Origin of the sequence: Enterobacter sp. RIT637 (assembly GCF_019718755.1) — a bacterium.
GTDB lineage: Bacteria > Pseudomonadota > Gammaproteobacteria > Enterobacterales > Enterobacteriaceae > Enterobacter.
Genome location: NZ_JAIHAZ010000004.1, coordinates 195707 through 253377 on the forward strand (window position 1 = coordinate 195707; position 57671 = coordinate 253377).

Annotated in this window: 52 protein-coding genes (2 of these 52 running past the window's edge); 11 read left to right on the plus strand and 41 right to left on the minus strand. The window is 57.3% G+C overall.

All coding sequences use genetic code 11. The annotated features are described in order from the left end of the window. From hisS to K5E19_RS09650, 11 genes are all read right to left on the minus strand, one after another. Window positions 1–233 carry the 5' portion of a histidine--tRNA ligase gene (gene hisS / locus K5E19_RS09600; protein WP_089597811.1) on the minus strand. The gene continues 1042 nt to the left of window position 1, outside the view, so the window shows 233 of its 1275 coding nt (coding positions 1–233); the start codon lies at window positions 231–233; the stop codon falls past the left edge of the window. Between the two features lie 80 nt (window positions 234–313). Continuing rightward, a complete protein-coding gene (gene ispG / locus K5E19_RS09605) occupies window positions 314–1432 on the minus strand; it encodes a flavodoxin-dependent (E)-4-hydroxy-3-methylbut-2-enyl-diphosphate synthase (protein ID WP_221551001.1) in 1119 nt (372 codons plus the stop codon). 26 nt (window positions 1433–1458) lie between these two features. Continuing rightward, the gene (gene rodZ, locus K5E19_RS09610) at window positions 1459–2457 is read right to left on the minus strand and encodes a cytoskeleton protein RodZ (protein ID WP_221551004.1); all 999 of its coding nucleotides are present in this window, start codon (window positions 2455–2457) and stop codon (window positions 1459–1461) included. Between the two features lie 293 nt (window positions 2458–2750). Continuing rightward, window positions 2751–3917 (minus strand): bifunctional tRNA (adenosine(37)-C2)-methyltransferase TrmG/ribosomal RNA large subunit methyltransferase RlmN, encoded by a 1167-nt coding sequence (locus K5E19_RS09615; protein WP_221551007.1) that lies wholly within the window; start codon window positions 3915–3917, stop codon window positions 2751–2753. 147 nt (window positions 3918–4064) lie between these two features. Then, a complete protein-coding gene (ndk, locus tag K5E19_RS09620; protein WP_010433958.1) occupies window positions 4065–4496 on the minus strand; it encodes a nucleoside-diphosphate kinase in 432 nt (143 codons plus the stop codon). A 121-nt stretch (window positions 4497–4617) separates the two neighbouring features. Next, window positions 4618–5493 carry a 4Fe-4S binding protein gene (locus K5E19_RS09625; protein WP_221551009.1) on the minus strand — a complete coding sequence of 292 codons (876 nt, stop codon included), beginning with the start codon at window positions 5491–5493 and terminating at the stop codon, window positions 4618–4620. After that, window positions 5493–6281 carry a DmsC/YnfH family molybdoenzyme membrane anchor subunit gene (locus K5E19_RS09630; RefSeq protein WP_221551013.1) on the minus strand — a complete coding sequence of 263 codons (789 nt, stop codon included), beginning with the start codon at window positions 6279–6281 and terminating at the stop codon, window positions 5493–5495. The genes K5E19_RS09625 and K5E19_RS09630 overlap by 1 nt, the downstream gene beginning before the upstream one ends. Further along, window positions 6274–6903 (minus strand): DMSO/selenate family reductase complex B subunit, encoded by a 630-nt coding sequence (locus K5E19_RS09635; RefSeq protein ID WP_221551014.1) that lies wholly within the window; start codon window positions 6901–6903, stop codon window positions 6274–6276. The genes K5E19_RS09630 and K5E19_RS09635 overlap by 8 nt, the downstream gene beginning before the upstream one ends. After that, complete coding sequence (locus K5E19_RS09640) at window positions 6900–9278, minus strand: DMSO/selenate family reductase complex A subunit (RefSeq protein WP_311775517.1); 2379 nt, start codon at window positions 9276–9278, stop codon at window positions 6900–6902. The genes K5E19_RS09635 and K5E19_RS09640 overlap by 4 nt, the downstream gene beginning before the upstream one ends. A gap of 85 nt (window positions 9279–9363) precedes the next feature. Further along, window positions 9364–11691: a peptidoglycan glycosyltransferase PbpC gene (pbpC, locus tag K5E19_RS09645; RefSeq protein WP_221551016.1), complete on the minus strand. Its 2328-nt coding sequence runs from the start codon at window positions 11689–11691 to the stop codon at window positions 9364–9366. Between the two features lies 1 nt (window position 11692). After that, window positions 11693–16645, minus strand: coding sequence for an alpha-2-macroglobulin (locus K5E19_RS09650; RefSeq protein ID WP_221551017.1), 4953 nt, complete (start codon window positions 16643–16645; stop codon window positions 11693–11695). 286 nt (window positions 16646–16931) lie between these two features. On the opposite strand from K5E19_RS09650, the gene K5E19_RS09655 reads away from it, so the two are divergent. From K5E19_RS09655 to K5E19_RS09670, 4 genes are all read left to right on the plus strand, one after another. Beyond that, complete coding sequence (locus tag K5E19_RS09655; protein ID WP_221551018.1) at window positions 16932–18476, plus strand: PTS transporter subunit EIIC; 1545 nt, start codon at window positions 16932–16934, stop codon at window positions 18474–18476. A 12-nt stretch (window positions 18477–18488) separates the two neighbouring features. Beyond that, the gene (locus tag K5E19_RS09660; protein WP_221551019.1) at window positions 18489–19856 is read left to right on the plus strand and encodes a 6-phospho-alpha-glucosidase; all 1368 of its coding nucleotides are present in this window, start codon (window positions 18489–18491) and stop codon (window positions 19854–19856) included. A gap of 90 nt (window positions 19857–19946) precedes the next feature. Continuing rightward, window positions 19947–20792, plus strand: coding sequence for a 3-mercaptopyruvate sulfurtransferase (gene sseA / locus K5E19_RS09665; protein WP_221551020.1), 846 nt, complete (start codon window positions 19947–19949; stop codon window positions 20790–20792). Next, window positions 20792–21562, plus strand: coding sequence for a MurR/RpiR family transcriptional regulator (locus tag K5E19_RS09670; RefSeq protein ID WP_221551021.1), 771 nt, complete (start codon window positions 20792–20794; stop codon window positions 21560–21562). Before sseA ends, K5E19_RS09670 begins: the two co-directional genes overlap by 1 nt. Window positions 21563–21579: 17 nt before the next feature. On the opposite strand, the gene sseB is transcribed toward K5E19_RS09670, so the two are convergent. The 11 genes from sseB to trmJ all read right to left on the minus strand — a co-directional run bounded on the left by sseB (window position 21580) and on the right by trmJ (window position 30313). Then, window positions 21580–22356 carry an enhanced serine sensitivity protein SseB gene (gene sseB, locus K5E19_RS09675; RefSeq protein ID WP_221551023.1) on the minus strand — a complete coding sequence of 259 codons (777 nt, stop codon included), beginning with the start codon at window positions 22354–22356 and terminating at the stop codon, window positions 21580–21582. A gap of 96 nt (window positions 22357–22452) precedes the next feature. After that, on the minus strand, window positions 22453–23739 hold the full coding sequence (pepB, locus tag K5E19_RS09680) for an aminopeptidase PepB (protein WP_221551024.1): 1287 nt from the start codon (window positions 23737–23739) through the stop codon (window positions 22453–22455). Window positions 23740–23792: 53 nt separating this feature from the next. Further along, window positions 23793–23993 carry a Fe-S cluster assembly protein IscX gene (gene iscX / locus K5E19_RS09685; RefSeq protein WP_221551026.1) on the minus strand — a complete coding sequence of 67 codons (201 nt, stop codon included), beginning with the start codon at window positions 23991–23993 and terminating at the stop codon, window positions 23793–23795. 1 nt (window position 23994) lies between these two features. Then, on the minus strand, window positions 23995–24330 hold the full coding sequence (gene fdx, locus K5E19_RS09690) for an ISC system 2Fe-2S type ferredoxin (protein ID WP_003860652.1): 336 nt from the start codon (window positions 24328–24330) through the stop codon (window positions 23995–23997). 1 nt (window position 24331) lies between these two features. Continuing rightward, a complete protein-coding gene (gene hscA / locus K5E19_RS09695; protein WP_221551028.1) occupies window positions 24332–26182 on the minus strand; it encodes a Fe-S protein assembly chaperone HscA in 1851 nt (616 codons plus the stop codon). Window positions 26183–26196: 14 nt separating this feature from the next. Beyond that, window positions 26197–26712, minus strand: a complete 516-nt coding sequence (gene hscB / locus K5E19_RS09700; protein WP_221551030.1) for a co-chaperone HscB — start codon at window positions 26710–26712, stop codon at window positions 26197–26199. 80 nt (window positions 26713–26792) lie between these two features. Beyond that, complete coding sequence (gene iscA / locus K5E19_RS09705) at window positions 26793–27116, minus strand: iron-sulfur cluster assembly protein IscA (protein WP_003860659.1); 324 nt, start codon at window positions 27114–27116, stop codon at window positions 26793–26795. A 13-nt stretch (window positions 27117–27129) separates the two neighbouring features. Then, window positions 27130–27516, minus strand: a complete 387-nt coding sequence (gene iscU / locus K5E19_RS09710) for a Fe-S cluster assembly scaffold IscU (RefSeq protein WP_003860661.1) — start codon at window positions 27514–27516, stop codon at window positions 27130–27132. Window positions 27517–27540: 24 nt separating this feature from the next. Then, complete coding sequence (iscS, locus tag K5E19_RS09715; RefSeq protein WP_008502157.1) at window positions 27541–28755, minus strand: cysteine desulfurase; 1215 nt, start codon at window positions 28753–28755, stop codon at window positions 27541–27543. A 117-nt stretch (window positions 28756–28872) separates the two neighbouring features. Continuing rightward, window positions 28873–29364 carry a Fe-S cluster assembly transcriptional regulator IscR gene (iscR, locus tag K5E19_RS09720; protein WP_006176693.1) on the minus strand — a complete coding sequence of 164 codons (492 nt, stop codon included), beginning with the start codon at window positions 29362–29364 and terminating at the stop codon, window positions 28873–28875. Between the two features lie 220 nt (window positions 29365–29584). Then, window positions 29585–30313, minus strand: a complete 729-nt coding sequence (trmJ, locus tag K5E19_RS09725; RefSeq protein ID WP_010434012.1) for a tRNA (cytosine(32)/uridine(32)-2'-O)-methyltransferase TrmJ — start codon at window positions 30311–30313, stop codon at window positions 29585–29587. Between the two features lie 130 nt (window positions 30314–30443). On the opposite strand from trmJ, the gene suhB reads away from it, so the two are divergent. Next, complete coding sequence (gene suhB, locus K5E19_RS09730) at window positions 30444–31247, plus strand: inositol-1-monophosphatase (RefSeq protein WP_010434013.1); 804 nt, start codon at window positions 30444–30446, stop codon at window positions 31245–31247. A 59-nt stretch (window positions 31248–31306) separates the two neighbouring features. Here suhB and K5E19_RS09735 read toward each other — a convergent pair whose 3' ends face one another. Then, window positions 31307–32287, minus strand: a complete 981-nt coding sequence (locus K5E19_RS09735) for a nickel/cobalt transporter (RefSeq protein WP_221551032.1) — start codon at window positions 32285–32287, stop codon at window positions 31307–31309. Further along, window positions 32278–32916 (minus strand): DUF1007 family protein, encoded by a 639-nt coding sequence (locus K5E19_RS09740; protein ID WP_221551033.1) that lies wholly within the window; start codon window positions 32914–32916, stop codon window positions 32278–32280. Before K5E19_RS09740 ends, K5E19_RS09735 begins: the two co-directional genes overlap by 10 nt. A 125-nt stretch (window positions 32917–33041) precedes the next feature. On the opposite strand from K5E19_RS09740, the gene csiE reads away from it, so the two are divergent. Beyond that, entirely contained in the window at window positions 33042–34319 is a 1278-nt protein-coding gene (gene csiE, locus K5E19_RS09745) for a stationary phase inducible protein CsiE (protein ID WP_221551034.1), read from the plus strand. Here csiE and K5E19_RS09750 read toward each other — a convergent pair whose 3' ends face one another. Then, window positions 34320–35459, minus strand: coding sequence for a 3-phenylpropionate MFS transporter (locus K5E19_RS09750; protein WP_221551035.1), 1140 nt, complete (start codon window positions 35457–35459; stop codon window positions 34320–34322). 172 nt (window positions 35460–35631) lie between these two features. Between K5E19_RS09750 and K5E19_RS09755 the strand changes: the two genes are divergently transcribed. Next, window positions 35632–36054: a DoxX family protein gene (locus tag K5E19_RS09755; protein ID WP_221551036.1), complete on the plus strand. Its 423-nt coding sequence runs from the start codon at window positions 35632–35634 to the stop codon at window positions 36052–36054. A 53-nt stretch (window positions 36055–36107) separates the two neighbouring features. Here K5E19_RS09755 and glyA read toward each other — a convergent pair whose 3' ends face one another. Beyond that, window positions 36108–37361: a serine hydroxymethyltransferase gene (gene glyA / locus K5E19_RS09760; RefSeq protein WP_221551037.1), complete on the minus strand. Its 1254-nt coding sequence runs from the start codon at window positions 37359–37361 to the stop codon at window positions 36108–36110. A 305-nt stretch (window positions 37362–37666) separates the two neighbouring features. On the opposite strand from glyA, the gene hmpA reads away from it, so the two are divergent. After that, on the plus strand, window positions 37667–38857 hold the full coding sequence (gene hmpA / locus K5E19_RS09765; RefSeq protein WP_221551038.1) for an NO-inducible flavohemoprotein: 1191 nt from the start codon (window positions 37667–37669) through the stop codon (window positions 38855–38857). A gap of 81 nt (window positions 38858–38938) precedes the next feature. On the opposite strand, the gene glnB is transcribed toward hmpA, so the two are convergent. The 5 genes from glnB to purL form a co-directional block, all read right to left on the minus strand. Then, window positions 38939–39277 carry a nitrogen regulatory protein P-II gene (gene glnB, locus K5E19_RS09770; protein ID WP_003860685.1) on the minus strand — a complete coding sequence of 113 codons (339 nt, stop codon included), beginning with the start codon at window positions 39275–39277 and terminating at the stop codon, window positions 38939–38941. Window positions 39278–39342: 65 nt separating this feature from the next. After that, window positions 39343–40680, minus strand: coding sequence for a two-component system response regulator GlrR (gene glrR / locus K5E19_RS09775; RefSeq protein WP_221551039.1), 1338 nt, complete (start codon window positions 40678–40680; stop codon window positions 39343–39345). Then, window positions 40677–41429 (minus strand): two-component system QseEF-associated lipoprotein QseG, encoded by a 753-nt coding sequence (qseG, locus tag K5E19_RS09780; RefSeq protein WP_221551040.1) that lies wholly within the window; start codon window positions 41427–41429, stop codon window positions 40677–40679. Before qseG ends, glrR begins: the two co-directional genes overlap by 4 nt. 1 nt (window position 41430) lies before the next feature. Then, the gene (qseE, locus tag K5E19_RS09785; protein ID WP_089597792.1) at window positions 41431–42858 is read right to left on the minus strand and encodes a two component system sensor histidine kinase QseE/GlrK; all 1428 of its coding nucleotides are present in this window, start codon (window positions 42856–42858) and stop codon (window positions 41431–41433) included. Between the two features lie 534 nt (window positions 42859–43392). Then, window positions 43393–47280 (minus strand): phosphoribosylformylglycinamidine synthase, encoded by a 3888-nt coding sequence (gene purL, locus K5E19_RS09790; RefSeq protein WP_221551042.1) that lies wholly within the window; start codon window positions 47278–47280, stop codon window positions 43393–43395. Between the two features lie 267 nt (window positions 47281–47547). Here purL and mltF point away from each other — a divergent pair, with 267 nt between their 5' ends. Then, window positions 47548–49098 (plus strand): membrane-bound lytic murein transglycosylase MltF, encoded by a 1551-nt coding sequence (gene mltF, locus K5E19_RS09795; RefSeq protein ID WP_221551044.1) that lies wholly within the window; start codon window positions 47548–47550, stop codon window positions 49096–49098. Here the strand turns inward: mltF and tadA are convergent. Genes tadA through murQ form a run of 4 tightly spaced genes read right to left on the minus strand, consistent with a single transcriptional unit; the run spans window position 48986 to window position 52458 of the window. After that, window positions 48986–49492 carry a tRNA adenosine(34) deaminase TadA gene (tadA, locus tag K5E19_RS09800; protein ID WP_221551061.1) on the minus strand — a complete coding sequence of 169 codons (507 nt, stop codon included), beginning with the start codon at window positions 49490–49492 and terminating at the stop codon, window positions 48986–48988. The genes mltF and tadA overlap by 113 nt on opposite strands. A gap of 57 nt (window positions 49493–49549) precedes the next feature. After that, window positions 49550–50185, minus strand: coding sequence for a phosphatidylglycerophosphatase C (yfhb, locus tag K5E19_RS09805; RefSeq protein ID WP_221551046.1), 636 nt, complete (start codon window positions 50183–50185; stop codon window positions 49550–49552). A 3-nt stretch (window positions 50186–50188) separates the two neighbouring features. Beyond that, window positions 50189–51553, minus strand: a complete 1365-nt coding sequence (locus K5E19_RS09810) for a PTS transporter subunit EIIC (protein ID WP_221551048.1) — start codon at window positions 51551–51553, stop codon at window positions 50189–50191. Window positions 51554–51564: 11 nt separating this feature from the next. Beyond that, entirely contained in the window at window positions 51565–52458 is an 894-nt protein-coding gene (murQ, locus tag K5E19_RS09815) for an N-acetylmuramic acid 6-phosphate etherase (protein WP_221551050.1), read from the minus strand. A 118-nt stretch (window positions 52459–52576) separates the two neighbouring features. Here murQ and K5E19_RS09820 point away from each other — a divergent pair, with 118 nt between their 5' ends. Next, entirely contained in the window at window positions 52577–53425 is an 849-nt protein-coding gene (locus tag K5E19_RS09820) for a MurR/RpiR family transcriptional regulator (RefSeq protein WP_221551051.1), read from the plus strand. Window positions 53426–53471: 46 nt separating this feature from the next. Further along, window positions 53472–53732, plus strand: coding sequence for a YfhL family 4Fe-4S dicluster ferredoxin (locus K5E19_RS09825; protein ID WP_008502177.1), 261 nt, complete (start codon window positions 53472–53474; stop codon window positions 53730–53732). On the opposite strand, the gene acpS is transcribed toward K5E19_RS09825, so the two are convergent. From acpS to lepB, 6 genes are all read right to left on the minus strand, one after another. After that, window positions 53729–54109 (minus strand): holo-ACP synthase, encoded by a 381-nt coding sequence (gene acpS / locus K5E19_RS09830; RefSeq protein WP_023294331.1) that lies wholly within the window; start codon window positions 54107–54109, stop codon window positions 53729–53731. The two genes, K5E19_RS09825 and acpS, sit on opposite strands and share 4 nt — an antisense overlap. After that, window positions 54109–54840, minus strand: a complete 732-nt coding sequence (gene pdxJ, locus K5E19_RS09835; RefSeq protein WP_221551053.1) for a pyridoxine 5'-phosphate synthase — start codon at window positions 54838–54840, stop codon at window positions 54109–54111. The genes acpS and pdxJ overlap by 1 nt, the downstream gene beginning before the upstream one ends. A gap of 33 nt (window positions 54841–54873) precedes the next feature. Continuing rightward, window positions 54874–55581, minus strand: coding sequence for a DNA repair protein RecO (gene recO, locus K5E19_RS09840; RefSeq protein ID WP_089598411.1), 708 nt, complete (start codon window positions 55579–55581; stop codon window positions 54874–54876). A gap of 18 nt (window positions 55582–55599) precedes the next feature. Continuing rightward, window positions 55600–56505 carry a GTPase Era gene (era, locus tag K5E19_RS09845; RefSeq protein WP_006176722.1) on the minus strand — a complete coding sequence of 302 codons (906 nt, stop codon included), beginning with the start codon at window positions 56503–56505 and terminating at the stop codon, window positions 55600–55602. Next, window positions 56502–57182 (minus strand): ribonuclease III, encoded by a 681-nt coding sequence (rnc, locus tag K5E19_RS09850; protein WP_003860711.1) that lies wholly within the window; start codon window positions 57180–57182, stop codon window positions 56502–56504. Before rnc ends, era begins: the two co-directional genes overlap by 4 nt. A gap of 222 nt (window positions 57183–57404) precedes the next feature. Then, window positions 57405–57671, minus strand: partial view of a signal peptidase I gene (gene lepB, locus K5E19_RS09855; RefSeq protein WP_221551055.1) — the 3' end only. Its footprint extends 708 nt past the window's final position; 267 of the gene's 975 nt are visible here — the last part of the coding sequence; the start codon falls outside the window, past its right edge; the stop codon is at window positions 57405–57407.

Consider the following 57671-nt stretch of genomic DNA (forward strand, 5'->3'; position numbering starts at 1 on the left):
AGGCTGTCGCCGTTGCGGTCCTCAAAGGTGTACATCTCTTTTTCAACCACGTCGGTCACTTCGCCGATCGCGCGTTTGAATAACGGGGTCTGCTCTACAATCGGCAAACGGATTTCGCTGTAACCGTAGCTGCCGAGCACCTGCTTCAGTGTGCCTTCAATGCGCTGCCAGATGGCGGTTTCGCCAGGCAGATAATCGTTCATGCCGCGGATGGCTTGAATGTTTTTTGCCACGTTTATTCTCTTTCTATATACAAAAAAAACCCAAAGAATGGGTTCAATCATACATGGGAAGCTCGCGGCTTCCCATCACGTTATTTTTCAACCTGCTGAACGTTGATGCGCTGCGTCTCGTCCATCATTGCGGCTTTGGCACGAATCCGTGCTTCGAGCTGGTCGATCATGTCGCTATTATCCAGACGATCTTTACGAACGCCATCTTCATAGAGACCACTTTTCTTGTTACCGCCGGTCACGCCCAGTGTTGACACCAGCGCTTCACCCGGACCGTTCACCACGCAGCCGATGATGGAAACGTCCATCGGGGTAATGATGTCTTCCAGGCGCTGCTCCAGCGCATTCACCGTACCAATCACGTCGAACTCCTGACGTGAGCAGGTTGGACAGGCAATGAAGTTGATCCCGCGGGCGCGGATACGCAGTGACTTCAGGATATCGAAACCGACCTTGATCTCTTCCACCGGATCGGCCGCCAGCGAGACGCGCAGCGTGTCGCCGATCCCTTCGGAGAGCAGCAGGCCCAGACCGATCGCAGACTTCACAGAACCGCTGCGCAGGCCGCCCGCTTCGGTGATCCCGAGGTGCAGAGGCTGCTCGATCTGCTTTGCCAGCAGACGGTAAGACTCTACAGCAAGGAACACGTCGGACGCTTTCACGCTAACTTTGAACTGATCGAAGTTAAGACGATCCAGATGATCAACGTGACGCATGGCGGATTCGAGCAGCGCCTGCGGCGTTGGCTCACCGTATTTTTCCTGCAGATCTTTTTCCAGGGAACCGGCATTCACACCGATACGGATAGGAATATTTTTGTCGCGAGCGCAGTCCACCACCATGCGGATACGCTCTTCGTTACCGATGTTACCTGGGTTAATACGCAGGCAGTCGACGCCATATTCAGCGACTTTCAGTGCTATACGGTAGTCGAAGTGAATATCAGCCACCAGCGGAACGCTGACCTGCTGCTTGATGAGTTTGAACGCTTCGGCGGCATCCATCGTCGGGACGGAGACGCGAACAATGTCCGCGCCTACACGCTCTAATGCTTTGATCTGATTGACCGTTGCTTCCACATCCGTGGTGCGCGTATTGGTCATCGACTGGACGGCGATAGGTGCACCGTCCCCGATTGGCACATTCCCAACGTAAATCCGTTTCGATTTTCTACGTTGAATCGGAGCCTGGTTATGCATGAAAAATCTCCCGCGTTGCCCGTCTGTTACTGTGCTGCTGATTGTTCGGCATTAACGGTAAGACGCGCAACCTGGTTAGTTCTGATAAAGCGGCTCAGGTCGACAGGTTTTCCTTGATACTGGATCTGTACCGCTGCCGGAGCGCCGATTTTAAGTTTGTAAGGTGCCTGACCCGTTAGGTTTAACGTGCCATCTTTACGCTGCAGGCCGCTGAACAGCTTTTTGCCTGTCGCGTCAGTCACTTCCAGCCAGCAGTCGGCGCTGAAATTCATCACCAGCGCGTTAGGATCGACTGCAGGCGTCGCAGTGGCTGCCGGGTCGGTAGGCAGTGGTGCCGCAGCAGTATTATCCGCTGGTGCCGTCGCCGCAGGGGCGGTATCCACATTGGCCTGTGAAGGTGAAACAACCGCGTTCTGATCCTGCGCCTGCGTGGCTGGTGCGGCGTCAGGCGTGGTGGCAGGAGCCTGAGCGGTATCGGTCGCAGCTGGTTGCGGCTCGCTGGACGGAGCCGCGCTGTCCGTGTTCAACGGCACGCTCTGTGCGTTGTCATTGCCGGATTGATTAAGCTCGGCAGAAGACTGATCGGCCATCGTAGTGATCTCTTCCTGCTGCGCCTTGTGGTTTTGCCACCACCATGCGCCCGTCAGGCCGACCACAACAAACAGCACCAGCCAGGTAAAGCTCATCAGCCAGCCGTCACGTTTTTTACGGCGTTTCCCCAGAGAGAAGGTCTGCATCGGCGCAACTTTTGCTGCACGGACCGGTGCCTGCTTCTCCATCATTGGCAGTAATTCTTCTTCGGGGATATGCACCAGTTTTGCGTAAGAGCGGATATAACCGCGCAAAAATGTTGAAGCCAGATCGGCAGGCGCCTTATCTTCTTCAATATCGCGAACCGTGGAAACCTTCAGGCACAAGCGTTCTGCAACGGCTTGCTGGCTGAGTCCGAGTTGTTCACGGGCGTTGCGAAGACGAACGCCAGTGGAGAGTGCTTCATTTTGGTCGTGAGTGGCTTCAGTATTCATTCGCTACAACTACTGGTACGTGAAAAATAAGGGTTCAGGTGCCGGTGAGTCACAATGCCACCCGCACCGCGAAACTTCTGGTCAGTTAACCTTGAACAGACAGTATAAGACTGTCAGCCGGTAGATGACAGTGCAGCTCTGCCCGCCTGGCTAAACTGTTGTTACGTCGTTACATACTGCCCGAAAGTCATATGAAACGCACCGTAATTATTAATCAAACATCACGAATCTGACTGATTATTCAGTAAGATTATGCTTCACGGCGCAGATCATGCGCCGTGACTGCATAATAATCAAACAGCTTTGACCGCGATTGTCTCGCCCTGCACGCGTTTACGCAGCGTACGTTTGGTACGGTCAATCACATCACCCGCCAGCTGTCCGCATGCGGCATCGATATCATCACCTCGCGTTTTACGCACGATGGTGGTGAATCCGTACTCCATCAGCACTTTCGAGAAACGATCGATACGGCTGTTCGAGCTACGGCCGTATGGCGCGCCCGGGAACGGGTTCCATGGGATCAGGTTAATCTTGCACGGCGTATCTTTCAGCAATTCTGCCAGCTCATGCGCATGCTCGGTACCGTCGTTGACGTGATCAAGCATCACGTACTCGATGGTCACGCGGCCCTGGTTGGCATTGGATTTCTCCAGGTAGCGGCGCACGCCAGCCAGGAAGGTTTCGATATTGTACTTTTTGTTGATCGGCACAATTTCGTCACGGATCGCATCGTTTGGCGCGTGCAGGGAGATCGCCAGCGCAACGTCAATCATGTCGCCCAGCTTGTCCAGTGCAGGCACTACGCCTGAAGTAGACAGCGTGACGCGGCGTTTAGACAGACCAAAACCGAAGTCGTCGAGCATGATTTCCATCGCCGGAACCACGTTGGTCAGGTTCAGCAGCGGCTCACCCATCCCCATCATCACCACGTTGGTGATTGGGCGGGTACCGGTCACTTTCGCTGCACCCACGATTTTTGCCGCACGCCACACCTGGCCGATAATTTCAGACACGCGCAGATTACGGTTAAAGCCTTGCTGCGCGGTAGAGCAGAATTTGCACTCCAGCGCGCATCCTACCTGAGAAGAGACGCACAGCGTGGCGCGGTCATCTTCCGGAATATAAACCGTCTCAACGCGCTGATCGCCGACGGCAATCGCCCATTTGATGGTGCCATCAGACGAGCGCTGCTCTTCCACCACTTCCGGTGCGCGGATTTCAGCCACTTCTTTGAGCTTGTTGCGCAGGACCTTGTTGATGTCTGTCATGTCATCAAAGTTGTCGCTGCAATAGTGGTACATCCATTTCATCACCTGGTCGGCACGAAACGGCTTCTCACCCATATCTTTGAAGAACTCGCGCATCTGCTGACGGTTCAGATCCAGCAGGTTGATTTTTCCATTTTTATTTGGAACCGCAGGAATGGCGACTTCGGAGGTATTCACTAATTCAGACATAATTTTATCCGGCCTCGTTGTTACACGTTATGGCCCATGGAGGGTTGAAAAGAAACGCCCCGGAAAGCAGTCTGCTCGTCCGGGGCGTTGCATTGTACAAAGTCTGACGCAGGGATGCCACGTTTGCACGCGGCATTTACGAAAATATTAACGAGTGCGAGCGCACACTTCGCCTTCTGCGAAGAAGAACGCGATTTCGCGCGCGGCAGATTCAACGGAATCAGAACCGTGGGTGCCGTTCTCGGTGAAGCTGTCTGCGTAGTCAGCACGCAGCGTACCCGCCAGCGCGTTGTCCGGGTTGGTTGCGCCCAGCAGATCGCGGTGACGCTGAACTGCGTTTTCGCCTTCCAGCACGGATACCACGATTGGACCGGAGGTCATGAACTCGACCAGGCCGTCAAAGAATGGGCGACCTTCGTGCTCAGCATAGAAACCGCGAGCCTGTTCAACGGTCAGGTGCAGCATTTTGGTGCCAACGATCTTAAACCCTGCTGATTCAAAGCGAGCGAAGATGCTGCCAATAACGTTTTTTGCCACCGCGTTTGGTTTGATGATGGAAAAAGTACGTTCAATAGCCATGATAACCTCTGTCAATGTTCTGTTGTTTTGCATACCTGAGTATGGTGTGGCGCGGATTATAATGAGCAATAGCGCCATTGCCTATGGTTCTGCATAACATTTTTTTAAAATGAGACGAAGATTAGCAACAGGTCGAATTTCGCATACCGTAATGATGGTGTAAACAGATCGGGCAATGCTTTTCATCAGACGTAAATGACCAGAAATGACGGTGACACGTCTGGCAAACTGCCTCAAATGCTGGAGTGGCGATGCTTTTCGCTATCCCCTCCATATGCGTCACGTTTATCGCGTCATGCTGGCATACCGCTTCGCACCCTCCACAGCCGGTACAGCACCCGGTTTCCACGACCAGCACGCCGTTCTCGAAACGAATCGCGTTTTCCGTGCAGCTTCGCCAGCAAGCCCCGCAAAGCATGCACTTTCCGGTGTCGAAAACGATATCTGACTCGCTGAATTCCGGGAATACCCTGCGCAGCTCTCGCTGGCCGGGCACGACGGTACACCCTCTCACATCTTCCCGTGGAACGTGCATAAGCGTACGACGGGCGATATTAACCTCACCGTTCGGGACAGGCTTAAACGTCCAGGACCTTTCACCACGGCGGCGGAGCACAAAATTAAGCCGGGCAAGCGCCAACATCCATTCAGGGTGCTGCTCCGCCTCGATACTGATAAAACGAACGTGGTATTGCGCATGCCACAGAAGCAGTTCATTCACCCCTGGTGCAGGTTCAGTAAAAGGCCCTACAAGGGTATCCTCCCGCAGAAAGCGTTTTCGCGGTGCGATACCGGTAATGGCGGCTGTGGGGCAGACAAACAGGCAGTTACCGCATTCAATACAGCGACTCTCATCAACCGAAACGCCCGTTTCCGTAAAAGCAAAAACCTGCGCAGGACAAGCGTCCGCGCAGGCGCGGCAGGCAGCGCGGCGAAAACGGCGACGGACGCACGCATGCGTCACGTCCATCGCAGGGGCAAACGTTAATCCGCCCATCAGCCAATACTGAAGAAAACGAAGCGCAGCATCAGCTCACCCACAATCAGTAACGCGCTTCCCAGCAGCACCGGGCCTCGCACAGCTTTCAGCCCCCCCACGGCAAAGCACAGCATACCCGCAACGGAAACGCACCAGCTCAGCAGATGCACGGTGCGCAGTTGCTCCAGCATTCGTAACGGAGCGTGCGGGAAAGTCACCACGGCGTTGTCTGCGGCCGTTATGTCTGCCAGCCAGACGGGTTGCATCACCAGGCGCGCCAGCACCAGCAGCGTGATAATAATCACCGCTGCACGCAGGGTCGCTCGGGAAGGCGTCCCGACGGCCATACAGGCTGAACCGATAATGCCCACCGAGCCGATAAATAACACCAGCGTGTTAATGTGTTGCCAGGTGACAACGGACGCATGCATGTAGATCTGTGCCATGCAAAACACATCCACCAGTCCGACAAGACCCGCGACAGCTAAAAGCAGCTTCCATCCCGGCTTTTTGGCAAACATCAGCAGCGTCGCGAGGCCAAGAGCCACAAGGTAAAGGCTGGCAAAGACAATTTCACGGCTCAGCCAGGAACTGGAAACATGGCGCAGCGCGTTGAGTGCATTGAGCGGATACCCCATGTGCAGCGCCGAGGCGAGCAGGCCGAGGCTCGCCAGCACAAACGCCCCGACAGAAGGCAGCAGCGCGCTACGCTGTGAAACATGCGCGCCTCCGAATGCCAGCCATAGCGTCACGCCAACCGATCCCTGCAGGAACAGCGTAAAAATCAGCAGCGGTAACTCATGCATGACGCTTCTCCTCTTTCTCTGCGCCCTGATGCGCCTTGATCACCAGGTTTGGTTTTGTGAGGGAAGAATCAGGCAGGCCTTTCACGTCACAGACCGTACCGTATTTCGCCCGAAGTTCATCTATCGGACCGAATTTGATTGCCTCCAGCGGACAGGTTGCCACGCATACCGGTAGTTCCCCCTTTGCCTGCAGATCCACACAGAAATCGCATTTCGACATCTGTCCGGTCTGCTCGTTGAGCTGCGGCGCGCCGTAAGGACAGGACCACGCACAGTAGCCGCAGCCGACGCATTTATCCGTATCGACGCGCACGATGCCGTCGCCCGGACGCTTGTGCATCGCGGTGGTCGGACAATTTTTGGTGCAGATGGGGTCCGCACAGTGGTTGCAGGAAATAGAGAGTGTGTAGGCAAAAACGTTATTGCTGACGCCGCCCTGCCCGGTCGGGATGAAATTCCCGCCGTTAACCTCGTACACGCGGCGGAAACGGCGTCCGACCTCAAGGTTGTTTTTATCTTTGCACGCCACCTGACAGGCTTTGCAGCCCGAGCAGCGTGAAGAGTCGATATAGAAGCCCAGCTGTTTGTCGCTCACCGGCGCGTAGTGTTTAAACTGACTCATGCTTTTGCCACCTCCACCAGCATGGTTTGATGTGAATTCCCTTTCGCCAGCGCGGTAATACGGGCTGAACTGAGCACGTTCGCGCAACCGCCTTTATCAATACCCTGCTCATCTGGCTGCCACCAGGCGCCTGCCTGCATGGCCACAACGCCTGGAATGATGCGCGGCGTAACCTCCGCCGGGATCTCACAAATGCCGCGCGCGTTATGAATGCGCACAATATCCCCTTGCCCAATGCCGCGCTTTTGCGCGTCCTGAGGATTGATCCACAGCTTTTGCTGCTGGGCTTCCACCAGCCACGGGTTGGCATACTGGGTGGAGTTAGCGCGATTTTTCCCTTTCCAGGTGATCAGCTGGAGCGGGAAGGTTTCCGCCAGCGCGTCCTCCGGCCCTTCATGGGCGGGGACGTAGTGCGACAGCGCCGGAATTTCCGGGTGATGCATGTCGTACAGACGCTTCGAGAAGATCTCAATTTTCCCTGACGGCGTCGGGAACGGATGATTTTGCGGATCGCGGATGTTGTCTTCAAAGGCGACGAACGGCTCACTTTTGAAAAGATGCTGACGCGTCTTTTGTAGCGTCACGAAGTCCGGCAGGTTTTCCTCCGGCATGGACAGCCGCGTCTGCTCCCAGATGTGTTCAATCCACCCTTTTTCGTCACGCCCCTCGCTGAACGCAGGCTCAATGCCGAGCTTTGCAGCAACCTCACGCAGCCAGTCGTAATCCGAACGGCGTTCGAATTCAGGTTCAATTAGCTTTTCGGACAGGATCAGATAGCTTGCCGTGCTCCAGGTTTCGCCGATATTCCAGCGCTCCATAAAGCTGGTTTCCGGTAACAGTAGATCGGCATATTTAGCGCTCGGCGTCATGAACAGATCGCTTGCGACGATAAACTCGATTTTCGACTCGTCTTCCAGGACACGGGTGGCCTGATGAAGGTCCGGGTTTTGGTTAGCCAGATAATTGCCCGCCAGCGAGAACAGGATGCGGATATTGCTGTCCAGCTTCTCTGCCTCTTTCAGGCCGTCCTCTGCCGTCACCTTCGTGGCATCGTCAGCCGCCTGCACCCAGTTCATCACCGAAATTTTGGCTTTGACTGGGTTATCCGGCATCTCCGGCCCGGTCGCGAATTTTCGGTTAGCGCAGCCGCCATAGCCTGCCGCCCAGCCGCCTTTCACCCCGACATTCCCCGTCAGCGTCGCCAGCAACGTCGAGCCACGCGCGGTGCGCTCGCCGCAGTTATGTCGCTGTGGACCCCAGCCCTGGATCAGCGCGGCTGGTTTGGTGGTTGCGTAGTCGCGCGCCAGCTGGCGGATGGTCTGCGCAGGCACATGGGTAATTTTCTCTGCCCACTCTGGCGTTTTCGCTACGCCATCTTTTGCGCCGGTCAGGTAAGCCATCAGAGATTCATTTTCAGGAACCCCTTCCGGCATGGCGTCTTCGTCAAAGCCCAGGGTATAGCGCTGAATAAACTCACGATCGTGCAGATTTTCCGTAACGATCACGTACATCATCGCATCCATCAGCGCGTTATCGGTCGTCGGAAGCAGCGGGATCCACTGGTCGGCCAGCGATGACACCGTGTCCGAATAGCGCGGATCGACGACGATAAAGCGGGTGCCGTTTTGCTTCATCTTCTGGAAGAAGTAGTTACTGTGACCAAATATCGTCTCAGTGGGGTTATGCCCCCAGAGGATAACCAGCTTAGTGTCCAGCAGCGTGTCCAGCGAACTGCCGCTGGCGGCGGTGCCGTAGATATACGGCGTTGCCGCCGCCGTGTTGCCCATGCTGACCGAGTGATAGCTTTCGAGATACCCACCCGTTAAATTAAGCAGGCGACGGACCATTTTATCGCCTGAAAACGTTCCGCCGGAAACTGCGGTGCCCACGTGCACATAGCGCGATGCGGCGCCGTATTTTTGCGTAATGGTTTTTAATTGACTGGCAATAAGCGTGGTGGCTTCATCCCAGGTAATACGTTCGAATTTTCCTTCTCCACGCTTACCCACGCGTTTCATTGGATATTTCAGCCGATCGGGATGATAAACAAATTTTCTGTATGCGCGGCCACGAACACAGGCACGCATTACCGGCATTTGAGGATCCAGTTCATTATCCGGACGCGTGGCGATCCGCGTTACCACACCGTCGCTCACGTGCGCCCGAATATCGCATTTTCCCCCGCAGTCAAAGGTGCTGCAGGTTTGAATGACCTTTTCTTCTGGCGTATTGATCGCAGCCGACGAAGCTGTCGCCTGTACTTTGCCGGCTTTCACCACAAACGGCAGAGCGGCAAGTGCGGATCCGGCCTGAATAAAGTGACGCCGGGAGAGAGCGGGATTGAGTCTCTCTCTCAGCTTCTTATTTTTCTTCATTGTTCGTTCCTTCAAATAAAAACGCATTCTCGTTTTTTTGAAATAACGAACATTGATAATTATCAAGCTAACTCTTCTGGCTTAATTAATTATCCATTTCGAAATTTACCGTCGCCATTTGCCCTGATTCATCCATAACAATTAATTGATATTTCCCAGGTAAAGATAATTTGAGCGAATGATTATAATTATGGCTTTCTAAAGGTTCGCCATTTAAAAACCACCATCGCTGCCCTTCTCCACCGCTGGTTGAGATTGAAAGCGTTATATTTGCCTCCCCCGGGAGATGTTTAATAACGGCACCTTCCCTGACACCAGACAGCATAAGCGGTGCGATATTACCGTTATCCAGCGGCGGACAAACCGTTGATGCAGCAGGGAGGCGCGCCGCCCTTTTTTCCGCAGCGGGCAGCCACGGCTCCAGCGGCAGCGGCCAGACATCCAGGACTTTTTCAGTCGCATCAGGGCAATCTGCTGCCACACGTTTACCCGTTTTATCCAGCCAGACCGGGAAACGAATGCCGCGTATGCCTTCCTGCTCCGGCAGGAGCAGCGTGGGCGGTTCACTCCCTTCCAGCAGCCAGGTCGACAGGCGACGTCGGCAGTTTTCACTGCCTTCCGGCAGCGACTGACCGCCCGGCCAGCAGATCACGCCCCGCCCGACGCTCTTCGGGCGCGGATCGCGCGGCAGGCGGGCTTCGTCTACCGTTGAGCGTGACTGAAGCAGGTTATTCACCTGGTTTAATAGCGGAACCGCGCTGGCGAAACCGAACTGCCCCGCCACCGGCGTGCCGTCCGGTCGTCCGGTCCAGATGCCAATCACGTAACGGGCATTCAGACCGATGGCCCAGGCATCTCGGTAGCCGTAGCTGGTGCCGGTTTTCCACGCCAGCGGCGCAATTTGCGGCAGCGCATTATCCGGCAGCGGCTGCGCCTCGTTCGCCAGAATACGGCGAATAATCCACGCCGAACCTTGTGACAACAGCGGACGTTCAATCAGCGGGTCGCCCGGCTGTAACCGCAGCCTTCCCGCCTTGCCGTGTCGGGCAAAGGCGCTGTAGGTCGCGGCGATATCGGCCAGCCGCGCGCCTGCCCCGCCGAGGATCAGAGACAGATTTGGCTGCGCCCCTGCGGGCAGGATCAGCGGCAACCCCGCGTTGCTCAGCATCCCGGCAAACCGTTTTGGCCCGTAGGCTTCCAGAACCTGTACCGCAGGCAGGTTGAGGGAGCGCACCAGCGCTTCACTCATGCTGACGGGTCCATGGAACCCGCTGTCAAAATTCCCGGGACGATAATCACCGGTTTTTCTGGGAACGTCCTGAAGCAGGGAGGCGGGATGGATCAGGCCATCGTCCAGCGCCATACCGTAGATAAAGGGCTTTAACACCGATCCCGGGGATCGGATCGCGTTGACCATATCCACGTGGCTGAAACGCGTGTCATCGTTAATATCCACCGACCCGACCCAGCCGCGCACTTTCATATCGGTGTGATCCACGACGATCATCGCCAGCGAGCTGCGTGCCGGCAGGCGCGATTTCCAGTTCATCGCCAGCTCTTCCAGCTGCCGCTGTAGCCCGGCATCCAGCGTGGTGACTACTTTAGTGTCGCGGCTTTTGCCGAGCATCATGCGCGCAAAGAGCGGTGCCAGCTGCGGCATCTGCCGGGGCGCTAGCCATACCGATTCTTCCCGCGATTCTTTGACCTGCTTCGCGGACCAGACGCCCTGCGTCACCATGCGGTCGAGCACTTTGTTGCGCGCCGCTTCGGCCCGTTCAGGCCAGCGGTCCGGACGTAAGCGGCTGGGTGCCTGCGGCAGTACCGCCAGCAGCGCGGCTTCGGAATAGCTGAGCTGCGACGGCGGTTTGCCGAGATAGGTCCAGCTTGCAGCCCCGACCCCCTGCAGCGTGCCGCCAAAGGGGGCGCGGTTGAGATAGAGCGTCAGGATGTCGCGTTTAGAGAGGTGCCACTCCAGCTGCATAGCCCGCCAGAGCTGACGAATTTTACCGCCAAAGGTGCGCGGATGCGGATCCAGCAGGCGTGCTACCTGCATGGTGAGCGTACTGCCGCCAGAGACGACTTTGCCAGAACTGAGATCCTGCCAGGCGGCGCGCAGGACAGAGAGCGGGTTTACACCAGGATGCTCCCAGAACCAGCGATCTTCGTACTGGATTAGCGCCTCAAGATAACGGGGAGAGACGTCTTCAATCGTCACCGGATAACGCCAGATACCGTCGTGGTCGGCGAAACGCCAGAGCGGCGCGCCCTTCTCGTCCACCACCACGCGCGCGGGGTTAACCTCTTTTAGAGGCAACGGCCACAGGCGGTCGGCGGCGATAATCAGCCCCCATAAAACGAGAAGCGCTCCCGCCAGCCAAAGCCAGCGGGAGCGTGTCAGACGAGCTAACTGCATATCACGGAACAACAATCAGCGGGCCACTGGCCGCACCCGTTGCCCGCCACTGCGGAACGTACATAGACTCCACCATCGGGACCGGCACCTGATAGGTTCCCGGCGTCACGGCGCGCGCCAGGTAAACCAGCGTCACAGGTTGACCTTCATTTACTGGCACGGCAGCCACAAAGCGGTCGTCGCGGAACTCCATATGCTGAATATCCGCCTGCTGCATCTGGCTGAGCAGGTTCTGTACCTCACTGCCGCTGTCCTGCAGGCTGGCGCTGCTGTTCGCCAGGTTCTGGTTTTCCAGCTCCAGACCCGCAGGGAGGAGATCCACCACCAGCGCATCCGGCACGTTCTGGCTGGCTTTCACTTCCAGCCACACCAGCACCAGTTCGCCGCTCTTCAGGGAAGAGAGCGATTTACTGCTACCGTCGGTTGCCAGGATATGACGTTCAACCTGCAGCACGTTCGAGCTCGGCTGAGGGGCATATTCCGGATAGCCGGTGCTGTCCAGGCGCACCCACATCGGTGTCGTTCCGGTATTGGTCACCTGAAGCGCACCAAGCTGGTCGCCGTTCACGTTTTGGATCTGCGATTTATCGCTGCTCAGCGCTTGTTCTGAAAGAGAGGTCGTTGCCTGCCACGCACCAGACAAGGTTTGCAGCGAACGTCCCGCCAGGAACAGCGCATTGCTCTCCTGCGTTGACAGCCAGCGCTGGCTGAAGGCCTCTTCAGACAGAGCATTCAGCAGCGTATTTTGCGCATCCGGCAACAGCTTGTACTCCTCCAGAAGGGAGAGCATCAGCGCGTTGTCACGCAACTGGCTGCCGTAATCGGCCATCCAGGTTTTGCTGTCGTTACGCGGCGTTTTGACCGCCAGATCCAGCGCCTTCTGGCTGCGCGGCGCATCGCCCATCAGTTTGAGCGCCATGCCCAGCTGCATCAATGGCAGACCAGATGCCGCCTGAGCGCGGCGATCCCAGATTTCACGCAGCGCGCCGAGCGGTGCTTTTTGCTGACGCGCCAGCACCAGCGAAGCATAAGCCTGCACCGCAAACTTGCTGGCCTGGGTGTCGTCGCTGTAGCGGATGGACATCATGCCCGGATCCTGCAGATAGCGCAGCAGGCGGCTATTGGCATTATTCACTGCATCAGCTGGTACGCTGTAACCCTGCTCGCCCGCGCGCACCAGGAAGTCGGTCACGTAGGCCGTCAGCCAGTACTCTTCCGGACCGTTTTTATCCCACAGCGCGAAACCACCGTCATCACGCTGCATCTGCAGCAGACGGGAGATGCCAATATCAATCGCTGCGCGGCGTTTATCGTCCGTGTCACCTTTAATGCCAAGCGCCGACAGCTGCGCCGCGTTGGTGTAGAGCGACGGGAACAGGCCGCTGGTAGTTTGTTCCAGGCAGCCATACGGATACGCCTGCAGTTCACGAATATAGCGCGCAAGGTTCAGCGGCGGTTTGCCGCTCAGCAGCAGTTGCCCCTGCAGCGTTGCAGGCGAGAAACCGTTGCTATGCTGCGCTGGTGCAGTCCAGGACTCGCCGGGGTTCAGCATGGCACCGGTATTCACCGTCTGCGCCGGGAACGCCGGGCGCACGCCGATTTTCCAGCTCTTTTGCTGCGGCGCAAAGGTCTCGCCCGGAAGCTGCAGGCCCGTAACCTGTGCTGTCACCTCACCGTCACCATAACCCTCCAGCGCACGCACCGGAATAAAGATCGTACTGCGCGCCCCCGGAGGCAGCTGAACCGGCTGCGGCTGTGCGCCCTCCAGAGACAGTTTGCCGGTAGAGGACAGTGCGACGTTCAGCGTTTGCGGCTTGTCGGTCAGGTTGGTGATATCCAGCGTCAGCCGCGAGGTATCTCCGCTTGCCAGGAAGCGCGGCGTGTTAAGTTCGGTAATGACCGGTGCGGCCACCACAACCTTGCTTTCACTGCTGCCGAAATCGTCCTCCGTCCAGGCCTGCGCCATCAGACGCAGCTCGCCGTTGAAGTCCCCAATCGGCAGCGTAATCGTGCCTTCTCCGTTGGCATCGAGCGTCACCGGCTGTGCCTGCTGGGCAATAATGGTGACGTGATTCACCGGCGGTTTGCCGCCGCGCTTCAGTTCATCGCCGTCACCACCGAAGCGCAGCGCGGCCAGGCGGCCCTGCCCTTCAATGACCTGGCCGTAGATATCGTAGATATCCGCGCCGTAGCGCTTCTGGCCGAAGAAAGCCTGCCACGGATCCGGCGTGACGTAATCGGTGATGTTCAGCACGCCGCTGTCCACCGCCGAGACCAGCACGTTCACTTTCTGCGGCACCGCCCCCTCTTTCACGCTGGCTTTCACCTTCACCGAGAGCGTCTGGTTTGGACGCATCTTCTGCGGGTTATCAAGCGCAATATTCAGGCGGCGATTTTCGTCGCCCATCGGCAGATGCAGCAGGCCGACCGCGCGCTTCGGCGTGGCTGATTTGGATTTATCGCCTGGACGAACCACCAGCGTACTCAGATAGAGATCGTGACGTTTCCAGGCCTTGTCGACCGGGATAGCAAGATCGAGCCCGTTTGCCGGTACGTCGATCTCTTTCCACCACAGCGGTCCTTCGCTAGATTCGATCATCGCATAGCCTTTGCCCGCAGCCGGTGCTGCAATGTGCAGGTTGATGGTATCGCCTGGCTGATAGGCGGGCTTATCCAGCTTCAGGGTCACGCGGTCAGGACGCGCTGCCCCGGTGCCGTCGCTGTTATCCTGCCAGCTATACCCCGCCCAGAAGCGCACGCTGCTGACCATCTCATCAGGCGCTTTAACCTCCAGACGATATGAGCCCCACTCCACTGGGAAGGTGACTTTACCCGTCTCGTCGGCCTTGAGGGTCAGCTCCTGCTCGCCTTCGACCAGGTCTTTCTGATCGAACTGAGACTGCCAACCTTCGCTCTCAGACCAGTTCCAGAAGTAGTCCCGACGCTCGCGGATCAGGCGAACCTGTAACCCGGACACCGCTTTTTTCGCGCCGCTGGCATCAGCGTAAACGATATCGAAGCTGGCATTGCCGTTCTCGTCAACAATCGGCTGGTTAACGGTGGTATCAGTGCGGTAGTCGTAAACGGCCTTGCTGGCGAACTGAGGTCGAATACCCGGCAGTTGAGCCGCCGGCCAGATGGCCTGCTCAGCGCGACGCGTCACCGGACGGCCCCCGGACTCCAGCAGGCTGGCCTGCAGAATCAGCTGCAGCGGAGAGTGCACCTCTTTCCACTGGCTTTCGGTAGAAACCTGTCCACGCCCCTGCTCATCAAGCGTAAGCTGAACTTCATCCAGACTGCGGCTCAGGTTCTCCTCGGCGATATCGCCAAACTGGAAGCCTGGCAGCGCAGCCACCGCATCACGCAGCGGACGCAGGTACAGCTGGCCCTGCAGCGAATTACCGTTGGCCGGTGCGCCATACAGGTAATAGCCCACTACGTTAAAGTCCACGTTATCCTGCTGTGATACCGGGGCTTTTTGCCCGGTCAGGTTGAGCGCCATACGCTCCGGCATGAAGTCTTCAACGTTGAAGTCCCACAGCCGCTGCAGGTTGTCGCCGGTGTTGGCGCGGATATGCCACATACCGGTCTGCGCCCCGCTGTCCAGCGGATAGTTAAAGCGATAGAGTCCGTTCTCTGGCTTGACGACAATCGTACGCGCGACCTGTCCATCCGGACGCAGCACGTCAAGCTTCACAGGCTGATCGGGAAGCGGTTTTCCGTCGCTGTCGCGCAGCAGGCCGTTGAGGATTACCGTTTCACCCGGACGGTAGAGATCGCGTGGGCCAAACATGAAGAACTGCTTGCTGTAGCCGGGGCTACCGGCAATATCGAACTCCGCCAGGTCGAGCGCAGGCAGCTTGAGATCGAGCAGCGTGGTCTGGCCGTCTTTACTGGCCAGGATCAGCGCGGCCTCTTTGTCGGTTTCAAGCTTCGCATGGCCGTCCGCATCGCTGTTTGCTTCGGCGAGCGTCTGACCTTTGTCATTCAGCAGCGTCACGGTCACGCCGGACTGCGCGGCACCGTTTTCCAGGCTCTGGGTGAAGATGTCCAGGCGGTTATGATAGCGGTGAGCGGAAAGACCAATATCGCTCAGGGTAAAGAGCGTCGCGGCGTTGCTGTAGTTGTAGTGCCCTGCCTGGTTCATGACCGCGATATAAACGCCAGACTGCTGGAGCGGTTTAATATCTTTCAGAGGCAGCAGCAATTTTTCGCGCGTATTGCGCGCCGGATTAAGGTCGAATCGACCGGTGTAAACCAGCTCCGCCATCTTCAGCAGGTTATCGGATTCCCAGTTGGTCAGAGAATTGCGGTATTCCCACTGGCTGACAAAGGAAGCCAACGACTCCGGCTTCACGCGGTAGAAGTTCACGTCCACGTTGTTAACGTTGAGCGCCATCACCGGCAGGCCTTCCACCACTTTACCCGGCAGGAGTGAGCCGCGGCTGGCAAAACCGACCGTCGGTTCGACATCCCGGGTGGTTAAGGCTTTTTCATAATCGATGCCAAAGGTCGCTTTATTCAGCGCCTGCAGGTCGCGTTCAACGGTGACGACCAGGCTGCGGTTAGGCTCAAGATGGCGCAGTCGAAGCTCTTTCAGGTTAGGCGCAAGTTCCCACGCCCCGTCAACCTTGCCGCTTTTCTTATCCACGACGTGCGCTGTTTTCGCGAAATCCTGATCGGGATTCAGCGGCACAGAAAAGGTCAGCACCAGCGTGGCGGCACCGTCGAGCTGAACTTCAGAGGTATCCAGCAACGTCAGCGCTTTTCCCTGACTTTGAGCGGCCAGTTTAGCCAGCGTTTCTGCATTGGGCTTTTCCGCAGCTTTCGGTGTTGATTCGGTGGATGCCGCGGGAGCCGCAGCCTGAGATTTATCGTCGCTGTTATCACAGCCGACAAGCGTAAACGTGGTAAGCAGCGCAAGAGAGAGCGCGGCTAAGCGAAACGGTTTCATCCTTTGTCCCTGGCCCATGGAGCCTGTTGGTCGTCGTCCGGATAAGTATTATCCGCAAGTTTCATTAATTCAAAAAGTCCAATTTTAGGATCTTGAAAGCGCCTCGCAGAATGGCATCACGCCTCTACCCCGTGATGGAACCGCGATCACAGCACCATACGTCACATGTAACCTTTTACGTCATTTGTTTTTAAAACAAGAAGATAGCTGGATAAGCGCGCCTGAAGGCTGCTAGTTTTATGACCATGACGCACCCCGAGTGCGCGGTTCAAAAAGAGAGAAAGCCATGAAACGAGCCGTGAACGCCCTACAAAATTTCGGAAAATCATTGTACGGACCGGTACTTATCTTACCGATTGTCGGTCTTTTTATCGCCTTTGGTAACGTGCTGGGTAACGGCAATCTTGCCGAGTACCTGCCGTTTCTGGGCCATCCTCTGATTCAGAATATCGGCCAACTCATCGCGAAATCTGCCGTATCGGTACTGGTTAACCTGGCATTGGTGTTTGCCGTCGGTATCCCGATTGGTCTGGCGACGCGCGATAAAGGCTATGCCGCGCTGATTGGGCTGGTGACCTTTGTGGTGTTCATCAATGCCATGAACGTCACGCTGCAGCTGCAGGGCGCGCTGGCGCCAGCGGCCCAGATGAAAGCGGCCGGGCAGACCATGGTGCTGGGCGTGCAGGTGCTGGAGATGGGCGTTTTCGCCGGGATCCTCACCGGGGCGCTCTCCGGCTATCTGTATAACAAATACTCCGGCGTACAGTTCAACGGCGCGATGGCGATTTACTCCGGCCACTGTTTTGTCGCCATCGTCATGCTCCCCGTCTCCATGCTGCTCGGCGTAGTGATGAGTGAACTGTGGCCGTTTGCCCAGCACGGCATTAGCGCCCTGGCGCTGGCCATCAAAGGCTCCGGGCCGTTTGGCGTAGCAATTTACGGTTTCCTGGAACGCATTCTGGTGCCCACCGGCCTGCACCATCTGGTTTATACGCCGTTCCTCTATACCGAGCTGGGCGGCACGCAGGATGTGTGCGGCGCAACCTATCAGGGCGCGCGCAATATCTACTTCGCCGAGATGGCCTGCCCGGACGTGAAGCCGCTCAGCAGCACCGTGGTGTGGGACGCGCGCGGCATCAGCAAGATGTTCGGCCTGCCTGCCGCCGCGCTGGCGATGTATATGACCGCAAAGCCGGAGCGTAAAGCCATTGCGAAAGCCATTCTGATCCCGGCGGCGCTGACCTCGCTGCTGGTCGGCGTGACCGAGCCGATTGAGTTCTCCTTCCTGTTCGTTGCCCCGCTGCTCTTCGTGGTGCACGCGGTGCTGACCGGCATCGGCATGATGCTGTTCTCGCTGCTGGGCGTTCACGCCATCGGCGCCAACGGGATTATCGACTTCATCCTTTACAACCTGCCGCTCGGCACGGAGAAGTCCAACTGGCCGATGTACATCGTGGTCGGGCTGATCATGTTCGCCCTCTACTTCGTGGTGTTCCGCTTCCTGATCCTGCGCTTCAACATGAAAACGCCAGGCCGTGAGGATGACGATAAGGAGACGCGCCTCTACAGCAAGCAGGAGTATCAGGCCAAAGGCAATAACGACGGGCTGGGCGAATCCATCGTGGTGGGGCTGGGCGGCCGGGAAAACATTGAAGTGGTGGATAACTGCTACACCCGCTTACGCGTCACGGTGAAGGACGTCGACATCATCGACGAGCCGCGCCTGAAGGCGACCGGCGCGAAAGGGATTATCAAACAAGGTAACAACGTTCAGGTGGTCTACGGGCTGCACGTCAAAAAAATGCGAGAAGCCGTTGAGACGTTTCTCTGAAAGGAGCTAAAGATGTTTACACCCCCATTCATTCTGTCGATTGCCGGCGGCGGTAGCACCTACACGCCGGGTATTGTGAAAAGCCTGATGGTGCGCCTGCAGGATTTCCCGCTGGCCGAAATTCGCCTCTATGACATCGACGAGGCGCGTCAGAACACCATTGCGCCCGTCGTCGAGAAGGTCATTCGCGACCACAGTCAGAGCATCAAATTTACCGTCACCAGTGACCCGGAAGTGGCCTTCAGCGGCGCGCATTTCGTCTTCGCCCAGATGCGCGTCGGCCAGTACAAGATGCGCGAGCAGGATGAAAAGATCCCGCTGCGCCACGGCGTGGTCGGCCAGGAGACCTGCGGACCCGGCGGGCTGGCCTACGGGCTGCGTACGATCCTGCCGATGGTCGAGCTTATCGATCTGGTCGATCGCTACGCGCATGAAAAAGCCTGGATCGTGAACTACTCCAACCCGGCGGCGATCGTTGCGGAGGGCGTGCGCCGCCTGCGGCCAAATGCGCGGGTGCTGAACATCTGCGATATGCCGGTGGCCGCGATGCGCAATATGGGGGCGATTCTGGGCGTCGATCGCCGCAAGCTTGAAGTCGACTACTTCGGCCTGAACCACTTCGGCTGGTTTACCCGCGTACTGGTGGACGGCGAAGACAAGCTGCCCGAGCTGCGCAAGCATATCGCGAAGTTTGGCCTGCTGACGGAAGATGCGGCCAAAACCGACCCGCAGCATTCTGATCCCTCCTGGGTGAAGACCTGGCGCAACATTAAGCCTATCATGGACAACTTCCCGGAGTATCTGCCGAACCCGTATCTGCAGTACTACCTGATGCCGAACCAGATTGTGGAGCATCAGAACCCGGACTATACCCGCGCCAATGAAGTAATGGACGGGCGCGAGAAAAAGCTGTTCGCCGCAGCTGAAGAATATAAGCGCACCGGGATCCTGCCGGATGCCTTCCACGTGGGCGTTCACGGCGAGTTTATCGTCGACGTCGCCTGCTCTCTGGCCTTTAACCTGCGGAGCCGCCATCTGGTGATGGTCGAAAACCGCGGAGCGATTACCAACCTGCCGTACGATGCCGTGGTGGAAGTGCCCGCGTATATCACCTCCGAAGGCCCGGAACCGATCCGCGTCGGTCAGGTGCCGCTGTTCCATCAGACCCTTTTGCAACAGCAGTTGGCCTCTGAACAGCTGCTGGTTGAAGCGACTATCGAGGGCAGCTATGAGAAAGCCCTGCAGGCGTTTACCCTCAACCGCACCGTGCCGACCATGGTACACGCGAAGGCGATTCTGGATGAGATGATCGAGGCCAACCGCGACTACTGGCCTGCGCTGCAAAAAGCCTGGCAGGACGGCGAAACGGTGAAAAAATAGGGGCTTGCTCGCGAGTTGAACGTGGTTTGCTTGTCGGTGTCAGAAAAAACACCGACAATCCTGTTTTACGGAAAAGAATGGAGGCAACCCATGTCCACCTCATATTTTGTCGCCGCCGACTGGCTGATTGAGCACGGTGACGATCCGGAAGTCCAGATTATTGACGCGCGTATGGCCCCGCCGGGGCAAGAGCATCGCGACGTGCCCGGTGAATACCGCGCAGGGCACCTGCCTGGCGCGGTATTTTTTGATATCGAAGCCCTCTCCGATCACAACTCTCCCCTGCCGCACATGCTGCCGCGCCCGGAAGCATTTTCCGTGGCGATGCGCGAGCTGGGCGTCAGCAAAGACAAACACCTCGTTGTCTATGATGAAGGTAACCTCTTCTCCGCGCCGCGCGCGTGGTGGATGCTGAAAAACTTCGGCGTGGAAAAAGTGTCGATTCTGGCGGGCGGACTGGCCGGCTGGAAGCGTGACGAGCTGCCCCTTCAGCAGGGCGACGTGACGCTGCCGGAAGGCGAATTTGACGCCACGTTCGACGCGCACGTGGTGAAACGCCTGACCGACGTGCTGGTCGTGAGCCATGAAAAAACGGCTCAAATCGTCGATGCCCGTCCCGCGCCGCGCTTCAATGCCGAAGCGGATGAACCGCGTCCGGGGCTAAAACGTGGACATATTCCGGGCGCGCTGAACGTGCCGTGGGGCGACCTGGTGTTTGAGGGCGAGCTGAAAACCACCGACGAGCTGCGCGCCATTTTTAACCGTGCAGGCGTGGATTTGCATCGTCCGATTATTGCCAGCTGCGGCTCCGGCGTCACGGCCTGCGTGGTGATCCTGGCACTCGCCACGCTCGGCGCGAACGACGTCACGCTTTACGACGGCGCCTGGAGCGAATGGGGTGCGCGAGACGATCTGCCTGTCGAACCCGCAAAATAATGGATAACCGCCTGGCCACGTTGTTAACGCGCGGGGCATCGCTGACCCGTGCGGAGTATCGCGTCCTCGCCCACCTTACGGAGCATCCGCTGCTGGTGGGCAACATCACGGTCCGAGAGCTGGCGCAGACGACGTTTGTTTCTACTGCCACCATCATGCGGCTGTGCCAGAAGCTGGGGTTCAGCGGTTTTAGCGAGTTTATCTGGCACTGCAAGCAGTTGCTCTCCGACACGCCGCACATAGCCGCTCAGGGGCAGTCGCTTCCTGAACTCCCGGCGCTGTTTAATCAGTTTATCGCCAACTATCAGCACACCTTCCAGTGGGTCACGCAGGAGAAGCGCCAGCAGTTTGCCGACCTGCTGCGCCAGAAAGAGAGCTTCTTTCTCTACGGCGCCGGGTTTTCCTATCTGTTTGCGGAGTACCTGACCAAGAAGCTGCAGGTGCTGGGCAAAACGGCGTTTATCTCCGGGCCGGGGGACAGCCGGAATATTTTCCTCAGCAACGCCGCCCGCTATCAGGTGTTTATTGCCGTCTCGCGCAGCGGCGAAACGGAACAGGTGCTGGATAAAGCGCGGATTGCCAAAAATGTCGGCATGACCATCGTCGCGTTTACCCGCGCCTCCGCCAATTCGCTGGCGGGGATGGCGGACGTGCATTTTGCCCTCTATGACGAAGCGGTACACTTCGCCGCCGAAGCCGCGGGGGTGACGTCGTTTGAGTCGAATCTGGTGCTGCTGATGGATTTACTGCTGCTGGAAGCAACGGGGTGATATTCACCCCGCCGTAATCAGATGATGCGGTTAGTTTTGAGATCGCGCAGGAAGCCGCCCCAGCGACGCTCGTAGAACGGCGTGATGTGCTCGGTAATAAAGTGGCTGATGCCCTTCTCACCGTTCTTCACCTGGCAGATATCGATCGGCTCATCGCCCGGCAGCGTGTCGGTCGCCACGCTTCCCGCGGCCTGAACGATCTCGTCGAAATCTCCATCGGCTTCAATACCGATCAACAGCACCGGCTGTTCGTCCGCGCGCTCTTTAATAGAGCAGAGAAACGCACGCCTGACGGGCTTGAGCGTTTTGAACAGCGTGGTCAGGGAGTCAATCATCTGCGCGGGCGGCTCGGCCACCTCAGACAGCAGCAGCGTTTCGCCCCCTTCCAGCACCTCCTGGGTGCTGAGCGGGTTGCCCTCTTCGCCAATCAGGTGGCTGATTTCTCGCGGCGTGAACTCTTTCCCGGTCGGCAGTTTAGCGTTGAGGAACAGCGTCTGCCCCAGCGTCATCTCGAACAGCGTGCGCACCGGCATCACCACGAACGCCTGTTCGTCTTCTACCGCTTCCTGCAGGGCTTCCAGTGAGGTGAAGAACGGGATCACCGACGTGCCGTCGTCTTTCTCCCAGTGCAGCAGATCCAGCGCGCTGTCTTCGACAACCTGCTCACCTTCCGCCGCGGTGCCCGGCACCCAGACGGTGGATTCCAGCAGCGTGCGGAAAAATGCCGGACGGTGGGCGGGCTCGGTCGCCGCCTGCTCCAGCAGAGTTTCTAATTCGTTTTTGGTTTCGGACATAGTTTGGCTACTTCACAATTGCCCGGCGGCGCTTCGCTTGCACGGGCCTACGGGTTTTGTAGGCCGGGTAAGCGCAGCGCCACCCGGCAAAAAAGATTACTCAGCCGTCAGCAGGTTCGCCACGGTACGCACGCCCAGACCGGTCGCGCCCGCGGACCACTGCTCAACCGCCGCTTTACGGTACGTTGCGGAGCAGTCGATGTGCAGCCAGCCTTCGTGGTAGTTCTCAACGAAGTGGGACAGGAAGCCTGCCGCCGTGCTTGCACCCGCCGGGTACGCCGCGCTCGCGGTGTTGTTCAGCTCGGCAAAGTTGGACGGCAGCTGGCTGCGGTGGAACTCGGCCAGCGGCAGACGCCAGAACGGTTCGTTTTCCGCAGCGGCGCTTGCCAGCAGGCGAGCGGCCAGCTTGTCGTCAAAGCTGAACAGCGCATGGTAGTCGTTGCCCAGGGCGGTTTTTGCCGCCCCGGTCAGGGTCGCCATGTCGATAATCAGCTCTGGCTTCTGTGCAGAGGCGTCGATCAGGCCATCGGCCAGCACCAGACGGCCTTCGGCGTCGGTGTTCATCACTTCGACGTTTTTACCGTTGCGGTAGCGAATGATATCGCCCAGCTTGAAGGCGTTACCGCTCACCATGTTGTCCGCGCAGCAGAGATAAAGCTTCACGCGCTTGTTCAGACCGCGGGTGATCGCGAACGCCAGCGCGCCGGTGATGGTTGCCGCGCCGCCCATGTCGGACTTCATGGAGTCCATGAACGCGCTCTGCTTCAGGCTGTAGCCGCCGGTATCGAAGGTGATGCCTTTCCCGACCAGGCAGGCAAAGACCGGTGCCGCTTTATCGCCGGTTGGGTTGTAATCCAGCGCCAGCAGGACCGGAGGACGCTCGGAACCACGGCCCACGGTGTGGATGCCCATGTAGTTCTGCTCGCGCAGGTCTTCACCTTTGGTGATGCGGTAGGACATTTTGTCGCCCGCCACGCCGCACAGCAGGTCGACCGCACGCTGTGCCAGCTGCTCCGGACCAAGTTCTTCCGCCGGGGCGTTGATGGTGTCGCGCACCCAGTCGATAATTTGCAGGCGGCTTTCCAGCTCTTTCTGACCGGCGGCATCGAGGTTTGCCCACTCAATTTTGCGGGTGCCTTTCGGGCCTTTGTAGCCTGCCCAGAATGCCCAGCTGCGGTCGGTGTCCCAGCCTTCGCCGTCCAGGGAGACATGCTTAATGCCCAGCCCGTCAATTTTACGCGCGGCGCGCTGGATCAGGCCCAGATCATCTTTGCCCGTCAGGTGCAGGGTAATACCGTCGTTGTTGATGCTGTAGGTGGCTTTTTCGCCCCAGCGTGCGTCAGCAGGCTGATTCGAGAGCGTAATCTTCATCGCTTCGGTCATTTTATTTATCCTTATTAGCAAACGGGCCGCCAGAAGGCAGCCCGTTAAGTGATTTACTCTGCTTCATCTAACCAGACTAACAGAATCGCCTCCAGAATTTTTTCATTGGATGCGTTTGGATCGTCGTCAAAATCCTCTAAATCGCAGATCCACTGATGCATGTCGGTGAATCGTACGGTCTTCGGATCGAGATCCGGGTTTGCGTCGTAGAGCGCTTCGCCGATTTCACGGCTGTCTGTCCAATTCAGTCCCATATCAATGCTCGCGTGCGTGGTTGATGGTGTAGCGTGGGAATTCCACGACCAGATCTTCATCGGTCACCGCAGCCTGGCAGCTCAGGCGGCTGTCTGGCTCCAGACCCCATGCTTTATCCAGCATGTCGTCTTCGTCTTCGGTACTCTCGGCGAGAGAGTCGAAACCTTCACGCACGATGCAGTGGCAGGTGGTGCAGGCACAGGATTTTTCACAGGCGTGTTCCACTTCGATACCTGCACGCAGGGCAACATCGAGAATGGTTTCACCGGTCTTCGCTTCCAGAACAGCACCATCCGGACAGAGGTCCGCATGAGGCAAAATTACAATCTTTGGCATATTAAACCTCGTCCACGGACTGGCCTTTCAGCGCGACGCGGACAGATTTGTCCATGCGGCGAGCAGCAAAGTCCTGGGTTTGTTTATCAACGTTTTTAATGGCTTCTTCTATTGCGTCAGCGTCATTGCCTTCTGCGACAGCGCTTAAGTGCGCGGCAGCGTCGTCAATCACCTGGCGCTCAGCGGCGCTTAACAGCGCGGCATCGGCAGCAAGCGCGCCGTGCAGGCTTTCCAGCACGCGTGCGGCTTCAACTTTTTGTTCAGCCAGCATACGCGCCTTCACATCCTGCTCGGCGTAGCTCATTGAGTCCTGAATCATGGAGGCGATTTCGCCATCGGTCAGGCCGTAAGACGGCTTCACCTGAATGGATGATTCCACGCCGGTGGATTTTTCCATCGCCGTCACGCTCAGCAGGCCGTCCGCATCCACCTGGAAGGTAACGCGAATATGCGCCCCGCCCGCAGGCAGCGCCGGGATACCGCGCAGCGCAAAGCGCGCCAGTGAGCGGCAGTCCTGCACCAGTTCGCGTTCGCCCTGCATCACGTGGATGGACATCGCGGTCTGGCCGTCTTTGAAGGTGGTGAACTCCTGCGCGCGCGCCACCGGAATGGTGGTATTACGCGGGATCACTTTCTCCACCAGGCCGCCCATGGTTTCTAACCCTAGCGACAGCGGGATGACGTCCAGCAGCAGCATTTCGCTGTCCGGCTTGTTGCCGACCAGGATATCGGCCTGGATTGCGGCGCCCACGGCAACCACTTTGTCCGGGTCGATGGAGGTCAGCGGCGTGCGGCCAAAGAATTCGCCCACGCGCTCACGCACCAGCGGCACGCGGGTCGAACCGCCCACCATGACCACTTCCAGCACCTCGTTCGCCTCCACGCCCGCATCTTTCAATGCGCGACGGCAGGCCAGCAGGGTACGCTTAACCAGCGGGGCAATCAGATCGCTGAACTGGTCGCGGGTGATCGCACCCTGCCAGCCCGCAACGTTTACGGTAACCGTCTGCGCATCGCTCAGAGCGATTTTGGCGTCAATAGCCGCATCCAGCAGCTCACGCTGCACGCGCGCATCGCTGCGATCGCTGATGCCCGCCTGCTCGCGAATGTAGTCAGCCAGCAGATGGTCGAAGTCATCGCCGCCCAGCGCGGAATCCCCGCCGGTCGCCAGCACTTCAAACACCCCGCGGCTTAAGCGCAGAATCGAGATATCAAAGGTCCCGCCGCCGAGATCGTAAACCGCAATGACCCCTTCCTGACCGGAGTCGAGGCCGTAGGCAATCGCCGCCGCCGTCGGTTCGTTCAGCAGGCGCAGCACGTGCAGGCCCGCCAGACGCGCGGCGTCTTTGGTGCCCTGACGCTGTGCGTCGTCAAAATAGGCCGGAACAGTAATGACTACGCCGTCCAGATCGCCGCCGAGCGTTGCGATCGCACGCGCCGCCAGCGCTTTGAGGATGTCGGAGGAAACACGAATCGGGTTCAGCAGACCGGCCGCGGTCGCGATCATCGGCAGGCCGTTTTCACTGGCCTGCAGCTGATACGGCAGATGCGGATAGCGGGTCTGAATATCGGTCAGCGAGCGGCCCATCATGCGCTTTACGGAGCTGATGGTGTTGGCCGGATCGCGCGCGGCGTTGGCGCGGGCGTCATAGCCGACCGCGTGCCCCTGCTGCTGGTAGTGGACCACGGAAGGCAGCAGATGGCGGCCCTGCTCGTCAGCCAGCGTTTCCGCCTGGCCGCTGCGCACGGTCGCCACGAGGGAATTGGTGGTGCCCAGATCAATACCCACCGCCAGACGACGCTGGTGCGGTGCGGCACTTAAGCCAGGCTCACTAATTTGTAATAAGGCCATAATTGCTTCCGAAATTAAAAATCGAGCAGCTTTTCTTCGAGTTGTTCAGCACTGCTTCGCAGTTTATCGAGAAAACGGAGTTTGCGCACAGTATCTGCCGCCGCGTCCCAGGTCTCGTTGTTCAGTTGCTCCACCATCTGCTGATGGCGGGTATCGAACATGCCCTTCACGCGCGTGATGAAGCTTTCCAGACGCGCTTCGTCTTTGGCCTGTTCAATCTCATCCAGCTCTTCGCGAAGCTCCAGCTGTTCCATCAGAAACGCGGTGTCGCGCACGGTATGCTGTTCGCTCGCCAGGTCAAAACCGTGCAGCGAAAGCAGGTACTCGGCACGGCTCAGCGGATGGCGCAGCGTCTGCCAGGCCTGGTTGATGGTCGCAGATTGGGAAACCGCAGCCAGTTGCTCTGACTGAGTACCACTGGCGAATTTATCCGGGTGGTACTGACGCTGCAGATCCTGGAAGCGGATCGTCAGCGCCTGCAGATCAATCGGGTATTGAGCGGGTAGTCCGAAGAGAGTGAAGTAATCCATAACAATCTCAGGGGTAGCCTGTTAGAACAAACCCCACGCGTAGCGGGTAACGCTACGGTGGGGTTTCGGATGACGCGCGGTTAAACGTGGAAGCTTTCGCCGCAACCACACTCGTCTTTGACGTTCGGGTTCGTGAATTTGAACCCTTCGTTCAGGCCTTCTTTGACGAAGTCCAGCTGAGTGCCGTTGAGGAATTGCAGGCTTTTGCCATCGACCACCACCTTCACGCCCTTGTCTTCAAACACGGTGTCGTCAGACGCCGGCTCGTCAACAAACTCCAGTACGTAAGCCATACCAGAACAGCCGGAGGTACGTACGCCCAGTCGCAGGCCAAAGCCTTTACCACGGTTCGCCAGAAAAGAGCTTACTCGCGCGGCAGCGCTGTCGCTAAGGGTAATCGACATACTCAAACCTCAATTATTTTGCTTCACGTTTGCTTTTGTAATCCGCAATGGCGGCTTTGATCGCGTCTTCTGCCAGAATTGAACAGTGAATTTTCACCGGTGGCAGTTCGAGTTCTTCAGCAATATCCGTGTTCTTGATTGCCTGTGCTTCGTCCAGAGACTTGCCCTTCACCCATTCGGTGACCAGGGAGCTGGACGCGATAGCAGAACCGCAGCCGTAGGTCTTGAAGCGCGCGTCTTCAATGATACCTTCATTGTTGACTTTAATCTGCAACTTCATCACGTCGCCACACGCCGGTGCGCCAACCATGCCGCTACCGACAGATTCGTCGCTGTTGTCAAAAGAGCCAACGTTGCGCGGGTTCTCGTAATGATCGATGACTTTTTCGCTGTATGCCATGATTGAATTCTCCTTATGTACCGATTAGTGATGTGACCATTCAATGCTGTTCAGATCCACGCCCTGCTTGAACATTTCCCACAGTGGAGAAAGGTCGCGCAGACGGCCGATGGAGTTGCGAACCAGCTTGATGGTGTAGTCAATCTCTTCTTCGGTAGTGAAACGACCTAAAGAGAAACGGATAGAGCTGTGTGCCAGCTCGTCGGTCATACCCAGCGCGCGCAACACGTAGGATGGCTCCAGGCTTGCAGACGTACAGGCAGAGCCGGAAGAAACGGCCAGGTCTTTCAGCGCCATGATCAGCGATTCGCCTTCAACATAGTTGAAGCTGACGTTGAGGATGTTCGGAGCGCCCTGCTCGAGATCGCCGTTCAGATATACTTCTTCCATATCTTTCACGCCGTCCCACAGACGGTTACGCAGCGTGCGCAGGCGCGCCATCTCTGTTTCCATCTCTTCTTTTGCAATGCGGTATGCTTCGCCCATGCCCACGATCTGGTGAACAGGCAGCGTACCGGAACGCATGCCGCGCTCGTGACCGCCGCCGTGCATCTGTGCTTCGATGCGGATACGCGGTTTACGACGAACGTACAGCGCGCCGATCCCTTTCGGGCCATAGATTTTGTGGCCGGAGAAAGACATCAGGTCCACTTTCAGCTGGCTCAGGTCGATAGGCAGTTTGCCCACGCTCTGGGTCGCGTCCACGTGGTAGATGATGCCGCGCGCGCGGCACATTTCGCCGATGGTCGCGATGTCCTGTACCACGCCGATTTCGTTGTTGACGTGCATGATGGAAACCAGAATGGTGTCATCACGCATGGCCGCTTCGAGCTCTTTGAGGTCAATAATACCGTTGCTCTGTGGGGCGAGATAGGTTACTTCGTACCCTTCACGCTCCAGCTGGCGGCAGGTATCCAGCACGGCTTTGTGTTCGGTTTTGCTGGTGATGATGTGCTTGCCTTTTTTCTGATAAAAGTTGGCTGCACCTTTGATCGCCAGGTTGTCGGATTCGGTCGCACCGGAGGTGAAAACAATCTCACGCGGGTCGGCACCGACCAGGTCAGCAATCTGATTACGGGCGATATCAACCGCCTCTTCAGCATGCCAGCCAAAACGGTGTGAACGGGAAGCTGGGTTACCAAAGTTTCCGTCCAGGGTCAGACACTGCATCATTTTCTCGGCAACACGCGGGTCCACCGGCGTGGTTGCGGAGTAATCGAGATAAATCGGTAATTTCATTGCTCTTTAAACTCCGTACATCGCTTCAATGCAAGGAATCAGGCAACCGGCTGGATGTACGACCGAGTACGCGGGGCGTGACCGCCCCGGCCTGATTCTGAAATCTTTATCGTTTTATTACGCGCGTAATTTGACGTCGATAGCGTCCTGCGCGCGGGTGCTGCGTTGTGATTCATGGCTATGCTGACGACCCGACACGTCCAGAACTTCCTGGTTATTCACCAGTTCACCCAGGGTGATGTTGTTCAGGAAACCGGTCAGACGGTCGCTCAGATCGCGCCACAGCGCGTGGGTCAGGCATTTGTCGCCGCCCTGGCAGCCGCCTTTACCCTGGCAACGGGTCGCGTCAACGGATTCGTCAACGGCGCTGATCACTTCGCCAACTGCAATACTGCCCGCGTCTTTACCCAGCAGATAGCCGCCGCCTGGGCCACGAACGCTGGAAACCAGTCCATTTTTACGCAGTCTGGAGAACAGCTGTTCCAGATAAGAGAGGGAGATCCCCTGTCGTTCAGAAATATCAGCCAACGGAACCGGGCCCGCTTCGGAGTTGAGCGCAACGTCCAGCATCGCGGTCACGGCATAACGCCCTTTAGATGTCAGTCTCATGTCTTACTTAACCTCAAACTCGCCCCTGCCCGGGGTTTTTTATTGTAAAATGGGGGTATTGCATAGCAGGGCCAAGTCTGACATTCCTGACTAAAATGGTCAACTATTTACTTGACTGTTTTAGTCAGGTATTTAACCTTCCGTGCCGTTTTACCTGGGTGCGGCCTGATGCCCTCACCCCGGCCCTCTCCCACGGGGAGAGGGAGAAAACAAACCGGCACTATTCCTTATTCTTCTGCTCAATCGACGCCAGAATTCCGCGCAGGATGTTCAGCTCCTGGCTTTCCGGGCGCGCGCGGGTAAACATACGGCGCAGCTTGTTCATCACCTGGCCCGGGTGACCTTCGCGGATAAAGCCGGTTGAGAGCAGCGTCTGCTCCAGGTGACCGTAGAAGCGCTCAAGGTCGTCCACCAGCGGGTAGGCGCTCTCTTCCTGAGGCTCGGTACGCTCTTTTTCCTGCGTTGCCAGCCATGCCATACGCACTTCATAGGCGATAACCTGCACCGCCATCGCCAGGTTCAGCGAGCTGTATTCCGGGTTCGCCGCGATGGCAACGTGATAGTGGCACTTCTGCAGCTCGTCGTTGGTCAGGCCAACGCGCTCGCGGCCAAACACCAGCGCAACCGGAGCCTGTTCAGCTTCTGAGACACTTTTCAGGCCGCATTCGCGCGGGTCCAGCATCGGCCATGGCAGCGTGCGGGAGCGCGCGCTTGTGCCGACAACGAGGCTACAACCAGCCAGCGCTTCATCAAGGGTATCGACGATCTGGGCGTTGCCGATCACGTCGCTGGCACCGGCCGCCAGGGCGATGGCCTGCGAGTCTGGTTTTACCAGCGGGTTAACCAGCCACAGGTTCGTTAAGCCCATGGTTTTCATAGCGCGGGCCACGGAGCCCATGTTGCCGGTGTGCGATGTTTCGACCAGCACGATTCGAATGTTTTGCAGCATAATTTAGATGTCTGGATTCTGTGTCTGAAGAATATTCGGGCATATTATCATAAACGGGAGACATAATCCGATCCCGCTGCTATACTCTGCGCCGATTTTCCTGTTCTTTAACATCCAGTGAGAGAGACCGATGCATCCGATGCTGACCATCGCCGTGCGCGCAGCGCGCAAGGCGGGTAATGTAATTGCCAAACACTACGAAACCCCAGACTCCGTAGAAACCAGCCAGAAAGGCAGCAATGATTTCGTGACTAACGTCGATAAAGCCGCAGAAGCGATTATTATCGAAACAATCCGCAAATCTTACCCACAGCACACCATCATCACCGAAGAAAGCGGTGAACATGAAGGTACCGATCAGGATGTTCAATGGGTTATCGATCCACTGGATGGCACCACCAACTTCGTCAAACGCCTGCCACACTTCTCTGTTTCTATCGCAGTACGCATTAAAGGCCGTACTGAAGTCGCCGTTGTTTACGATCCAATGCGTAACGAACTGTTCACCGCTACCCGCGGTCAGGGCGCACAGCTGAACGGCTATCGTCTGCGCTGCAGCAACGCACGCGATCTGGACGGCACCATCCTGGCGACCGGTTTCCCGTTCAAGGCGAAACAGCACGCGACTACCTATATGAATATCCTGGGCAAACTGTTCACCGAATGCGCAGATTTCCGTCGCACCGGTTCTGCTGCGCTGGATCTGGCCTACGTGGCGACCGGCCGCGTTGACGGTTACTTTGAGCTGTCACTGAAGCCGTGGGACTTTGCGGCGGGCGAGCTGATCGCACGTGAAGCTGGCGCGATTGTTTGCGACTTTACCGGCGGCCACAACTACATGACCACCGGCAACATCGTTGCGGGTAACCCACGCGTTGTTAAAGCCATGCTGGCAAATATGCGTGAAGAACTGAGCGATGCGCTGAAGCGTTAATCCAGTTTGTTAAGCCCGGTGGCGCTACGCTTACCGGGCCTACAAAATCCATCAGTACGCTAGAAAGGCCGCAACCCCCTTCCCACCGGCACCGCGCTCATCCACATCGTCACCGCCGCCACCAGCAGAATCATCCCGCCCGCCAGCGCGAGCGTAGTCCACCCTACCTGTCGCCACAGCACCGGCGTTTTATTGCCGCTGAGTTTGATCGCCAGCTGACGGAAGCTGTGAACCAGCAGCGCTAACGACGAAATGGTGAGAGACGTCCCTGCCGCCATCGCCAGCGCCGAGAGCATTCCCCAGCCAAACACGCCAATCACCTTACTGAACAGCAGCACCATGATTGCCCCCGAGCACGGGCGCATACCCATCGAGAGAACAATCATCAGCCGCGCGCGCCAGTCGTCGCCGTTCTGTAATTGTTCCTGCGTGGGAAGATGCTGATGCCCGCATCCGCAGTTTTCATCATGAACGTGGTGCGGCGTAAAGGTCTTGAATTTCGGTTTTTGCAGCAGCACGCGCAGCTTTTTCAGCGCCCGCCAGCAGAGGATCAGCCCCAGCACGCCCACCAGCGCGTAGCTCCCCTTCTCCAGCCAGAAGCTACTCATGTGTAGCTGACGGGCAGGAAGCTGTAATAGCGAAAGGACCACCACGACGAGCGCAATCGCCACGCCGCCCTGAAGCAGCGAGGAGGCCAGCGTCAGGCCGATACTCGATTTCAGCTTCGACGGATGGGTAGCAAGCCAGGTGGTGATGACAATTTTGCCGTGCCCCGGCCCCAGCGCGTGCAGAACGCCATAGATAAAGCTGAACGCCAGCAGGGAACCGCCCGCTTTGGTCGGGTTCTCCGCCACCGCCTTCAGCAGCCCGCTCATCTGTTGATTGACTTCACGCTGCCAGATGATGCTTTTCATCATCACCTGCGGCCAGGCCTGCCACAGCCAGAGCGAACCGCAAACGGCGAGCAGGAGAAAGAGCGCCAGCGGCCAGAGATGAAGCCAGCGGCGCGGTTTTTGGTGCGAAGAGGAGATCACTGACATTGTAACGTCACCTCCTGCGCAAACTGTTTACCCAGCTCCATGTCCTCCGGTGGTGCGTCTTCTTTGTCGAGAGAGACCGCAAAGTTCAGCGTCTCTTCGCTGGGCTTTGGCGTGTGGACGGTAAGTTTGCATTTCTTTTGTAGCGATGCCGGAAGCTGGACGTCGCTGTCCTCGGCATAACTCATATCGACATAGTAGCTGGGGTCAAAGGTAGAAAAACGATACTTTTGCCCTGCCAGTAGCTGAGGGTGCGCCAGCGGGAGAATAAACGTCAGCACCGCCTGATGCCCGTCGCGCGTCATGCCGTATTCCGTTGGACGGTTCAGAAATTTGACCTTTTGCCCGTTGTGCCAGAACTCGGTGAAGTAGTGCTGGCCGAGCACGTTGGCCATCACCTCTGCCGCCAGCTTTTTCCAGATCTCATCGCCGGGCTTTGCGTTTCCCGCATCATAGAGCAGATCTGCCGAGGTGATTTCATCCATCGTCCAGCGCATTTTCAGGCCACTGAGCTGCGTGCCGTCCGTCACCAGCTCGGTTTTCAGGCTGATAAAACTGTGAGGATGTGCGCTGGCGGTAAAGGTGATAACCGCCAAAAATAACGCCATCGCGCTTTGTTTAACTATTTGCATCAATTCCTCACGTCAAAAATTCTGTGATGTTCCCCAGCAATCCTGAGTGAAAGGCCTGCCGGTGCGCTTTTCAGCGTCCATCCTTTAGCTATTCTTATCAAACATTCACACTGGATACCCGACAGATGATGACGACGCTTGAAATTCCATCTGTGCTTTCCAGTTCGCAGCGCCGCTGCCAGGTGCTTTTGATGCTTTACCTGCCCGATGCTGCCGTCACCGCACAGAGCATTATCGCTGCCAACGGCGTGGACGACGCGATGGCACGGCAAGATATAGCCGAGACGCGCGATGAAATCCAGCGCTATCATCGGCTTGATATCGTCACGCACCTCGACGGCAGCTACCGAATTGAAGGTTCTGTCCTGAATCAGCGTTTATGCCTGCTGCACTGGCTGCGCAGGGCGCTCCGGCTTTGCCCGCAGTTCGTCTCGCATCAGTTTACTCCCGCGCTTAAAACCGCACTTAAACAGCAGGGCATCGCTCGTCCACTCTATGATGACACCAACCTGCGCGCATTGATCAGCTTCTGTTCGCGAAAGCTTCAGCGTCCGTTTGACTGCCGCGACGTGCAGTTTTTACAGCTTTTTTTGCAATACTGTCTGTTCCAGCATCATCTGGGCAATACGCCGCAGTTTTCCCACGTTCAGCGCAGCTGGACGCAATCGCGAGGGGAATATTTCACCGCGCAGGAAATCGTGCGCCACTGGAAACGGCGCGTTCCGCAGGGAACGCACAGCGATGAACAGCTGTTCCTCGCGCTGCTGTTTATGATGCTGCGCACCCCCGATCCGGTGCTTGACAGACATCAGCAGGATCAACGCCTGCGTCGCACGATAGTGCGGATGATCGCGCGCTTTCGGGCCCAAACCGGGATGAACTTTAGCGATGAACAGGGGCTGACCGATCAGCTTTATATCCATCTTGCTCAGGCGCTGGATCGCTCACTGTTTGAAATCGGCATCGATAACAGCCTGCCGGAAGAGATCCATCGTCTCTATCCCCGGCTGTTACGCACCACCAAAGAGGCGCTGTTTGAACTGGAGGCGGAATTTGGCCTGCGTTTCTCTGATGAAGAGATGAGCCTTGTCGCGGTGATTTTCGGTGCCTGGCTGATGCAGGAGACCGATCTGCATGAAAAACAGGTGGTGTTACTGACCGGGGAAGATAAAGCATGCGAAGCGTTGATTGAGCAGCAGTTGCGCGAGCTGACGCTGTTGCCGCTCAATATTCGTTATCTGACCCTGCACGCGTTTCAGAAGGAAGGCGCGCCCCGTGAGGCTGCGCTGGTGATCACCCCTTACCCAACCGCCCTGCCGTTGTTCTCGCCGCCGCTTATCCATGCCGTTGAGACATTGAACGCGCAGCAGCAAGAACATATTCGCGCGATGCTGGAGTCCTAGCTACGCGCGAGCCGTCACTTTAGGCCGAACGATCATTGCGGGTAACGCAACGAGCGCCATCACCCAGAACACGCCGTGCCCCAGGTGCTGATACAGGAACCCAGCAAAGACCGTCATCACGGCGATACTGCCGCCCATTGCCACCGCAGAGTAGACTGCCTGCAGTCGAATCACATCCCCACCCTCACGCGCAGAGATGTAGCGCATCGCCGCCAGGTGGCACACGGTAAAGGTACCGCAGTGCAGAATTTGCGCCACAATCAGCCACGGCAGTTCGGTCGTCCAGCCCATAATCCCCCAGCGCACCACGCCGCAGACGGCGGAAAGCAGCAGGAGGTCTCGCGCGCCGAAGCGGCGGAACAGCTTTTTGCTGAGCGCAAAGATGATCACTTCCGCCACTACGCCGAGCGACCACAGGTAGCCTACCGCAGAAGCAGAGTAGCCTGCCCCCTGCCAGTAGATGGCGCTGAACCCATAATACGCCGCATGCGCCCCCTGAAGCAGGCAAACGCACGCCAGAAAACGCCAGCTCTGAGCGACCAGGCTCCGCCAGGCCGGCCAGCCTGCGCTCTCCTGGTGACGGCTTTCGCCCTGCGGCATTACCGACGGACGCAGCAGCATCCCCAGCAGCATGGAGGCAATACCCACGCTCAGTAACGCAAGGATGGCGTGATAGTCGTACAGGCTGACCAGCTTACCCACCAGCGCCGAGCCGATCACGAAAGCAATCGATCCCCACAGGCGTACGCGGCCATAGTCCATGGTGATCTGCTTTTGCCAGGTGTTCGCCAGGGCATCCGTCAGCGGCACCAGCGGTGAGAAGAACAGGTTGAAGCCAACCATAATCACCATCAGCCAGGCAAACTGGTGGCTCACCCAGAAGCAGGCGACAAAGACCAGAGTGAGCAGCGCAAGTATGCGCACGGCTTTAATCAGTAAGGAGGGATCGCTGACGCGCGGCGCAATCAGCAGACTGCCCAGGAAACGCGCCACCAGTCCTGCACCCAGCAGAACGCCGATGGTCTCAGGGGTGAGACCAATTCCCTTGAGCCAGACGCTCCAGAAAGGCAGAAAAATACCGTAGCTAAAGAAGTAGGTGAAGTAGCTGAGCGCCAGCCAGCGCGTGGAATGCAAGACCATGAATCCCTCCCGAAATGGAGGCGATAGTCTGGCGTGTATCCTGCAATTTGGCAAGTCGTTAGCGCGCTATAAATTAACGATAAATTAACATCATGGACAGCCGGTCGGCGTATGGCGAGAGCGGCAAAATTGTATTACGTTTAAAGAACATCGCCTGAAGAGGTCGTTTGCCATGAACAGCTTACGTTATTTCGATTTCGGCTCCTCACGTTCTTTCCTGCTTTTGATTGCCCGTATTGCGATCGTCGTCCTGTTTATTATTTTTGGCTATCCCAAACTCACGGGGTTTAGCGGCACCGTTCAGTATATGACGTCGCTCGGCGCCCCCATGCCCATGCTGGCCGCGATTATTGCGGTGGTGATGGAGGTTCCCGCGGCGATTCTGATCGTGCTGGGCTTTTTCACTCGCCCCATTGCGGTGCTCTTTGTCGTTTATACGCTGGGAACGGCGGTGATAGGCCACCATTACTGGGATATGACCGGTGATGCGGTTGTGCCGAACATGATTAACTTCTATAAGAATGTGAGTATTGCCGGTGCGTTTATTTTGCTGGCCATTGTTGGTCCGGGAGCCATTTCCCTCGACCGGCGTTAAGCCATAAAAAAGGCCGCAAGCGCGGCCTTTTTTATTTCTGTAGGGTAGAAGGATTATGCGTATACCGGGAAGCGTGCGCAGATATCCAGCACTTTACCTTTGACGCGCTCGATAACCGCTTCGTCATTGATGTTGTCCAGAACGTCACACATCCAGCCAGCCAGCTCTTTCACTTCCACTTCTTTAAAACCGCGACGAGTCACGGCCGGAGAACCGATACGGATACCGGAGGTCACGAACGGGCTCTTCGGATCGTTTGGCACGCTGTTTTTGTTCACGGTGATGTTGGCGCGGCCCAGGGCAGCGTCAGCTTCTTTACCGGTCAGGTTCTTATCAACCAGGTCCAGCAGGAACAGGTGGTTTTCAGTACCGCCAGACACCACTTTGTAGCCACGGCTCAGGAACACTTCCACCATCGCTTTGGCGTTCTTAGCAACCTGCTGCTGGTAAACCTTGAACTCAGGCTCCATCGCTTCTTTCAGCGCTACTGCTTTTGCGGCGATAACGTGCATCAGCGGGCCACCCTGCGCGCTTGGGAACACGGCAGAGTTCAGTTTCTTATACAGATCTTCGTCACCGCCTTTCGCCAGGATCAGGCCACCGCGTGGACCCGCCAGGGTTTTGTGGGTAGTGGTGGTCACAACGTGAGCGTGTGGAACCGGGTTCGGGTAAACGCCTGCCGCGATCAGGCCCGCAACGTGCGCCATATCAACGAACAGGTAAGCACCGATGCTGTCTGCGATTTCACGCATTTTTGCCCAGTCAACGATCCCGGAGTAAGCAGAGAAGCCGCCGATGATCATCTTCGGTTTGTGCTCTTTGGCCTGCTTAGCCATGTCTTCGTAGTCAATTTTGCCGGACTCATCAATACCGTAAGGGATGATGTTGTACAGTTTGCCGGAGAAGTTAACCGGGGAGCCGTGAGTCAGGTGGCCGCCCTGCGCCAGGTTCATACCCAGAACGGTATCGCCCGGCTGCAGCAGCGCGGTGTAGACCGCGAAGTTAGCCTGAGAGCCTGAGTGCGGCTGCACGTTCGCGTAGTCTGCGCCAAAGAGTTCTTTCGCACGGTCAATCGCCAGCTGCTCAACGATATCAACGTACTCGCAACCGCCGTAGTAGCGCTTGCCCGGATAACCTTCAGCGTATTTGTTGGTCAGCTGAGAACCCTGCGCCTGCATCACGCGTGGGCTGGTGTAGTTTTCGGAGGCGATCAGTTCGATGTGCTCTTCCTGACGTACTTTTTCCTGCTCCATAGCCTGCCACAGTTCGGCATCATAATCGGCAATGTTCATTTCACGCTTTAACATCCGCATCTCCTGACTCAGCTAACAAGTAAATTTTGGCCTGAAAAGGCAGTCCTGTTGGACGACGGGCAACAGTATAACTGAATAGTTCTGCGATAACAGGTCTTGACAAACGATTTTACGCAAACGTTTACCTCCACGCCACGCAAGGGTTTGAGGAATAAAGCTCTCGTCATTTTCAACGGATTTCTTTTCAGGTTTGTGATGCATATTTTTCATCTTGCAAAGAACCATTTACAACGCAGGGTTATTTTTTATAAGATGCATTTAAAATACATCATTAAATGTGACATCAGAAGGACGCGCTCATGCTCGACGCTCAAACCATCGCTACCGTTAAGTCCACCATTCCCCTGCTGGTGGAAACCGGCCCTAAACTCACCGCCCATTTCTACGATCGCATGTTCTCGCACAACCCGGAGCTCAAAGAAATTTTCAACATGAGCAACCAGCGTAACGGCGACCAACGTGAAGCGTTGTTTAACGCCATTGCAGCCTACGCCAGCAATATCGAAAACCTGGCGGCATTGCTACCTGCGGTAGAAAAGATTGCGCAGAAACATACCAGCTTCCAGATCCAGCCCGAGCAGTACAACATCGTTGGCGGCCACCTGCTGGCGACGCTGGACGAGATGTTCAGCCCGGGCCAGGAGGTGCTGGACGCCTGGGGTAAAGCCTACGGCGTGCTGGCAAACGTGTTTATCAACCGTGAAGCACAGATCTACAGCGAAAACGCCAGCAAGAACGGCGGCTGGGAAGGCACGCGCGCGTTCCGCATCGTTGAGAAAACGCCGCGCAGCGCGCTGATTACCAGCTTTGAATTTGAGCCGGTGGACGGCCAGCCGGTTGCCGATTACCAGCCAGGCCAGTATCTGGGCGTGTGGCTGAAACCAGAAGGTTTCCCGCATCAGGAAATTCGCCAGTATTCCCTCACCCGCAAGCCAAACGGCAAAGGCTACCGTATTGCCGTGAAGCGTGAGGACGGCGGTCAGGTCTCAACCTGGCTGCACAACGAAGCCAGTGTGGGCGACGTGGTCCATCTGGCCGCGCCGGCGGGCGATTTCTTCATGGCCGTTGAAGCGAATACCCCAGTTACGCTGATCTCTGCGGGCGTCGGCCAAACGCCAATGCTGGCGATGCTCGATACGCTGGCAAAAGCAAACCACGACGCGCAGGTCAACTGGCTCCACGCCGCAGAGAACGGCGACGTGCACGCCTTTGCGGATGAAGTGAAAACGCTCGGGGCGTCCCTGCCGCGCTTCACCGCGCATACCTGGTATCGCCTGCCGACGGAGGCTGACCGTCAGGCCGCACGCTTCGACAGCGAAGGTCTGATGAATTTAAGCCAGCATGAAGGGGCGTTTAGCGCGCCGGACATGCAGTTCTACGTCTGCGGGCCGGTGGCGTTTATGCAGTATGCCGCGAAGCAGCTGGTTGAGCTGGGCGTGAACAAAGACAACATTCATTACGAATGTTTCGGGCCGCATAAGGTGCTGTAATGAAAAAGCCCCTCGTTCGAGGGGCTTTTTTTCGCCGGGTGGCGGCTTCGCCTTACCCGGCCAACAAAACCGTTGGCATTGTTAAATCGCGGCGTCGTCTTCTTCGCCGGTACGGATACGGATCACGCGCGCCACGTCAAAGACGAAGATTTTCCCGTCGCCAATTTTGCCCGTCTGCGCGGTGCGGATAATGGTATCCACGCAGGTATCGACGATATCGTCGCTGACCACGATTTCAATTTTCACTTTCGGCAGAAAGTCGACCATGTACTCCGCGCCACGGTAAAGCTCGGTGTGGCCCTTCTGACGACCAAAACCTTTCACTTCCGTTACTGTCATCCCGGTGATGCCGACTTCCGCCAGCGCTTCACGTACATCATCCAGTTTGAAAGGTTTAATAATCGCATCAATCTTTTTCATGGTGGGTCCTTAAACTCTTGCCTGTAAGCTGCCTCGTAATCGATTGCTCACAGTACCATACGGCATTACTCTTTAAAATCGTTTGCTTCCAGCTCGTGGCGCGACAGCAGCTTGTAGAACTCGGTGCGGTTGCGTCCGGCCATGCGCGCCGCGTGGGTCACGTTACCCTTTGTAATCTGCAGCAGCTTGCGCAGATAGTTCAGTTCGAACTGGTTACGCGCTTCGGCAAAGGTCGGCAGGGCCGTGTTTTCCCCTTCCAGCGCCTGCTCCACCAGCGCGTCGCTGATAACGGGCGACGACGTCAGCGCCACGCACTGCTCAATCACGTTCACCAGCTGGCGCACGTTGCCAGGCCACCCGGCGGTCATTAGCCTTTTCATTGCATCAGTGGAAAACGCGCGCACGAAGGGTTTGTGGCGATCCGCGGACTGGCGCAGCAGATGGTTTGCCAGCAGCGGGATATCTTCCGCGCGCTCGGCCAGCGCAGGAATTTTCAGGTTCACCACGTTCAGGCGGTAGTAGAGATCTTCACGAAACTCATTGCGCGCCATCACTTTTGGCAGATCCCGGTGGGTGGCGGAGATAATGCGCACGTTGATGTCGATATCGCGGTTGCTGCCGAGCGGACGCACCTTTCTCTCCTGCAACACGCGCAGCAGTTTCACCTGGAGCGGCGCAGGCATATCGCCAATCTCGTCGAGGAACAGCGTGCCGCCTTCCGCCGCCTGGAACAGCCCTTCACGGCTGCTCACCGCGCCGGTGAAGGCACCGCGGGCGTGACCAAAAAGTTCAGATTCGAGCAGCTGCTCTGGAAGCGCACCACAGTTAATGGCAATAAACGCATTTTTACTACGCGGGCTGGCGTTGTGGATCGCCTGCGCCAGGATCTCTTTCCCGGTACCGCTCTGGCCGTTGATCAAAACGCTAACGTCAGATTGCGCCACCATGCGCGCCTGCTCAAGCAGACGCAGCATGATGGGGCTACGCGTCACGATAGATTCGCGCCAGGCGTCATCACCAGAAGGCGCGGCATGCTCCAGCGCGCTGTCGATGGCTTTATAGAGCGCGTCTTTGTCCACCGGTTTGGTGAGGAAGCTGAACACCCCTTGCTGGGTTGCCGCGACCGCATCCGGGATCGAGCCGTGGGCGGTCAAGATAATAACCGGCATGCCGGGCTGCTGCTTCTGGATCTCTGCAAAAAGCTGCAGGCCATCCATTTCGTCCATCCGCAGGTCGCTGATCACCAGATCAATCTTCTCGCGGCTGAGCACTTTCAGCCCCTCCTGCCCGCTTTCCGCCGTCACAACGCTGTAGCCTTCACTGACCAGGCGCATCCCCAGCAGCTTTAACAGCCCGGGATCGTCATCGACCAGTAAGAGATTGGCAGGTTTACGGCTTGTCATGGCTTCACATCCTCTTCTTTCTGCGCGTCACCGTCGGGCGACGCGGCAGAATTTCCTTTCGACGAGTCCGGCAGATAGCTGCCTGCGGGTTTACGCGTCGACAGTTGCCTTTCAATATCGGTCAGATTTTCAAGCTTGCGCGTGGTGGTCTCAAGCTGAGTGCGCAGATAATTCTGCTGCTGGCGAAGCGTATCAAGCTCGCCGTCCGTTGACTGCTGTAATTTGCTATAGCGGGTACGTTCTTCAGACAGTTGAAGCTGTAACGCCTGGCCGTCCCGCCAGAGTTGATATATCGGCCGCACCTGCGCCGGAATGCTGGAACTGAACGCGTCCAGACGCGTGATATTCGTACGACGCTCAACGGGCGTGATTTTGGCATCGCCAAGTAGAATGGCACGTTTAAAGGTTGCCTGCCATGCGTTGTCGCCCCACATCGTGGCTTGCGCCCGTGCCTCAACGGGTTCCAGACGCTGCGCACAATCAATGCCGCGTAGCCAAAACAGCGGGTTGGTATCAACTTCATGCCCAGATAAATGCCAGATGCCCTCGCAGGGGGTGGTCAGGAAATCCGCCAGCTGATTTTCAGGCCATTTTTCTTCCGGCTTTGCACTGATTGCGCTCTTCGGAGCATGGGTAACACACCCTGCCAGCAGTAAACACGGCAGACTCAGACATATTGTATTGCGGGAAAACATCGCGCGTGCGGCGCGGAAAAAAACGTGTGACATACTCACCAGACTTAGATTCATTTTATTGATTTTCCGGCTTAAGAGGCAGTTCGATACGAAAGCACACATCAGACCGTTCATCACTGACGATGTTAAGTTCGCCGTGCATGCGTCGTATGCCGTCGCGGGCAATACTGAGACCCAGACCACTTCCTTTTACCGCACCTTTTCGCTGATGACTGCCCTGGAAAAAGGGTTCAAAAATCATCGTTTTTTCTTCATCCGGAATTGGGGTGCCCGTATTCGCTACGTCGATAAACACCCGGGAACCCGCCCTGTAGCTTCGGATATAAATGTTACCGGATTCAGTACCATAGTGCACCGCATTGGAATAAAGATTATCCAGAACGCTCATTAACAGCATGGGCTCTGCAAGACAAGCGGGCTCGCGAAGATCGACCTGGGTATGCATCATTTTAGCTCTTGCTGGCAGGCTATGGGCGGAGATCACCATATCCGCTATCGGTGCAATTTCCACGTTTTCCAGTACCACTGCCCCGTCCGCCAGCTTACGGTTGTAGTCCAGCAGCTGCTCAATCAGCTTTTGCAAATTGCGGCTGCTGTCATCGAGGATGTCGACAATCTCTTTTTGCTCAGGCGTCAGCGGGCCGGCCACTTCGTCCGCCAGCAGCTCGGTACCTTCTCGCATGCTGGCGAGAGGCGTTTTGAGTTCGTGGGAAATATGACGGAGGAACTGATGACGCTGCGTTTCCAGCCACGCCAGACGTTCGGAAAGCCAGATGATCCGCTGACCCACTGAACGCAGCTCGCGCGGCCCGGTGAAAACAACCGTATCACCAAGAGACTTCCCCTCACCCAGACGGTTAATCATCCGCTGTATGCCCTTCACCGGACCGATAATCATGCGGGTGAACAGCAGAACCAGAGCAAGACTGACCAGGAACAGGACCAGCGCCTGCCAGCCAAAGAATTGACCGCGCTCGGCGATTTCCTGCTGCAGCTGCTGCCCGCGAGAGAAGATCACCGTGCGTGTAGACTGGACCATTTCCGTATTGGCATTCGCAAACGCTTCCAGCCGCGCGGCGGCGGCGGCATCCGGGCCGCTATTTTTACACTGCAACTGAGCCAGATCGTTCAGGTCCTGACGCAATGCCTGGTAGAGCTTGTCGTCCGGCAGCACGCCCGCGTGGGCATCCAGCATTTCGCTGTAGCGTTTACGTTGATTCTGGTAAACCCGCTCCAGCGTGCGATCATCCAGCACGCAATACTGGCGATAGCTACGCTCCATCTCCAGTGCGGCGTTAGTCATTGCTTCACTGCGCCTTGCATCAATGAGCGTCGTGCGATTCGTCAGCGCCGCCTGCGCGCTTAGCGCATTGAGACTTTGCCAGGCCTGCCATGCCAGTATCAGTAAAGGGAGCAGGATCAGCAGGAATGCCATCATGACGAGCTGTCGCAGGGAGCGAGGAAAAACAGACCAGCGTTTCAACGCATTACTCTCTTAATGGGGGTTTACGCAGAGCGTAACTGAGTCTGCCCTTCAGATACAACAAAGCCGGGTAAAAACCCGGCTTTGTTGTGGAATGAGGCGGTGCCTAACTCGACGTTTCGCCCTGACCTGATAAAGCATAGCTATGATCAGTAGTTGGACGGCAGGCACCTTTTTGTGCGTCATTCTAAGTTTATGTAGCACGTCCCGAAGGGGCTGACATAAGAAGGTGAATGAGCCACTGACTGATATTATGCAACAGCCGTGCCAGAATGCAAAACAATAATTTAACATTATGAATTTAAAGAATTTTATACATCCAAACTATTACTTGTGGGCAGAATGATTTCCAGGCTAAGTGTCGCTATTTAACAACACCTTTAGGTCTCGATTTCTCTACCTATATTAATCAATAAGTTAAGTGTCACCTTTTGGAGACACCCGTAAGGCAGGATTGTCGCAATTTTGCGACACGCATAAAAAAGCCCGGTGGCGCTCACGCTTACCGGGCCTACAAGGTTAGGGTGCTAAAACTTAACCCAGCTGCTTACGCGCGTTGCGGAAGATACGCATCCACGGGCTGTCCTCGCCCCAGTTTTCCGGGTGCCAGGAGTTGCTCACGGTGCGGAACACGCGCTCCGGGTGCGGCATCATGATGGTCGCACGACCACTTTCACTGGTGACCGCCGTAATACCGTTGGCGGAGCCGTTCGGGTTCGCCGGGTAGGTTTCTGTCACCTTGCCGAAGTTATCGACAAAGCGCAGCGCCACCAGACCTTTACTTTCCAGCTGAGCCAGATGGGCAGCATCACGCACTTCTACCTGACCTTCACCGTGGGAAACGGCGATTGGCATCTGTGAACCGACCATTCCCTGCAGCAGCAGAGACGGGCTTTGGGTCACTTCCACCAGGCTGAAGCGCGCTTCGAAGCGGTCGGACTGGTTGCGCACAAAGCGCGGCCAGGATTCGCTGCCCGGGATCAGTTCGCGCAGGTTAGACATCATCTGGCAGCCGTTACACACGCCCAGCGCCAGGGTCTGCGGGCGGTGGAAGAAGGTTTCGAACTCGTCACGCACGCGGCTGTTGAACAGGATGGACTTCGCCCAGCCTTCGCCCGCGCCCAGCACGTCGCCGTAGGAGAAACCGCCGCACGCCACCAGCGCCTGGAAATCTTCCAGACCGGTACGCCCGGCCAGCAGGTCGCTCATGTGGACGTCGATGGCGTCAAAGCCCGCGCGGTGGAAGGCAGCCGCCATCTCAACGTGGGAGTTAACGCCCTGCTCGCGCAGCACGGCTACCTTTGGACGCGCGCCGGTCGCAATGTATGGCGCAGCAATGTCTTCGTTGATGTCGAAGGAGAGCTTCACGTTCAGGCCTGGATCCTGGTCATTCGCTTTCGCGTTATGCTCCTGATCGGCACATTCCGGGTTATCGCGCAGGCGCTGCATCTGCCAGGTGGTTTCTGCCCACCACATGCGCAGCGTGGTGCGGCTTTCGCTGAACACCGCGTGGCCGTCAGCTTCAATCACGAAGCGGTCGCCCTGGACGGCTTTACCCACATAGTGCACGCAGTCTGCCAGGCCATGTTTTGCCAGAATGGCTTCCACCGCGTCGCGATCGGCGGCGCGTACCTGAATCACCGCGCCCAGCTCTTCGTTGAACAGCGCCGCCAGACGGTCTTCGCCAAGCGTGGCAATGTTCGCCTCAACGCCACAGTGGCCGGTGAAGGCCATCTCTGCCAGCGTCACCAGCAGGCCGCCGTCGGAACGGTCGTGGTAGGCCAGCAGCTTACGCTGCGCCACCAGCGCCTGAATCGCGTCGTAGAAGCCTTTCAACTGGGCCACGTCGCGAACGTCGGCTGGCTTGTCGCCGAGCTGGCGGTATACCTGCGCCAGCGCGGTGGCACCCAGCGCGTTGTGGCCTTTGCCCAGGTCAATCAGCAGCAGGGCGTTGTCTTCGATAGAAAGCTGCGGCGTAACGGTGTGGCGCACGTCTTCCACGCGGGCAAACGCGGTGATCACCAGCGACAGCGGAGAGGTCATCTCGCGCTGCTCGCTGCCTTCCTGCCAGCGGGTTTTCATCGACATGGAGTCTTTGCCCACCGGAATGGTCAGGCCGAGGGCAGGACACAGCTCCTCGCCCACCGCTTTCACGGCTTCATACAGGCCGGCATCTTCGCCAGGGTGACCGGCTGCGGCCATCCAGTTTGCGGAGAGCTTAATACGTTTGATGTTGCCAATCTGCGTCGCCGCGATGTTGGTCAGCGCTTCACCGACCGCCAGACGGGCAGAGGCCGCGAAGTCCAGCAGCGCCACCGGGGTGCGTTCGCCGAGAGCCATCGCTTCGCCGTAGTAGCTGTCGAGGCTCGCAGTGGTCACGGCGCAGTTAGCGACCGGGATCTGCCACGGGCCGACCATCTGGTCGCGCGATACCATACCGGTCACGGTGCGGTCGCCGATGGTCACCAGGAAGGTTTTCTCTGCCACAGCAGGCAGGTGCAGCACGCGGTTAACCGCTTCTGCCACGGTAATGCCCTGGCGATCCAGCGCTTTGCCCGCCGCTTTGCGAGTTGTTACGTCGCGGGTCATCTTCGGCGTTTTACCGAGCAGAACGTCGAGCGGCAGATCGATCGGCTGGTTGTCAAAGTGGGTGTCGCTTAAGGAAAGGTGCTGCTCTTCGGTCGCTTCACCGATGACGGCATACGGCGCGCGCTCGCGGCGGCACAGCTCGTCAAACAGCGGCAGCTGATCAGCCGCAACCGCCAGCACGTAGCGCTCCTGGGATTCGTTACACCAGATTTCCAGCGGGCTCATGCCCGGCTCGTCGCTCAGGATGTCGCGCAGGTTGAAACGGCCACCGCGGCCACCGTCGCTCACCAGCTCCGGCATGGCGTTAGACAGGCCGCCCGCGCCCACGTCGTGGATGAAGAGGATCGGGTTGGCATCGCCCAGCTGCCAGCAGCGGTCGATCACTTCCTGGCAGCGGCGCTCCATCTCAGGGTTGTCGCGCTGCACGGAGGCGAAGTCGAGATCCGCGTCAGACTGGCCGGAGGCCATAGAAGAAGCCGCGCCGCCGCCCAGACCGATGTTCATCGCCGGGCCGCCGAGCACAATCAGCTTCGCGCCGACGACAATCTCGCCTTTCTGCACGTGATCGGCACGGATGTTGCCGATCCCACCCGCCAGCATGATCGGTTTGTGGTAGCCGCGCAGCTCTTCGCCGTTGTGGCTGTCCACTTTCTCTTCATAGGTACGGAAGTAACCGTTCAGCGCCGGACGGCCAAACTCGTTGTTGAATGCCGCGCCGCCCAGCGGGCCTTCGGTCATGATATCCAGGGCGGTCACGATGCGCTCAGGCTTGCCGAAATCTTCTTCCCACGGCTGTTCAAAGCCCGGGATACGCAGGTTGGATACGGAGAAACCGACCAGACCCGCTTTCGGTTTAGCGCCACGACCGGTCGCACCTTCGTCACGGATTTCACCGCCGGAGCCGGTCGCCGCACCCGGCCACGGGGAGATCGCCGTCGGGTGGTTGTGGGTTTCCACTTTCATCAGGATATGCGCGGGCTCCTGATGGAAGTCATAGCGCCCTGCTTCGCGATCGGCGAAGAAGCGGCCCACCTCGGAACCTTCCATCACCGCGGCGTTGTCTTTATAGGCAGACAACACGTGGTCAGGGGTTTGTTCCATGGTGTTTTTGATCATTTTGAACAGCGACTTCGGCTGCTGTTCGCCGTCAATAATCCAGTCGGCGTTGAAAATCTTGTGGCGGCAGTGCTCAGAGTTAGCCTGCGCGAACATGTAGAGTTCGATGTCGTTCGGGTTGCGGTTGAGCTTAACGAACGCATCCTGCAGGTAGTCGATTTCGTCTTCTGCCAGCGCCAGGCCGAGACGCAGGTTGGCGTCAATCAGCGCCTGACGGCCCTGCTCCAGCAGGTCTACGCTCTGTACCGGCGCAGGCTGATGGTGTGAGAACAGCTTCTGCGCGTCGTCGAGAGAGGCAAATACGCTCTCCATCATGCGGTCGTGCAGTTCAGCCGCAACCGCCTGCCACTGCGCGTCGCTCAGGGTAGAGGCTTCAACATAGTAAGCCACACCGCGCTCCAGACGGTTAATCTGGCTCAGACCACAGTTGTGGGCGATGTCGGTGGCTTTGGAAGACCAGGGGGAGATGGTACCCGGACGCGGCGTCGCGAGGATCAGTTTGCCGGTTGGCGTATGGCTGCTCAGGCTTGGACCATACTTGAGCAGGCGTTCCAGCTGTACGCGCTCCTCTGCATTCAGGGGGGCATTCAGGTCAGCAAAATGGACATACTCAGCGTAAATATTGCTTACCGGAAGGTCGGCCGCCTGAAAACGTGCCAGCAGTTTGGTAATACGGAAGGCAGACAGTGCAGGCGAACCACGCAGAATTTCCATCATAAGTCTCTCGTCTTCGAAGCGCCGGGGCGCTTACAGTGTGCGCAAGGGGGGAAAACGGGCGTCATTATAGAGAATCCTGAGCGCCGACGAAACCGTTTGCGTCGAAATAAAATTTGCACAGCGGTTTAACAATAGGTGTGACCTGTCTCTCTAATTTGTTGCCAAGTGGCGTAACTTTGCGCAAAATGCCGCTCATTCAATGGCAAACCTTATTCTTAACATGGCTACAGCACACTGAGGCAACCGGCGTCGCAGAGAATTAACTAATTGAAAAAATTAAAGATTAATTATCTGCTCATCGGCATTGTTACGTTGCTGCTGGCAGTGGCCCTCTGGCCTTCTATCCCCTGGTTCGGTAAAGCCGAAAACCGTATCGCCGCCATTCAGGAGCGGGGGGAATTGCGCGTCAGTACCCTCTCCTCTCCGCTGATTTACGGCGACATCAACGGCAAAACCATTGGCCTGGATTATGAACTGGCCCAGCAGTTTGCCGACTATCTGGGTGTTAAGCTCAAAATTACCGTGCGCCAGAACATCAGCCAGCTGTTCGATGACCTGGATAACGACGACGCCGATATCCTTGCTGCCGGGCTGGTGTACAACAGCGAGCGCAGCAAGAACTACCAGCCGGGCCCGACCTACTACTCTGTTTCCCAGCAGCTGGTTTACCGCGTGGGAAGCGTGCGCCCTCGCTCGCTCGCCACTATTAATGAGCAACAGCTGACGATTGCCCCCGGCCATGTCGTGATTGACGACCTGCGCGCCCTCAAAGAGAAAAAGTTTCCTGACCTGAGCTGGACGGTTGACCCAAAACTGGGTACCACAGAACTGCTTGATCAGGTTAAAGACAAAAAGCTGGCCTATACCATTGCGGATTCGGTGGCGATCAGCCTTTTCCAGCGCGTGCACCCTGAAATCGCCGTGGCGCTGGATGTGACTGACGAACAGCCGGTGACCTGGTTCACCCAACTGGATAACGATCAGACCCTCTCTGCGGCCATGCTCGATTTCTATAACACCATCAATGAAGACGGGACGCTGGCGCGCCTGGAAGAAAAATACCTCGGCCACGGTGACGACTTCGATTACGTCGATACCCGCAGCTTCCTGCGTGCAGTTGATAGCGTGCTGCCGGACCTGCAGCCGCTGTTCGAAAAATACGCCCAGGAAATTGACTGGAAGCTGCTGGCGGCGATCTCGTATCAGGAATCCCACTGGGATACTCAGGCTACCTCTCCGACCGGCGTGCGTGGTCTCATGATGCTGACGAAAAATACCGCGCTGAGTTTGGGTGTTAATGACCGTACCGACGCGGAGCAAAGCATCAGCGGCGGCGCGCAGTATTTACAGGATATGATGGCCAAAGTACCTGAGACCGTGCCGGAAGAAGAGCGGATTTGGTTTGCACTGGCCGCCTACAACATGGGCTATGCGCATATGCTGGACGCGCGCGCGCTGACGGCAAAAACCAAAGGTAACCCGGACAGCTGGTCTGATGTAAAACAGCGTCTGCCGCTGCTGAGCCAGAAACCGTGGTACACCAGGCTGACGTACGGCTATGCGCGCGGGCATGAAGCCTATGCCTACGTTGAAAACATTCGTAAGTATCAGATAAGCCTGGTGGGGTATCTGCTGGAGAAAGAGAAAGAGGCGGCAGAAGCTAAACAGCTGGCTCAGAGCTACCCGGTGGTCGCACCGGACGAACTTAATCGTCCGCCCGCTTCAATTCTGCCTTTTGTTGCTTTTTCTGCTGCCGGCGCATTCGAAAGAAGTCACTCAGCAGACCCGAACACTCTGGTGCAAGTACCCCACCGATAGTCTGCACCTGGTGGTTCATCCCCGGATGGCCGAGCACGTCCATTAGCGAACCGGCCGCGCCTGTTTTTTCATCCCGCGCACCAAATACCAGCGTACCGATACGACTGTGCACCATCGCGCCGGAACACATGACGCAGGGTTCAAGGGTGACGTACAGGGTAGTATCGAGCAGACGATAGTTTTGCAGTACCAGCCCGCCCTGACGAAGCGCCATAATTTCGGCGTGCGCGGTAGGATCGTGGCGGCCAATGGGGCGGTTCCACCCTTCGCCAATCACCTGATTATTATGAACCAGCACCGCGCCCACGGGCACTTCGCCCTCTTCCCAGGCACGTTGAGCCAGCGTGAGCGCGTGGCGCATCCAGTATTCATGATTGAGTTCAGGGTTGGACAACGGTTGATACTCCAGTCGAAAAGCGGGCGGCATTATACACAGCCGCTATGGATAAGACTATTCGAGTTGCTGAAGTTCACCTGACGGCGTGACGCGCCAGCGGTGCTGGCAAAAATAGAGCAGCGGGTTGTCCTGCTTGCTGTCGCTGTAGCCGCTGTACAGGCGCAGCGGCGTGCCGATACGCTTCTCCAGTTGGACCACTTTCTCGTGCCCCAGGCAGCGCATAGTCAGCACCCAGCCGCCGTAAGCGCGGGAGATTTGCGTGGCGATAAGATTCACGCGCGGCAGCCATGGCGTATCAAAATAGACCTGCTCGACCAGCGTCTGCGGGGAGCCGGTAATCAGCCAGATGTCGGCATCGTTCGCGTCGAGGTAGCTGGTGAGACGCGCCTGCACCACGGGAAACGCGGCGACATGGCCGCGAAACCAGTGCGCAAAATCCTTTTCGAGCTGTTTAAGCCGTGCTTCGCTGTGACCAAAGGTGCATCCCCAGAGCAGCAGGCTCATCGGCCAGCGCGCTGCACGGCCTTTCACCAGCAGCGCGATGCCAATCACGGGTAAGAGCGGTAAGACGAGCAGCGCATTCAGAGGCTGACGCCGCAGCAGGTAGCGCATAAAGGTGCCAAACATATCCTGCTGGTGCAGCGTTCCATCCAGGTCGAAAAAAACAACGCGACGCGCGTGATTTGCCAAACCTTACTCCTCTGGGTCGTTGAATCCTAACAGCCAGGTAAACAGGAACCCGGCGATTACCGCTACTAAATAGCCTAACAGATAGAGCATCACTTTTCCGGTCACGATGGTTAATGCCAGCGGTAAACCGGAAAGACCAAAGGTGATCACCGTCGCCACTTTCCAGTAGCTGATGAGCGCCCCGCCCACCGCGCCGCCCAGACAGGCGGCAAGGAACGGTTTGCCCAGCGGCAGCGTAACGCCGAAAATCAGCGGCTCGCCAATGCCGAGCAGCCCGACCGGCAGCGCGCCTTTAATCACTTTTTTCAGTCGCGCGTTGCGGGTTTTCATCAGGACGGCAATCGCCGCGCCGACCTGCCCCACGCCCGCCATCGACAGGATAGGCAGCAGCGCGTTATAGCCGTGCGCCTGCACCAGCTCGACGTGGATCGGCACCAGCCCCTGATGCAGGCCGGTCAGCACCAGCGGCAGGAAGGTACCTGACAGCACCGCGCCCACCAGCAGGCCACCACGGTCGATAGCCAGAGAGGCGCCGTGGGCGATGGCATCAGAGATCCACCCGCCTAGCGGCTGAAGGGCCACAATCGCTACGCTGCCGGTGATTAATGTGGTCAACAGCGGGTTGAGAATCAGCTCTATCGAGCCAGGCAGGATCGCGCGCAGCCTTTTCTCGATCCAGCACATCAGGATGACCACCAGCAGTACGGCGATCACCCCGCCGCGACCCGGCTGGAGCGCCTCGCCAAAGAGCGTGATCTGCGCCAGCTGTGGGCTGGATAAGATCCCCGCCATGACCCCACCCATGGCCAGCGATCCGCCAAACACCTTCGCGGTATTGACCCCGACCAGAATGTTCATGATGGCGAATACGGCGCTGCCGAAGATCCCGAGAATCCCCAGCAGGTTCGGATATTGCGTGGCAAAATCCCCGACGATATCCGGTCGCTTGAGGATATTGATAATCCCGGTGATCAGGCCCGAGGCAATAAACGCCGGGATCAGCGGGATAAAGACGTTTGCCAGCTGTCGCAGCGCGTCGCTCATCGGCGCCTTGTATTTGGCTTTTGCCTGCGCCTTGGTGCTTTCGGCATCGTCAAATGAGGCCGTCGCTTCACCGCCCACCATCAGCGCGCGCATAGCATCAACCACCTGCGCCGCTTTCCCCGGCCCGACAATGAGCTGGTGCTGCTGCCCCTGCTTGACGTATCCACTTACGCCGGGGAGTTGCTTCAGGCTCGGTAGATCAAGATCGTCGTCGTTATGCACCTCGACGCGCACGCGCGTCATGCAATTCTCCAGACGCTGAATATTCTTTTCTCCGCCGATCCCCTGCAGGATGCCGCTGGCGAGCGCTGCTGTCTTTTCCATACACGCCTCTGTTAGTTTTCCAATGCAGCCCGTAAGAACCCATTATGCGCATCAAGTTTGGCTCGAGCGGATGCAGCGTCCATGCCGCTTAAGATCATCAGGATGGCCGGTTTAACATCGTGATCGGTTTGTTTGAGTACCGCTTCCGCCTCTTCACGGCCTGCGCCTGTTGCTTCCATCACCATGCGGCAGGCTCTGTCCACCAGCTTGACGTTGGTGGCCTGCATGTCCACCATCAGGTTCTGATAAACCTTGCCAAACTTCACCATCGCGCCGGTGGAGATCATATTGAGCACCAGCTTTTGCGCGGTCCCGGATTTCAGACGCGTGGAGCCGGTGAGCGCTTCCGGCCCGACAACCGGAGAGATGGCGATAGCGGCCACCTGCGCAATCGGCGAGCCCGGGTTGCAGGAGATGGCGACCGTCGTGCAGCCTGTCTGGTTGGCGTATTCCAGGCCGCCAATGACGTACGGCGTGCGCCCGGATGCCGCCAGCCCAACCACCAGATCCCGGGCGGTCAGGTCCAGCGCTTTGAGATCATCTTCACCGAGCTGTTTGTTGTCCTCTGCTCCTTCTACCGCTTTCAGCAGCGCGCCGGGGCCACCGGCAATCAGCCCGACCACCAACCCGTGCGGAACGCCAAAGGTTGGCGGACATTCTGACGCATCCAGTACCCCAAGACGCCCGCTGGTGCCCGCCCCCATATAGATAATGCGCCCACCGGCCTTAAGGGATTCCGCCGCCGCATCGACAGCTTTTGCCACCTCGGGTAATGTCTCTTTCACAGCCTGCGCGACCAGCGTATCCTGTTGATTAAAGCGGTTAACCAGCTCCAGCGTGGAGAGTGCGTCAAGATCCATGGTTTGCGGGTTGCGCGTTTCAGAAACAAGTGAGCCAAGATTCATTTTTTGTACCTCAAGAATTTTTAATTCATAATAATCACACTATAGTGGAATATAAAATTCATTCAGGCGAGCAAAATTCGTATTTGAGTAGATAATCACATTTTCGCCAGGAGACCGTATGAACTGTTTAATTCGCATTCGCCAGCGCTACGCAGGCTTTGCCCAAAGCGACAAGAAGCTGGCGGACTTTCTGCTTTCGCAGCCTGACCACGCGCGCCATCTCAGCTCGCAGCAGCTGGCGAGTGAGGCCGGCGTGAGCCAGTCCAGCGTGGTGAAGTTTGCCCAGAAGATTGGCTTTAAGGGCTTTCCCGCCCTCAAGCTGGCGATCAGTGAAGCGCTGGTGAGCAACCCCAATCCGCAGTCGATGCCGGTGCATAACCAAATCCGCGGTGATGACCCGATGCGGCTGGTGGGCGAAAAGCTGATCAAAGAGAACGTGGCGGCCATGCATGCGACGCTGGATGTGAATACGGAAGAGAAGCTGCTGGAGAGCGTGGCGATGCTGCGCGGCGCGCGTCGCATCATCCTGACCGGTATCGGGGCGTCCGGGCTTGTGGCGCGTAACTTTGGCTGGAAGCTGACGAAGATCGGTTACAACGCGATCGTGGAGCAGGACATGCACGCCCTGCTCGCCACCGTTCAGGCAATGGATCCTGACGATTTACTGCTGGCGATCTCCTATTCCGGTGAACGTCGAGAGATCAATATGGCGACAGATGAAGCGCTGCGCGTCGGCGGTAAAATTCTGGCGATCACCGGTTTTACGCCAAACGCACTCCAGCAGCGGGCAACGCGCTGTTTATATACCATTGCCGAGGAGCAGGCCACGCGCAGCGCGGCTATTTCGTCCACCAGCGCGCAAATGATGCTGACGGACCTGCTGTTTATGGCGCTGGTCCAGCAGGATCTGGAACACGCGCCAGAGCGCATTCGTCACAGCGAAGAACTGGTAAAGAAACTGGTTTGACGCGTATAATGCCCGCCCAGTTTGTGTTGTTTCTGAGAATTTCCTGATGGCGCTGTTAATTACCAAAAAATGCATTAATTGCGATATGTGCGAGCCCGAATGCCCTAACCAGGCCATTTCGATGGGCGACAGCATTTATGAGATTAACAGCGACCGCTGCACGGAATGCATTGGCCACTATGAAACGCCGACCTGTCAGAAAGTGTGCCCGATCCCGAATACCATCCTGAAGGATCCGGCCCACGTCGAGAGCGAAGAGCAGCTATGGGATAAGTTTGTCCTGATGCACCACGCGGACAAACTCTAGCTTTCAATGATCACCGTCGCGCTGGCGTAGTGGCGTTCATCCGCGATCGTCACGTGCATGTGATTCACCCCCAGCTTTTCCGCCAGCTTTTGCGCTTCCCCCCACAGACGCAGGCTCGGTTTGCCCAGCTCATCGTTAAACACCTCGAACTGGTTAAACGCCAGGCCGTTACGAATGCCGGTCCCGAAGGCTTTGGCCGCCGCCTCTTTTACCGCAAAGCGCTTTGCCAGAAATCGCACCGGCTGCTGATGCGCTTCCCAGATGGCCCACTCGTTATCGCTCAGCACGCGCCTTGCGAGGCGATCGCCGCTCCGGGCGATCACCGCTTCAATGCGGGCTATTTCAACGATATCGGTGCCTAAGCCCAGGATAGCCATTACTGACGCGCTTCCAGCATCAGGCGTTTCATCTCTGAGACCGCCTCTTTCAGGCCGCTCATCACCGCACGGCCAATAATGGCGTGGCCGATGTTCAGCTCGTGCATTTCCGGCAGCGCGGCAATGGCCTTCACGTTGTGGTAGGTCAGGCCGTGACCGGCGTTAACCTTCAGGCCCAGGCTGGAGGCATACGTAGCCGCTTTGGCGATACGCTCCAGCTCTTTGGCCTGTTCAGCATCGTTTTTGGCATCGGCATAGCAGCCGGTGTGAATTTCGATATACGGCGCGCCCACGTCTGCCGCCGCTTTAATCTGGGCGAAATCGGCGTCGATAAACAGAGAAACCAGGATACCGGCATCCGCCAGGCGCTTGCAGGCATCGCGCATTTTGTCGAGCTGCCCGGCCACATCCAGACCGCCTTCGGTGGTCACTTCCTGGCGTTTTTCCGGCACCAGGCAGCAGAAATGCGGCTTGGTCTCACAGGCAATGGTGAGCATCTCTTCGGTGACCGCCATCTCCAGATTCATACGGGTGTCCAGCGTCTGGCGCAGAATGCGCACGTCGCGGTCAGTGATATGGCGGCGGTCTTCACGCAGGTGAACGGTAATGCCATCAGCGCCAGCCTGTTCAGCGATAAACGCCGCCTGAACCGGATCGGGATACGCCGTGCCGCGCGCATTACGCAGCGTGGCGATATGATCAATGTTGACGCCTAACAGTAATTCAGCCATGACAATCCTCGGTTTTCTTTTCGATTCTGTGGTCTAACGTTTCGGCACAAACTGCCTGAATAATTCGCGGCTCTTTAAGGGCTTGCCGCCAAGATACGGCTTGAGGGCAATCCGGGTAAAGCGTTTTGCTGCGCGCAGGGTATCCTGATCGGGAAACTCGCGCTCATACAGCGCCCGGAGCTGGCGCCCGGTAAAGGTGCTGTTGTCTATCACGATACTGGCAATGAAGCCCTTTTCTTCACGGTAGCGGTAGGTCATGGTGTCTTCCACTTCGTCACCGCTGCCCGCGCAGTGCAGAAAATCTACGCCGTACCCGAGATGTCCCAGCAGCGCCAGTTCGAAGCGGCGCAGCGCAGGCTCGGGCGTGCCGGTTGCGCCAGCCAGCGCCTGGATACAGTGCAGATAATCGAAGAAAAGTTCCGAGAAGCGAGTCTCATGTTCAAGGACGCGAGAAATGAGTTCGTTGACATACAGGCCGCTGTAGAGCGTGATGCCAGAAAGGGGAAGCGCCAGGGAGACGGCTTCAGCACTGCGCAGGGTTTTGACTTCCCCTCGCCCGCCGAAGCGAACCAGCAGCGGCGTGAAAGGCTGGAGGGCACCTTTCAGATTAGAACGTTTGGAACGTGCGCCTTTCGCAACAAGGCGCACGCGGCCCGACTCTTCCGTGAAGACGTCCAGCATAAGGCTGGTTTCGCTCCAGGGACGACTATGCAGAACGAAGGCGCGCTGCCATCCTTCCATCATACTCGTCGTCTTTATTTACTGATCTTCGCCGTAACCGAGGCTGCGTAGAGCACGCTCATCATCGGCCCAGCCAGATTTCACTTTCACCCACAGTTCGAGGTGAACCGGCGCTTCGAACATCTCCATCATGTCCTTACGGGCTTCGATACCGATGGTTTTGATCTTGGCCCCTTTGTTGCCGATCACCATCTTCTTCTGCCCTTCACGCTCAACGAGGATCAGGCCGTTGATGTCGTAGCCGCCGCGTTCGTTGGTCTGGAAACGCTCGATCTCCACCGTCACAGAGTACGGCAGTTCAGCGCCCAGGAAACGCATCAGCTTTTCACGGATGATTTCAGACGCCATAAAGCGCTGAGAGCGATCGGTGATGTAGTCTTCCGGGAAGTGATGAATCGCTTCCGGCAAATGCTTGCGCACGATGCCCGCGATGGTATCAACGTTCAGGCCGGTCTCAGCAGACAGCGGAACGATGTCGAGGAAGTTCATCTGGCTACCGAGCCACTGCAGATGCGGCAGCAGGTCGGCCTTTTCCTGCACGTTATCAACTTTGTTGACCGCAAGGATGACCGGCGTTTTGCCGTCGCGCAGCTTGTTCAGCACCATCTCGTCGTCCGGCGTCCAGCGGGTGCCTTCAACAACGAAAATAACCAGCTCTACGTCGCCAATTGAGCTGCTCGCCGCCTTGTTCATCAGACGGTTAATGGCGCGCTTCTCTTCCATGTGCAGGCCCGGGGTATCGACGTAGATCGCCTGATACGCGCCTTCAGTATGGATGCCGACGATGCGGTGACGCGTGGTCTGCGCCTTACGCGAGGTGATAGAAATCTTCTGCCCGAGCAGATTATTCAGCAGGGTGGATTTGCCAACGTTCGGACGTCCGACGATGGCTATAAATCCGCAATAGGTTTTTTCTTCGCTCATTCCAGCTCCAGCATTTTTAACGCCTGTTCGGCGGCAGCCTGTTCAGCCTTACGACGGCTTGAACCTGTGCCAACCACCGGTTCACTCAGGCCACTGACCTGGCAATGGATGGTAAATTCCTGATCGTGCGCTTCGCCACGTACCTGCACCACCAGATAAGACGGCAGCGGCAGATGACGACCCTGCAAATATTCCTGCAGACGCGTTTTCGGATCTTTTTGTTTATCGCCCGGGCTAATTTCGTCCAGACGGGTCTGATACCAGTTCAGGATCAGCTTTTCTACGGTCTGGATATCGCTGTCCAGGAACACACCACCAATTAATGCTTCGACCGTATCGGCAAGAATAGATTCACGACGGAAGCCGCCGCTTTTCAGTTCACCCGGTCCAAGACGCAGACATTCGCCCAGCTCAAATTCGCGCGCGATTTCCGCAAGGGTATTACCCCGAACCAGCGTGGCACGCATGCGGCTCATATCACCCTCGTCCACACGCGGGAAACGATGATAAAGCGCATTCGCAATCACGAAACTTAAAATAGAGTCACCTAAAAACTCGAGGCGCTCATTATGTTTGCTGCTGGCACTGCGGTGGGTTAATGCCTGTTGCAACAACTCCTGATGATGAAAAGTGTAGCCCAGCTTCCGTTGAAGCCGATTAATTACGATGGGGTTCATGCGATACCAATAAATGAATGCGTCAAAAATGCAGCACACGAAACCGACCTGAGAAAACCAACGCGGTTTCGTGTGCCGTGGCACCCTTGCAGGGCCAACCTTAAACTTCGGGGGAATATTCTATACACAACGACGGGGGATGTCGTTAGTTCGAAGAGATTTATCGTGGAAATAATTCACGTAGCCGCGAAATAATGCGGCTACGTGTTCTTTTCGTGAGAATTAATGGATCCCGCCAATACGATTCAGGCGTACCCCGGTCGGCCATTCGCCTTCCTGCTTCTCAAAACTCATCCAGATCGCGGTTGCTTTACCCACCAGATTCGCTTCCGGCACAAAGCCCCAGTAGCGGCTATCGGCAGAGTTATCGCGGTTGTCGCCCATCATGAAGTAATGACCTGGCGGTACGATCCAGCTGGCAAGCTGCTGACCCGGCTGCTGGTAATACATACCCACTTGATCCTGCGCGATTGGCACAGTCAGGATACG

Bases quoted from the DNA above. Each gene is read 5' to 3' on its own strand.
- ispG (WP_221551001.1), bottom strand. From the start codon at position 1,432: ATGCATAACCAGGCTCCGATTCAACGTAGAAAATCGAAACGGATTTAC.
- rodZ (WP_221551004.1), bottom strand. From the start codon at position 2,457: ATGAATACTGAAGCCACTCACGACCAAAATGAAGCACTCTCCACTGGC.
- K5E19_RS09615 (WP_221551007.1), bottom strand. From the start codon at position 3,917: ATGTCTGAATTAGTGAATACCTCCGAAGTCGCCATTCCTGCGGTTCCA.
- ndk (WP_010433958.1), bottom strand. From the start codon at position 4,496: ATGGCTATTGAACGTACTTTTTCCATCATCAAACCAAACGCGGTGGCA.
- K5E19_RS09625 (WP_221551009.1), bottom strand. From the start codon at position 5,493: ATGGGCGGATTAACGTTTGCCCCTGCGATGGACGTGACGCATGCGTGC.
- K5E19_RS09630 (WP_221551013.1), bottom strand. From the start codon at position 6,281: ATGCATGAGTTACCGCTGCTGATTTTTACGCTGTTCCTGCAGGGATCG.
- K5E19_RS09635 (WP_221551014.1), bottom strand. From the start codon at position 6,903: ATGAGTCAGTTTAAACACTACGCGCCGGTGAGCGACAAACAGCTGGGC.
- K5E19_RS09640 (WP_311775517.1), bottom strand. From the start codon at position 9,278: ATGAAGAAAAATAAGAAGCTGAGAGAGAGACTCAATCCCGCTCTCTCC.
- pbpC (WP_221551016.1), bottom strand. From the start codon at position 11,691: ATGCAGTTAGCTCGTCTGACACGCTCCCGCTGGCTTTGGCTGGCGGGA.
- K5E19_RS09650 (WP_221551017.1), bottom strand. From the start codon at position 16,645: ATGAAACCGTTTCGCTTAGCCGCGCTCTCTCTTGCGCTGCTTACCACG.
- K5E19_RS09655 (WP_221551018.1), top strand. From the start codon at position 16,932: ATGAAACGAGCCGTGAACGCCCTACAAAATTTCGGAAAATCATTGTAC.
- K5E19_RS09660 (WP_221551019.1), top strand. From the start codon at position 18,489: ATGTTTACACCCCCATTCATTCTGTCGATTGCCGGCGGCGGTAGCACC.
- sseA (WP_221551020.1), top strand. From the start codon at position 19,947: ATGTCCACCTCATATTTTGTCGCCGCCGACTGGCTGATTGAGCACGGT.
- K5E19_RS09670 (WP_221551021.1), top strand. From the start codon at position 20,792: ATGGATAACCGCCTGGCCACGTTGTTAACGCGCGGGGCATCGCTGACC.
- sseB (WP_221551023.1), bottom strand. From the start codon at position 22,356: ATGTCCGAAACCAAAAACGAATTAGAAACTCTGCTGGAGCAGGCGGCG.
- pepB (WP_221551024.1), bottom strand. From the start codon at position 23,739: ATGACCGAAGCGATGAAGATTACGCTCTCGAATCAGCCTGCTGACGCA.
- iscX (WP_221551026.1), bottom strand. From the start codon at position 23,993: ATGGGACTGAATTGGACAGACAGCCGTGAAATCGGCGAAGCGCTCTAC.
- fdx (WP_003860652.1), bottom strand. From the start codon at position 24,330: ATGCCAAAGATTGTAATTTTGCCTCATGCGGACCTCTGTCCGGATGGT.
- hscA (WP_221551028.1), bottom strand. From the start codon at position 26,182: ATGGCCTTATTACAAATTAGTGAGCCTGGCTTAAGTGCCGCACCGCAC.
- hscB (WP_221551030.1), bottom strand. From the start codon at position 26,712: ATGGATTACTTCACTCTCTTCGGACTACCCGCTCAATACCCGATTGAT.
- iscA (WP_003860659.1), bottom strand. From the start codon at position 27,116: ATGTCGATTACCCTTAGCGACAGCGCTGCCGCGCGAGTAAGCTCTTTT.
- iscU (WP_003860661.1), bottom strand. From the start codon at position 27,516: ATGGCATACAGCGAAAAAGTCATCGATCATTACGAGAACCCGCGCAAC.
- iscS (WP_008502157.1), bottom strand. From the start codon at position 28,755: ATGAAATTACCGATTTATCTCGATTACTCCGCAACCACGCCGGTGGAC.
- iscR (WP_006176693.1), bottom strand. From the start codon at position 29,364: ATGAGACTGACATCTAAAGGGCGTTATGCCGTGACCGCGATGCTGGAC.
- trmJ (WP_010434012.1), bottom strand. From the start codon at position 30,313: ATGCTGCAAAACATTCGAATCGTGCTGGTCGAAACATCGCACACCGGC.
- suhB (WP_010434013.1), top strand. From the start codon at position 30,444: ATGCATCCGATGCTGACCATCGCCGTGCGCGCAGCGCGCAAGGCGGGT.
- K5E19_RS09735 (WP_221551032.1), bottom strand. From the start codon at position 32,287: ATGTCAGTGATCTCCTCTTCGCACCAAAAACCGCGCCGCTGGCTTCAT.
- K5E19_RS09740 (WP_221551033.1), bottom strand. From the start codon at position 32,916: ATGCAAATAGTTAAACAAAGCGCGATGGCGTTATTTTTGGCGGTTATC.
- csiE (WP_221551034.1), top strand. From the start codon at position 33,042: ATGATGACGACGCTTGAAATTCCATCTGTGCTTTCCAGTTCGCAGCGC.
- K5E19_RS09750 (WP_221551035.1), bottom strand. From the start codon at position 35,459: ATGGTCTTGCATTCCACGCGCTGGCTGGCGCTCAGCTACTTCACCTAC.
- K5E19_RS09755 (WP_221551036.1), top strand. From the start codon at position 35,632: ATGAACAGCTTACGTTATTTCGATTTCGGCTCCTCACGTTCTTTCCTG.
- glyA (WP_221551037.1), bottom strand. From the start codon at position 37,361: ATGTTAAAGCGTGAAATGAACATTGCCGATTATGATGCCGAACTGTGG.
- hmpA (WP_221551038.1), top strand. From the start codon at position 37,667: ATGCTCGACGCTCAAACCATCGCTACCGTTAAGTCCACCATTCCCCTG.
- glnB (WP_003860685.1), bottom strand. From the start codon at position 39,277: ATGAAAAAGATTGATGCGATTATTAAACCTTTCAAACTGGATGATGTA.
- glrR (WP_221551039.1), bottom strand. From the start codon at position 40,680: ATGACAAGCCGTAAACCTGCCAATCTCTTACTGGTCGATGACGATCCC.
- qseG (WP_221551040.1), bottom strand. From the start codon at position 41,429: ATGAATCTAAGTCTGGTGAGTATGTCACACGTTTTTTTCCGCGCCGCA.
- purL (WP_221551042.1), bottom strand. From the start codon at position 47,280: ATGATGGAAATTCTGCGTGGTTCGCCTGCACTGTCTGCCTTCCGTATT.
- K5E19_RS09810 (WP_221551048.1), bottom strand. From the start codon at position 51,553: ATGGAAAAGACAGCAGCGCTCGCCAGCGGCATCCTGCAGGGGATCGGC.
- murQ (WP_221551050.1), bottom strand. From the start codon at position 52,458: ATGAATCTTGGCTCACTTGTTTCTGAAACGCGCAACCCGCAAACCATG.
- K5E19_RS09820 (WP_221551051.1), top strand. From the start codon at position 52,577: ATGAACTGTTTAATTCGCATTCGCCAGCGCTACGCAGGCTTTGCCCAA.
- K5E19_RS09825 (WP_008502177.1), top strand. From the start codon at position 53,472: ATGGCGCTGTTAATTACCAAAAAATGCATTAATTGCGATATGTGCGAG.
- acpS (WP_023294331.1), bottom strand. From the start codon at position 54,109: ATGGCTATCCTGGGCTTAGGCACCGATATCGTTGAAATAGCCCGCATT.
- pdxJ (WP_221551053.1), bottom strand. From the start codon at position 54,840: ATGGCTGAATTACTGTTAGGCGTCAACATTGATCATATCGCCACGCTG.
- recO (WP_089598411.1), bottom strand. From the start codon at position 55,581: ATGGAAGGATGGCAGCGCGCCTTCGTTCTGCATAGTCGTCCCTGGAGC.
- era (WP_006176722.1), bottom strand. From the start codon at position 56,505: ATGAGCGAAGAAAAAACCTATTGCGGATTTATAGCCATCGTCGGACGT.
- rnc (WP_003860711.1), bottom strand. From the start codon at position 57,182: ATGAACCCCATCGTAATTAATCGGCTTCAACGGAAGCTGGGCTACACT.